Genomic DNA, 57,671 nt, shown 5'->3' on the forward strand with positions numbered 1-57,671 from the left:
GTATATTTTTAGCTGACCCACCGCAATCGGGGGCAAGCCCCCTCCCACATTTGGATGTGTTGTGGCCTGTCATTTGAAGGATCACAGCTAGAACGCGATGGACGTTTGCACACACACCGTGCGCGGCTCACCCGCGTATTGCCTGGCCGGCAGTTAGACCCCGAATCCTGGACACACGGAGGATCAGTGTGGGAGGGGGCTTGCCCCCGATGGCGGAGTGTCAGTCAGTATATTTTTAGCTGACCCACCGCAATCGGGGGCAAGCCCCCTCCCACATTTGGATTGGTTGTGGCCTGTCATTTGAAGGCTCACAGCTAGAACGCGATGGACGTCTGCACATACACCGTGCGCGGCTCACCCACGTACTTGCCCTTGTTGTTATCGTCGAACGAGCGCGTGTAGTACTGCTTGTTGAAGATGTTCTTCACCCCGACCGCGACGTTCAAGTCCGACAGCTGCGGGCCGAAGTCGTAGGCTGCGCGGCTGCTGAACAGCATGTAGCCGGGGATGCGTCCGTTCGCGCCGTCGGCGCTTTCGGCCTGGGTGTTGGCGTTGTCAGCGAACTGGCTGCTCTGGTAGCTGCTGTCCAGGTTGAGCTTCCACGGGCCTTCGGTGTAACCCACGCCGAGGGTGCCTTTGTGCCGGGAAGAGAAGGGCACGCGATTGCCTTTGTTCGGGCCGTCTTCACGGATGGTCGCGTCGACATACGCATAGGTGGCGTACACATCGAAGCCCGCCAGCGCCGGGCTCACGCCGTCGAGGGCATAGTTGATGCTCGACTCGATGCCCTGGTGCCGCGTTTCACCGCGGGCGATCACCGTGTCGTTGGTCTGGTTGCTGTCGTACTGGTTGTCGAAATTGATCAGGAACGCACCGATTTCCGCGCGCAGGCTGCCGTTGTCATAGCGCGTGCCGAGCTCCCAGGTGCGGGCTTTTTCCGGCTTCACTTCGCCGCTGTTCACGCGGTTGGGCATCTGGCTGTACTGCACGCTGCCGAACGAGCCTTCGGTGTTGGCGTAGAGGTTCCAGTCGTCGGTGAGGTGATAGAGCACGTTCAACGCCGGCAGCGCGGTGTTGTAGTCGCCTTTGTAGTTGACGTTGCTCAGGTTGTTGGTCTGTTGGGACTTGATCATTTCGTAGCGGATGCCCGGTGTGATCGTCCACTTGCCGATATCGATACGGTCGTCGATGAAGAACGCATTGGCTTCAGTGCCGCCACGGGTGTCGCGGTCGTTACGGCTGTCGGTGGTCGGCAGTTGCTGGTTGGCGGCAATCGGCGTGCGGTAGCGCAACTCGTGGCCGGCTTCGTTGATGTAGCGGTAACCGACGCCGACTTCGTGGGTGGTGGGGCCGAGGTCGAAGCCTTGGGCGAGACGGGTTTCCAGGCCACGTACCCAATACTCGCGGGGTGACAGCGAGAGGAAGTTGCCTTGATCGAGGTAACCGCTGCGCAGGGTCTTGGTGAAGAAACTGTTGACCGTGAATTCACGGCGATCCTGCTCGTAGCGGTAGCCGACGTTGAACATCGTGCGGCGGCCCCAGAACTTGTCGTAGGGGCGGGTCGACTGGTACGGGTCGGCCTTGTAGTCCTTGACGTTCAAGCCCCCAGGCATATCGGCCTCGCCGTCGTAGTACTGCGCCATGGCGTTGAAGCTGTTGGCGGCATCCAGCTGGTAGTTGCCCTTGAGGATCAGGTCGTCGATGCGCGTGTCGCTGTTTTCACGCCAGTCGCCGCCACGGGTGCCGGAGTACAGGAGTGCGCCGCCCAGGCCATTGTCGGCGGTGCCGCCGGCCAGCAGGTTGCCGGTGGTCTTGAAACCATCGTGGCTGGAGGACGGGCTGGTTTCGGTCTGCAGGCCGCCTTTGACGGTGGGCGCATCCGGAATCGCACGGGTCACGAAGTTGACGATGCCACCGACGTTCTGCGGGCCGTAGCGCACCGCGCCGCCGCCGCGCACCACGTCCACCGCGTCCATGTTGCCCATGCTGATCGGTGCAAACGAAAGTTGCGGCTGGCCATAGGGTGCGAAGGGCACGGGAATGCCGTCCATCAACACCGTGGAGCGTGATGCCAGCCGTGGGTTGAGCCCGCGAATGCCGAAGTTCAGCGCCATGTCATGGCTGCCGGTGCCGTTGTTGTCCGGGGCATTGACGCCGGGGATGCGGTTGAGCACGTCGCGCGCCTGGGTCGCGCCCTGGCGCTCGAATTCGTCGCGGCGGATGACGTCACGGGCGCCGGGATGCTCGAACACGTTGGTCTGCGCCGCATCGCCGAGCCAGTCGCCGACCACGTTGGAGGTTTGCAACTCGAGGGTGGCCGGGACGCCGGCCGGTTGCAGGCTGTAGGCATTGTCGCCCTCGGCGCGGGCTTGCAGGCCACTGCCTTCCAGCAGTGTGTTCAGGCCTTCGGCGGTGCTGTAGTTGCCCGCCAAACCGGGGCTTTGCAAACCGGCAGTGACCTCGGAACCGAAAGACACCAGCACCCCGGCTTCGCGGCCGAACTGGTTCAGGGCCGCCTCCAGACTTGTCGGCGCGATGTGATAGGCCTTGGTGTCGGCCGCCATCACCGGGGGCAGCACCGCCAGGCTGAGGCTGGCGCCGAGCAGGAGTTGGCGCAGGGTACGGGCAAGAAGGGTCGGTTGCAGGGGCATGAAGGGGTGTCCTGAGAAGGAAGGATCAAGGTGGCTTTCCTTCTCTGTCACGCGAGGGTTGGAAAACGGCTCAGCGTTTTTCAAACCATTTCACGCACGGGCCTGAACCGTCACCCAATAGCGGGTAAAGCGCCGCACGGTTACCGGCAGGCTGACTTCCAGCAGGTCGAGAATGCGTTCGCTGTCATCCAGCGGATAACTGCCGGACAGCAGCAGGTTTGCCACCTGCGGGTCGCAATTGAGCTGGCCACGGCGGTAGCGCCCGAGTTCGCCGAGGAAATCTTCCAGGCGCATGTGCGCGGCCACCAGCATGCCGTCGGCCCATGCGCCGCTGTTGGCGTCGACAGGACGCGGGCTGTCCCAGCCTTTGCGGGTGTAATTGACCTGATGCGCGGCGTTCACGATCAGTGGCAGGCCGCTGTAGCTGTTGGGCATCACGTCGACACGGCCATCGAGCACCGCCAATTGGGTATGGTCATTGAACTGACGCACGTTCAGGCGCGCCGCCTGGCTGCTGAGCAAGCCCTGGCCGGTCAGCACGCGCAGCGGCGTGGCACCTGCGCGGGCGGTCAGCAGGATTTCACCTTCGAGCAGGCGGATCAGTCGCTGCTGGCCATCGAAATGCACATCCACCGCGCTGCCGGTGTTGAGCTGCAATTGGCTGCCGTCGGCCAACGGCACACTGCGACGCTGGCCGACAGGGCTGCGGTAGTCCGCCGTCAACGGCGGCAAAATGTGTTGCTGGCGCAGGCTCCAGGCTGCCGCCGAACCCGCGCCGAGGATCAACAGCAGCTTCAGCGCCTGGCGCCGGCTGGTGGACTTCGGTGCATTCAACGCTGCGTGCGCCAGGGGCGAAGGCAGGCCGCGCAGGCGCTGGTTGACGCGCTGGATCTGGTCCCACGCGCGCTGGTGTTCGCTGTGCGCCTGCAGCCATTGTTGCCAGGCCGCCTGTTGGCGTGGGTCAAGCGTGCCTTGCTGCATTTGCAACAACCAGTGCACGGCCTGTTCGGCAACCTGGGTCGAGACGTTCATAGGGCGAAGTAGCAGCGCAGGGCGGCTTTATGCAGGTGGCGCTTGACCGTGGCGATGGAAATGCCCAGTTGCGCGCCGATCTGCGCGTAGGTCAGACCATCAAGCTGGGCCAGCAGGAAGGCGCGTTTGACCTGGACCGGCAGGCCGTCGAGCAGTTGGTCCAGTTCCACCAGGGTTTGCAGGATGATTGCGCGGTCTTCTTCCGACGGCGCCACGTGCTCGGGCATTTGCGCCAGGGCGTCGAGGTAGGCGCGTTCCAGGTCCTGGCGACGGTAGTAGTTGAACAGCACACGTTTGGCGACCGTGGTGAGAAAGGCGCGCGGTTCGATCAGCGTTGGCGCTTCCCGCGCGCTGAGCACCCGGATGAAGGTGTCGTGCGCCAGGTCGGCGGCGCTTTGCGGGCAGCCGAGCTTGCGTCGCAACCAGCCGGTGAGCCAGTGGTGATGGTCGTTGTACAAAACTTCGACGGTGTTGGACGGCGGCAACGTGATCACTCCATCAGCATCGGCATGCTTTAGAGAACAAGAATTGTTCGCATTGTAGGGCCGCAAACACGGTTCGGCAATCGACCCGAGCAGGTGATTCATCCGTTCTCTTTTGCTTATGAGAATATTTATCATTAATATTGCGCGCTGATGAACTTGGCGCCTGCCGCATGAAAAGCAAAACCTCACTCCCCGCCTCTTATCGCCTTGCCGTTACTTCGCGCGTATTGGCGGCTGTGGTCGGCGGTTATCTGATGGCCTCCCTGGCCGCTATCTGTCTTGCGCTGTGGCTGCCGACGGCGCGCGCCGACGCGGTGATCGTCGGCATGATGAGTTCATTCGTGTTCTACCTGCTGGCGGTGCTCTGGTGTTTTGCCTGCCGCACCGCGTGGCGCGCGTGGGCCGGGGTGCTGCTGCCGAGCGCGCTGTTGGCCACGCTGGCGGGCATTGGGTTCTGGGTGGTGCGCACATGAAAGAGGGTTTTCGCCAAGCCATGGCCTGGCTGCACACCTGGGCTGGGTTGATCTTCGGCTGGCTGCTGTTTGCGATTTTCCTGACCGGCACCCTGGCCTATTTCAAGGATGAAATAACCCACTGGATGCAGCCCGAAGTCCAGGCCCATCCGATGGACGACGCGCGCAGCCTCGCCGTGGCGCAAGACTACCTGCAGCAACAGGCGCCCACTGCCGCGCGCTGGTTCATTACCTTGCCCACCCGCCGCGACCCCGGCCTGTCGGTTATGTGGCAAGACAAGGTCGACCCCGGCAAGCGCGGCAACTTCATCCAGAAAGTCCTCGACCCGGTCAGCGGCCAAGCGGTCCAGGCCCGCGAAAGCATGGGCGGTGAATTCTTCTACCGCTTCCACTTCCAACTGCAAATGCCTTACCCATGGGGCCGCTGGCTGTCGACCCTCGCCGCCATGGTGATGTTCGTCGCGCTGATCACCGGCATCATTACCCACAAGAAAATCTTCAAGGACTTCTTCACCTTCCGCCCGCGCAAAGGCCAGCGCTCCTGGCTGGACGGGCACAACGCGGTGGGCGTGCTGGTGCTGCCGTTTCACCTGATGATCACCTACAGCAGCCTGGTGATTTTCATGAGCATGGTGATGCCGGCGCCGATCGTGGCCTCCTATGGCAATGACAGCCGTGCCTTCTTCAATGAAGTATTTCCCAGTTCCGATAATGCGCCCGCACTCGGCCAGCCGGGCACGTTGCTGCCGTTGTGGCCGATGTACCAGCAGGCGCGGCAGCAGTGGGCGGGTGGGCCTGTCGGGCGCCTGGCGGTGAATAATCCAGGCGACGTCAACGCCTCGGTGAATATATTCCGCGCCGGCTCCGACAGCGTGGTGCATGATTTCGGCAGCACCGTTTCATTCAACGGCACCACGGGCCAGTTGCTGCGGGTCAGTGGTGAGCCGTCCTTGCCGTCGGTTATCGGTGGCAGTTTCTACGGCTTGCACATGGGCCATTTCGCCGGCCCGGTGCTGCGTTGGTTGTATTTCATCTGCGGCCTGGCAGGCACGGCGATGATCGGCACAGGCCTGGTGATATGGCTGGGCAAGCGTCAGCTCAAACACATAAAAACCGGTGTGATGCCCTTTGAGCTGCGGTTGGTGGAGGTACTGAATATCGCCAGCATGTCGGGGCTGATGATCGCCATCGCGGCGTTTTTCTGGGCCAATCGACTGTTGCCGGTGAGCGTGGCCGAACGTTCCGACTGGGAAGTGCGAGGCTTCTTTATTGCCTGGGGCCTGAGCCTGGTCCATGCCACGTTGCGGCGCGGTCGTCAGGGCTGGGTCGAGCAGTTGAGCCTGGGCGCGCTGCTGTTTGTGGCCATCCCGCTGATTAACGCGCTGACTACGCCGTATCACTTGGGCACTTCGCTGATGAGCGGCGACTGGGCCATGGCCGGCTTCGACCTGACGTGCCTGGCCAGCGGCCTGTTCCTCGGATGGGCAGCCTGGAAGATGCAGCGCCGCGCCGCGTTGCAGCCCAAGGCAGAGCGCGCGCGTGCATTGGCGTTCAAGCAGGAGGCCGGCTGAATGCTGCTTGCGCTGCTGCTGTGCTACGCCGGGTTTACCGCGCTGTGCCTGGCCACCGACCGTCATCACGGCGAGCTGCTGCGCAGCAAACCGACGCCTGCACGGCGCCTGGGCTTGCGTGCGGCCGGCTGGTTGCTGCTGACCCTGTCGGTCTGGCCGGCGGTGGCCGCCACCGGTTGGGGCCGGGGCCTGGTGGAGTGGTGCGCGGTGTTGATGCTCAGCGCCTTGCTGTTGGTGCTGCTGTTGCCGTACCGGCCACGGCTGGCCTTGGTCCTCGCGGGCGTCGGCCTGCTGGCCAGCCCTGTCGCGGCATTCGGCCTGTTCTGAGCTGCCCATGACCATCAGTCCCCCGCCCAGACCCCAAGACAGTTCGCACCCGGACGCGGCCGGTGGACGTGCGCATTTCCTGCAGGTGTTCCTGTCCCAGCGTTCACAGATGGAGGCATTGGTCAGCCGCCGCGTCGGTTGCCGCGCCACTGCGGCTGATCTGGTACAGGACCTGTTCCTGCGTTTCTGGCGCCGCCCGCTGGTGCAGGTCGAAGAGCTCAGCACCTACCTGCTGCGCTGCGCCGGCAATATCGCCATCGACCATTTACGCAGCGAAGGCGCCCGCGTGCGCAGCAATGAGGGCTGGTTGCCGGAGCAACAGGACAACCAGGGCTGCGAACCCCAGGCGGCTCTCGAAGCGGGCAATGACCTGCGGCATGTCGAAGCCGCCTTGCGCAGTCTGCCCGAGCGCACTCGGCAGATTTTCCTGCTCAACCGCATTCACGGGCGCAAATACGCAGAGATCGCCAAGGCCATGGGCCTGTCCCAAAGCGCCGTGGAAAAACATATGATGCGTGCCCTGCAAGCGTGCAAGGCGAGCCTGCGCGAACCGTCAGTCAAACGTACGCCAGGGAAAGCACCGTGAACGTCACCCCCACGCCCGCCCAGGAACAGGCCGCGCTCGACTGGCTGAGCCGGCTGCACGACCAGCCCGGCAGCGGCGATCAAGCCTCCTTCAGCCAATGGCTGCGGGCCGACCCCGCCCATATCCAGGCCTACGCCCAGGCCCAGGTGCTGTGGGAGTTGAGCGAAGTCCCGGCACGCACCTTGGCCGGCGAAGACGCACAGGCCTTGCAGGGCTACCTCAATGCGATGAGCCGTTCCAGCCGCTCGCGCCTGGTGCGCGGGGCCGGCGCCTTGGCCATGGCGGCCTGCTTGTTGCTGATGGTGTCGATGGGCGCCGGTTGGCAGCCGTTTCGTTGGGTCGATGACCTTGGCGCCGATTACGTGACGGCGCCGGGGCAGGTGAGGACCGTCACCCTGGCCGATCAGTCCCACGTCACCCTCGACGCCGACAGCGCGATTGCCGTGGATTTCAGCCACGGCGAGCGGCATATCCAGTTGCGTCGCGGGGCCGGTTTTTTCCGCGTTGTCCACACCGGCCAGCCCTTCGTGGTCGAGGCGGGCGATGGAGAAACGCGGGTGCTGGGCACGCAGTTCGAAGTGCGTCTGCAACCGGCGGGGGCCCAGGTGACAGTGCTGTCCGGCCGGGTTGGCGTAACGCCGTCCGCACAGGGGGCGCAGCAAATTCTGACGGCAGGCCAGCAAGTGGCCTACGCCGACGGCCTAGCCGAGCCGCTGCATCCGGTGGACAGCGAATCACGCCTGGCCTGGCGCGAGGGTTGGCTCAATTACTACAAGGCGCCGCTGGCCGAGGTGGTCAGGGACCTCGCGCGTTACTACCCGGGCCGAATCCTCCTGCTCAATGATGAGATGGGCGCCAGACGCGTCAGCGGCAGCTTTCCAAGCAACGACCCTGTCGCCGTATTGAAGGCCTTGCAAGCGGTCCTCGGCTTCGAGCAGCACACGCTGTTGGGGCGCGTGATCGTAGTGCGCTAGCCGCATCGCGCCGTTCACCGAAGCTTCATCGCAATCGCCAAAACCTGTCACCAAACGGTTACACGTGCCGTGGATCATCCTGGGTTTCCTGAACAAGTGGTCAGGAAGCGACCTACATCTGCCCGTTCAACAGGGCATTGTCAGTAAGGGATCTACACGTGAACTACAACAAACTCTATGCCCTGTTCCTGGCCTCGGGCCTGGGCGGTTTTGCGCCGCTGAGTCTGGCGGACGATTCCCAGGACGTCGGTTCGGTGAATGTGGCCGGTAAGCAGACCCTGGGCAACGGTCACATGATCCGCGAGGAAAGCGCCAAGGCACGGTCGACGGTGACCAAGGAGGCCATGGACGAGATGCCGGCGACCGCCAACGCCATCGACAAGCTCAAATACACGCCGGGTATCAACGTTTCCAGCGACGACGCCAGCGGCACCAGCGGTACCACGTTCACCATGCGCGGCATGAGCTCCGACCAGGTTGGGGTGTCGGTCGACGGCGTACCGATCAACGATTCGGGCAACTACAGCGTTTACTCCAACCAATTGGGCGATCCGGAAAACCTCGCTGAAGTGTTTGCCACTCAAGGGTCTTCCGAGGCGGATGGCCCGCACATCGGCTCCAGCGGCGGCAATATCGGCATGATCACGATTCGGCCGACCCAGGACGCCGGGGTGTTCGCCAAGCAGATCGTCGGTGCCAATGCGCTGCGCAAAACCTTCGTACGTGCCAACACCGGTGACTTCGGCGGCCTCAAGACCTGGGTCTCGGCGTCTCACCTGGAGGGCGACAAATGGCGCGGCAAGGGCACCCTGCGCAGCGACAAGGTCGAGTGGAGCAGCCTGTTCGAAGGGGATAATGGCAATTCCACGCTGGCCACGGTCAAGTACAACAAGCAGGAAAACTACAACTACAACAGCCTGAGCAAGGCACAGTTCGACACTGAAGGACGACGCAAGGACTACGCCGAAAGCCCGGTGTACAAGGCCGGTTTGTTATCTGCGTCCTATAAGCTCAACCGCAACGCCTTTGAAAGCGTCAACGCCACGCTGACCCAGCGCTGGCAACTGCAAGACAACCTGTCGCTGACGCTCACGCCATATTACTACTGGGCCAACGGTGGCAGCTTCAGCGGCCAGACCGCGTCAAACCTGGGGCCGCGCTCCGACAAGGCCGGCAATTACGACCTGGGCAACCTGCAATCGGCCAACTATTACCGCCCTTCATGGACCGAGACCTGGCGTCCCGGCTTCACCGCCAAGATGAAGTGGGACATCAACGAGGAACACAGCCTGGACTACGGCTACTGGTACGAACGCGCACGCCAGCGCCAGACCCAGCCGTTTATCGGGATCAACGGCGAAGGCGCGCCTGATGAGGTGTGGGGCGACTACAACGACGGTGGCCAGGTGGTCGATAAAAACGGCAAGACTGTACAAGGCCGTCACTACTACACCGTCACTCCGGCACAGAAACTCTGGGTTCAGGACAGCTGGCAGGCCACCCCGGACCTGAGTTTTGTCGGCGGTGTGGCCTATCAGTACGTCGAGCGTGACGGTAATAACCTCGGCAGCCTCTACGACCAGCCGGAGAAACGTAACACCCGCTACCACCAGTTCCTGCCCAACTTCAGCGCCAAGTATCAGGTGGACGAGCGCAACCAGGCGTTCTACAACCTCACCCGCAATATGCGCACCCCGCCCAACTACGTGCTGTACAACAAAGGCGACTCGGTGAGCCTCAAGTCCGAACTGAGCTGGAACCAGGAACTGGGCTGGCGCTACAGCGAAGACGACATGGCATTGAGCGCGACGCTGTTCTACATCAGTTTCAAGGATCGCCAGGTGTCGACCACTGACGCCAGCGGTGACTACATGGTGCTCAACGTGGGCAGTGTCGCTAACAAAGGCCTGGAACTTGAGTGGAGTGGTTTGCTGCCGAACCACTTCAACTACTACGCGTCCTACACCTACACCCAGTCCGAGCAGAAGGACGATTTGCTCAGCAAGAATGTGTTGTTGCCCACCTCGGGCAAGCAACTGGCTAACGTGCCGCAAAACATGTTCAACCTGGTCTTCGGCTATGACGACTCGCGGTTCTACGGGAATATTGCGGGCAAGTATGTCGGCAGCTTCTATGGCGATTTGACCAACAAGGAAAAGATCGAGGGCCGCACGGTGTTCGACCTGAACGCGGGTATTTATCTGCCGGTGGACAAGAAGGTCATCAAGTCGGCCGCGTTGCGGTTTTCGATGCTTAACCTGTTCGACAAAGAGTACTTGAGCTCGGCGCGTACCGTGGCGTTCAACTCGGCACCGGTCAATGGGCTGGCACCGAGTACGGCGTATTACAACGTGGGGGAAGAGCGGACGGCGATGGTGTCCCTGGAAGCCAACTTCTAAGGTCACCACAAAACCAAATGTGGGAGGGGGCTTGCTCCCGATTATGGTGGATCAGCGACAGATAGGCTGGCTGACACACTGCTATCGGGGGCAAGCCCCCTCCCACATTTGATCTGCGGTGTTTTCGAGGGCCGGGTTATTTCAGGGCGGCCATGATCGCATCCGGATTGTAGTCGCGGATCAACGTGCCATTGACGTCCACAAACGGAATCCCGCCGCCGCCCAACGCTTCATAGGCCTTGCGCGCCTGGGCATCTTTCTCGATGTCGAAGGTCTGGTAAGGAACCCCCTTCTGGTCCAGAAAGCGCCGGATCTGCTTGCAGTAGCCGCACCACTCGGTGGTGTAAAGCACCACGCGCGCCGAGGCGCGTATCTGCTCGGACACCACCTGCGACGGGTTGAACAGCCGCTCGAGCTTGCCCCAGTTCTGAATCACCACCACCACCAGCAACACCAGCAGGACTTTCTTCAAGACCCCGCCAAGCATCAGTTACGGCGCTTGAGCTGGTCGGTCAGTTGGGTCGGCAGGCCCTTGATGATCAAGGTGCCGGCGGCTTCGTCGTATTCGATCTTGTCGCCCAGCAGGTGGGCTTCAAAGCTGATGGACAAGCCTTCGGCGCGGCCGGTGAAGCGGCGGAACTGGTTGAGGGTGCGTTTGTCGGCAGGAATTTCCGGCGACAGGCCGTAGTCCTTGTTGCGGATGTGGTCGTAGAACGCTTTGGGCCGATCTTCATCGATCAGGCCGGACAGTTCTTCCAGGCCCATGGGCTCGCCGAGCTTGGCCTGGCTGCTGGCGTAGTCCACCAGGGTCTTGGTTTTCTCGCGGGCCGACTCGTCCGGCAGGTCCTCGCTTTCAACGAAGTCACTGAACGCCTTGAGCAGGGTGCGGGTTTCGCCCGGGCCGTCGACGCCTTCCTGGCAGCCGATAAAGTCGCGGAAGTACTCCGAGACCTTCTTGCCGTTCTTGCCCTTGATAAACGAGATGTACTGTTTGGACTGCTTGTTGTTCTGCCACTCGGACACGTTGATCCGCGCGGCCAGGTGCAGTTGGCCCAGGTCCAGGTGGCGCGAGGGCGTCACGTCCAGCTCGTCGGTCACCGCCACGCCTTCGCTGTGGTGCAGCAGGGCGATGGCCAGGTAGTCGGTCATGCCTTGCTGGTAGTGGGCGAACAGCACATGGCCGCCGGTGGACAGGTTGGACTCCTCCATCAGCTTCTGCAGATGTTCCACTGCGGTACGGCTGAAGGTGGTGAAATCCTGGCCACCGTCAAAGTATTCCTTCAACCAGCCGCTGAACGGGTGCGCGCCGGACTCGGCATGGAAGAAACCCCAGGCCTTGCCCTGTTTGGCGTTGTAGCTCTCGTTGAGGTCGGCAAGCATGTTCTCGATGGCGGCCGATTCGGACAGCTCCGAATCACGGGCATGCAGAACTGCGGGTGTGCCGTCGGGTTTTTTGTCGATCAGGTGGACGATGCAATGACGGATCGGCATAGGCTTCTCGGCTGGTTGAAGGGGAGCGGTGAGCCTCCCCCAAAAAGTTGCCCAGTGTACCGCACCCGTTGGTCAAGACGCGCCTGGAAGGGCTGTTTGGATGTTCTCCCACCGTGCATATGGGTTTTTTTCACGCTTTAGAGCGATAAAGCTGACCAAATGGGTATGTTGAGGCGGATATTTCCCCGTCTCTGTGCTAGTTTTGCCCCGTCTTACGCCAAGTCTCGGCGTTAAGCGTGCATTCAGCATTTGTCAGGTCGAACCAATCCCCGTTTCAAGCATCTATAACCCCGTTCTCCAAGGTTATAGCCGGGGCGCCAGGCCGACACGGTCGGGCTCGACGGCTGACACTGCACTCTGCAATCCATATGAATTTGATAGGGAAGGAACACCACAATGGCTTTGACTAAAGACCAACTGATCGCTGATATCGCTGAAGCTATCGACGCGCCGAAAACCACCGCGCGCGCAGCGCTGGACCAGCTGGGCCAGATCGTTGCCGATCAGCTGGAAAACGGCGGCGAAATCACTCTGCCAGGTATCGGCAAGCTGAAAGTGACCGAGCGTCCTGCCCGTACCGGTCGTAACCCTTCGACTGGCGCTGCCATCGAAATCGCTGCCAAGAAAGTTATCAAGCTGGTTGTGGCCAAAGGCCTGACCGACGCTGTTAACAAGTAAGACGCAGTAAAAAAACCGTGCTCCGGAGTGATCCGGGCACGGTTTTTTGTTGCCTGCGATTTTGTTTGTAACTGTAGGAGCGAGCTTGCTCGCGAAGCACCCACAATCACCGCGTTTATCCAGAATACACGCGTTATCGTTGGCGTCGTTCGCGAGCAAGCTCGCTCCTACAGGGGGCTGGGTTCAACGAACCCAGCGCTGGCGCCAGATGTGCTGTTCATTCTTGGTCTGGAAGGTCCAGGCGACGAACCGGCTTTGCTTTTGCCCCTGGGACATTTCCACCACTTGGCTTTCCAGCACGCCGGCCTTTTTCAACGCCGTCTCGATCGCGGGCAAGTTTGACGCTTTTGACACCAGTGTGCTGAACCACAGCACCTTGTGGGCAAAATGCGCGCTTTCGGCGATCAGCTGCGTCACAAAACGCGCTTCGCCGCCTTCACACCACAGTTCGGCCGACTGGCCGCCGAAGTTCAGCACCGGCAACTTGCGCTTGGGATCGGCTTTGCCCAAGGCGCGCCACTTGCGCTCGCTGCCTTTGGTGGCTTCGTCCATGGACGCGTGGAACGGCGGGTTGCACATGGTCAGGTCAAAGCGTTCGGCAGGCTCCAGCAGGCCCAGCAGGATGTGCTTGGGATTGGGCTGCTGGCGCAATTGGATGACTTTGCTCAAGTCATTGGACTGCACAATGGCCTTGGCGGCGGCCACGGCGATAGGGTCGACCTCAGAGCCGAGGAAGTTCCAGCGGTACTCCATGTAGCCAATCAACGGGTAGACACAGTTGGCGCCCATGCCGATATCCAGCACCTTGACGATGGAACCGCGCGGAATCTTGCCGTCGTTGACGCTGGCCAGCAGGTCGGCGAGGAAGTGCACATAGTCGGCGCGCCCCGGCACCGGCGGGCACAGGTAATCGGCCGGGATATCCCAATGCTGGATGCCATAGAACGATTTGAGCAACGCCCGGTTGAACACCCGCACCGCGTCCGGGCTGGCGAAGTCGATGCTCTCTTTGCCATAAGGATTGATGATCACGAATTGCGCCAGTTCCGGCGTGGTCTTGATCAGCGCCTGGAAGTCGTAACGACCTGTGTGGCGGTTGCGCGGGTGCAGGGTCGCCTCTTTGCGTGGTGCGACGGGTTTGGCCGTGGCAGCGGTTTCAGGCTTCTTGCGCGGTGGTTTGGGTGTGCTAGGGGCGGTCATGTTGATTCTGGTGTTGGCTCAAAGTGGCGGCCATTGTCACACATTCCCGAGGACAACTCGGTCAAATGTGGGAGGGGGCTTGCCCCCGATGGCAGTGTGTCAGTCAATTATCTGTTAACTGACCCGCCGCCATCGGGGGCAAGCCCCCTCCCACATTGACTGCATTGCCAGCAGGACATCGGGCAACGATCAGGCAAAAAAAAGAGACCCGAAGGTCTCTTTTTTACGCGACTCAAGCCTTACAGGCTGGAAATCCGCGCATGTTGCTCCGCCAGCTTGCCCAAGGCCTGTTCAGCCTCGGCCAACTTGGCGCGTTCCTTGTCGATCACTTCTGCCGGCGCCTTGTCGACGAACGCCGCGTTGGACAGCTTGCCGCCCACGCGTTGCACTTCGCCTTGCAGGCGGGCGATTTCCTTGTCGAGTCGGGCCAGTTCCGCGCCCTTGTCGATCAGGCCGGCCATCGGCACCAGCACTTCCATATCACCGACCAATGCAGTGGCCGACAGCGGTGCTTCGGCGCCATCGGCCAATACGGTGATGGACTCCAGCTTTGCCAGCTTCTTGAGCAGCGCATCGTTCTCGCTGAGGCGACGCTGGTCTTCGGCACTGGCGTTCTTGACGAACACGGCCAGCGGCTTGCCCGGACCGATGTTCATTTCGGCGCGAATGTTGCGCGTACCGAGCATCAGGGTCTTGAGCCATTCGATATCGCTTTCGGCGGCCTCATCGATACGGGCTTCATTGGCCACCGGCCAAGGCTGCAGCATGATGGTCTTGCCTTCGATACCGGCCAGCGGCGCCAGGCGCTGCCAGATTTCCTCGGTGATGAACGGCATGAACGGGTGCGCCAGGCGCAGCGCCACTTCCAGCACGCGCACCAGGGTGCGACGGGTGCCGCGCTGGCGTTCGACCGGCGCGTTTTCGTCCCACAGCACCGGCTTGGACAGTTCCAGGTACCAGTCGCAGTACTGGTTCCAGATGAACTCGTACAAGGCCTGTGCGGCCAGGTCGAAGCGGAACTGGTCGAGCTGGCGGGTCACTTCGGCTTCGGTGCGCTGCAGCTGCGAGATGATCCAGCGATCGGCCAGGCTCAGCTCGAAGGCTTCGCCGTTCTGGCCGCAGTCTTCGCCTTTATCCAGCACGTAGCGTGCGGCGTTCCAGATCTTGTTGCAGAAGTTGCGATAACCTTCGACGCGGCCCATGTCGAACTTGATGTCGCGACCGGTGGACGCCAGCGAGCAGAAGGTGAAGCGCAGGGCGTCGGTGCCATAGCTGGCGATGCCGTCGGCGAACTCGTCGCGGGTCTGTTTCTCGATCTTTTTCGCGAGCTTGGGCTGCATCAGCCCCGAGGTGCGCTTGTGCACCAGGGTTTCCAGGTCGATGCCGTCGATGATGTCCAGCGGGTCCAGGACGTTGCCCTTGGACTTGGACATTTTCTGGCCCTGGCCGTCACGTACCAGGCCGTGCACGTACACGGTCTTGAACGGCACCTGCGGGGTGCCGTCTTCGTTCTTCACCAAATGCATGGTGAGCATGATCATCCGGGCAACCCAGAAGAAAATGATGTCGAAGCCGGTGACCAGCACGTCGGTGGAGTGGAATTTCTTCAGGAATTCGGTCTGCTGCGGCCAGCCCAACGTCGAGAAGGTCCACAGGCCCGAGCTGAACCAGGTGTCCAGTACGTCATTGTCCTGTTGCAGCGCGATGTCGGCACCGAGGTTGTGCTTGGCACGCACTTCGGCTTCGTCGCGGCCTACATACACCTTGCCCGACTCGTCGTACCAGGCCGGAATACGGTGGCCCCACCACAGCTGACGGCTGATGCACCAGTCCTGGATGTCGCGCATCCACGAGAAGTACATGTTTTCGTACTGCTTGGGCACGAACTGGATGCGGCCGTCTTCCACGGCAGCAATCGCCGGCTCGGCCAGCGGCTTGGTGGACACGTACCACTGGTCGGTCAGCCACGGCTCGATCACGGTGCCGGAGCGGTCGCCCTTCGGCACTTTCAGGCCGTGGTCGTCAACGCTCACCAGCAAACCGGCAGCGTCGAAGGCGGCAACGATCTGCTTGCGCGCTTCGAAGCGGTCGAGGCCGGCGTATTCGGCCGGGATCTTGCCGTCGATGCTGTCGTTCAGCGTGCCGTCCAGGTTGAACACCTGGCAGGCCGGCAACACGGCGGCATTCTTGTCGAAGATGTTCAGCAGCGGCAGGTTGTGACGCTTGCCGACTTCGTAGTCGTTGAAATCGTGGGCCGGGGTGATTTTCACGCAGCCGGTGCCGAATTCAGGGTCGCAGTAGTCGTCAGCGATGATCGGGATGCGGCGGCCGACCAGTGGCAGCTCGACGAACTTGCCGATCAGTGCCTGGTAGCGCTCGTCGTTCGGGTTAACCGCAACGGCAGCGTCGCCGAGCATGGTTTCCGGACGGGTGGTGGCGACGATCAGGTAGTCGTTGCCCTCGGCAGTCTTGGCGCCGTCAGCCAGCGGATACTTGAGGTTCCACAGGAAGCCTTTCTCGTCGTGGTTTTCCACTTCGAGGTCGGAAATCGCCGTGTGCAACTTGGTGTCCCAGTTGACCAGGCGCTTGCCGCGGTAGATCAGGCCGTCTTCATGCAGGCGCACGAAGGCTTCCTTCACCGCTTCCGACAGGCCGTCGTCCATGGTGAAGCGCTCGCGGCTCCAGTCTACGGACGAACCCAGGCGACGGATCTGACGGCTGATATTGCCGCCGGACTGGTCTTTCCATTCCCAGATTTTCTCGAGGAACTTCTCGCGGCCCAGGTCATGACGGCTCTGGCCGGTGGCTTCCAGTTGGCGTTCCACCAGCATCTGGGTGGCGATACCGGCGTGGTCGGTACCCGGTTGCCACAGGGTGTCGCGACCCTGCATGCGGCGGAAACGGATCAACGCATCCATGATTGCATTGTTGAAGCCATGGCCCATGTGCAGGCTGCCAGTGACGTTCGGTGGCGGAATCATGATGGTGTACGAGTCGCCCGCACCTTGTGGGGCGAAATAGTTTTCGGACTCCCAGGTGTTGTACCAGGAAGTTTCGATAGCGTGGGGCTGGTAGGTCTTATCCATGCGCGGCGGGACCCTAGTTGGCATTTATTCAGGAAAGCCGGCAAGTATAACGGGGGATAGAGCGCAGGGCGAGGCGAAGACAGGGCTTAAGGTGTATGCAACCAAATGTGGGAGGGGGCTTGCCCCCGATGGCGGTGGGTCAGCTTCAAATAGACGGCTGACGCACTGCTATCGGGGGCAAGCCCCCTCCCACAGGGGATGTCGGTTTGGTTCAGGATTGGTATTGGCTGAGCAGCCGCTCCATCCGCGCATCCATGCGCCGTTTGATCTCGGCTTCAATATGCGGCGAAAAATCATCGATCACGTCCTGCATGATCAATTGCGCGGCGGCGCGCAGTTCGTTGTCCAGGTGCAGCAGCAGGGCGTCGGGGGCTTTTTGGGCAGCGAGGGCGGGCTCGGTAATGGCTGGCTCCGGCGCAGCAGGCTTGTTGCCGACCATGTCGAACAACAGCGGAATCTGTACCTCGCCGTCGGCCGTTTCGGTCAACAGCGGCGGTTGCAAGCCATCATCACCCAGCAACTGACGGATCGACTCGAGGTCGTCCAGCAGGTGGTCGTCTTTTTTCAGCGGGTTGGGCGTGTCCATCATGTACTCAAAGTCGTTGTAGCCGGTGATCCTGCAGAGGATAGCCCTGTTCGCGGTAGAAACGGAAACTCTCCCGCGCGGCCTGACGAATAGCCGGGTCTTCCACCACCACTTCCGCCACGCGGGCGAATGCCTTGGCGAAGGCCGGTACTTTCAGGTCAAGGTTGACCAGCAGGTCATGGTGGTCGCCGCAACTGTCGCCCAAACCCAGCACTACCACGCCATCGGGTTCCGATTCAGCGGGGCCGTGGGGTACGAAGCTTTCGCCCTTGAAACGCCATAGACGGGCATCGAGGTCCTCACGTTGGGCGGCATCGCTGCAATGCAGGTAAATGCGATGGCCCATGCGCCAGGCCTTTTCAGTGAGCTTGCAGGCAAAGTCCAGGCGCGCGGACGGGTCGGCGCTGGGCAATATATAGAAGTCGACTTGGGTCATTGCGGTTCCTGGTGCTGGCCTGGTTGCCCCTGTAGGAGCGAGCTTGCTCGCGAAAAACCTGAGGACACCGCGCTCATCCAGAATGTGCGCGTTATCGTTGGCGATCTTCGCGAGCAAGCTCGCTCCTACAAAGGGCGCGGGGGCCGCTTAGGCCTTGGCGCGGTCCAGCAGGTATTGGGTCAGCAGGGGCACCGGACGGCCGGTTGCGCCCTTGTCCTTGCCGCTGGCCCATGCGGTGCCGGCGATGTCCAGGTGCGCCCAGTTGAAGTTCTTGGTGAACCGCGACAGGAAGCAGGCTGCGGTGATGGTGCCGGCTTTCGGACCGCCGATGTTGGCGATGTCGGCGAACGGGCTGTCCAGTTGCTCCTGGTACTCATCGAACAACGGCAACTGCCAGGCGCGGTCGTCGGCCGCCTTGCCGGCGCTGAGCAGTTGCTCGATCAGCTCGTCGTTGTTGCCCAGCAGGCCCGAGGTGTGGGCGCCCAGGGCAACCACGCAGGCGCCGGTCAGGGTGGCGATGTCGATCACCGCCTGCGGCTTGAAGCGTTCGGCGTAGGTCAGGGCGTCGCACAGCACCAGGCGGCCTTCGGCGTCGGTGTTGAGAATTTCCACGGTCTGGCCGCTCATGGTCGTGACGATATCGCCTGGACGGGCGGCACCGCCGCTCGGCATGTTCTCGGCGCAGGCCAGGATGCACACCAGGTTGATCGGCAGCTTGAGTTCCAGCACGGCACGCAGGGTGCCGAACACGCTGGCGGCGCCGCCCATGTCGTACTTCATCTCGTCCATGCCGGCGCCCGGCTTGAGGCTGATGCCGCCGGTGTCGAAGGTGATGCCTTTGCCCACCAGGGCGTAAGGCTTCTCGGACTTCTTGCCGCCGTTGTATTGCATCACGATCAGGCGGGGCGGCTGGTCGCTGCCCTGGCCCACGGCATAGAACGAGCCCATGCCCAGTTCCTTGATCTTCTTCTCGTCCAGCACTTCAACCTTGAGGCCCTTGAACTCCTTGCCCAGCGCCTTGGCCTGTTCGCCCAGGTAAGTGGGGTGGCAGATGTTTGGCGGCAGGTTGCCCAGGTCGCGGGTGAACGACATGCCCCTGGCGATCGCGGTGGCGTGGGTCACGGCGCGCTCGACTTCAGCCTGCGCGGCCTTGATGGTCAGCAGGGTGATTTTCTTCAGGGTGCGGGGTTCGGCCTTCTGGCTCTTGAACTGGTCGAAGACGTAGCCGCCGTCCACCAGGCTTTCGGCCAGCAGGCGGGTCTTGCCGTAGCTGTCACGGCCCTTGATGACGATTTCATCGAGTGCCAGTGCCGCGTCGCTGCCGCCCAGGCCGTTAAGCGTGGTGAGGATGGCGCTGATGAGCTTGCGAAACGGACGGTCGCCCAGTTCGGCGTCCTTGCCCACGCCCACCAGCAATACGCGCTCGGCCTTGAGGTTGGGCAGGCTCTGCAACAGCAGGCTCTGGCCGACTTTGCCGGCCAGGTCGCCGCGCTTGAGCACGGCGCTGATGGCGCCGCCGCTCAGTTCATCCAGTTGCTTGGCGGCAACGCCGAGTTTGCGGCCTTCGCCGACAGCGACCACGAGGGTGGCGGTTTTCAACGTTTCGGGGCTAACGCTTTTTACAACCAATTCCATTTTCGGGTCCCTTATAAAGGTCGGTGAGCCTGGCGTTTGTACCCAGGCTTTAAAGCGTGGCAGCCTTGTAAACCGCCAGCGACAAAGGCCGCAGTTTGAACCTCGCAGGCGAAGCCTGACAACCCTCGAAGCACGCTTTGTGCGTGCGCATGAGGTTGCGCAGTGACAGGCGCGGTCAATCACAGGATAATGCGCCATCTTTTTAGCCGGCCCGCGCAAACGGGTCGACTCGGTATGCTTGCTTGTTTGGCCGCCTTAGCCTGACAACCCTGGAGTGTCTGGTTTGATCGTCTTCCGTTATCTATCCCGCGAAGTCCTGTTGACCCTGAGTGCCGTGAGTGCGGTATTGCTGGTCATCATCATGAGTGGTCGTTTCGTCAAATTCCTTGCGCAGGCGGCCTCGGGCGCCCTGGATCCGGGTTCGCTGTTCCTGATCATGGGCTTTCGCCTGCCGGGCTTTTTGCAACTGATCCTGCCGCTCGGCCTGTTCCTTGGCATTCTGCTGGCATATGGCCGGCTGTATCTCGAAAGCGAGATGACCGTGCTGTCGGCCACCGGCATGAGCCAGCAGCGTCTGCTGGCGATGACCATGGTGCCGGCCGCCGGCGTTGCCCTGGTCGTGGCCTGGTTGAGCCTGAGCCTGGCACCCCAGGGCGCCATGCAGTTCCAGTTGCTGCTGAACAAGCAGGACGCGATGACCGAGTTCGATACCCTCGAACCCGGGCGCTTCCAGGCACTCAACGACGGTACGCGAGTGACCTATACCGAAGAAATGACCGAAGACCGTTCCAACCTGAGCGGCGTGTTCATTTCCCAGAAAAACCTCGGCAAGGACCAGAAAGACCGTGGTATTTCGATTCTGGTGGCCGACGGTGGCCGCCAGGAAGTGCGTCCCGATGGCAGTCGCTACCTGATCCTGGACAACGGCTATCGCTACGATGGCAGCCCTGGGTTGGCCGATTACCGCGTGATCAAATACGACACCTACGGCGTCATGCTGCCCAAACCCGATATCAGCGACGAAGTCACCGACCGCGACGCGCTGCCCACCGCATCGCTGTTCGGTAGCCAGGAACTGCGCTCCATCGCCGAGCTGCAATGGCGCCTGTCCCTGCCGCTGCTGGTGTTTATCGTGACCTTGATGGCGGTGCCGCTGTCGCGCGTCAACCCACGGCAGGGCCGATTCCTCAAGCTGCTGCCGGCGATCCTGCTGTATATGGCTTACCTGACCATCCTGATCTCCGCCCGTGGCTCCCTGGAGAAGGGCAAGCTGCCGCCCGCCCTGGGCCTGTGGTGGGTGCACGGGATTTTCCTGGTGATCGGCCTGGGGCTGCTCTACTGGGAGCCTATCCGTTTGAAAATGAAGAGCCGTCGTGGCCTGAAGGAGTTGGCTCGTGGCTAAGCTCGATCGCTACATTGGTAGCAGCGTACTGATCGCCATCCTGGCGGTATTGGGCATCATCCTGGGCCTGGCCTCGCTGTTTGCCTTCATCGATGAAGTGGGCAACGTCACCGATACCTATACCGTCACTGACGTACTGAGCTTCGTGGCGCTGACCGCGCCGCGTCGTCTCTACGACATGATGCCGATGGCCGGCCTGATCGGCTGCCTGATCGGCCTGGGCACCCTGGCCAGCAACAGCGAATTGACCATCATGCGCGCCGCGGGCGTGTCCATCGGGCGGATCGTCTGGGCCGTCATGAAGCCGATGCTGCTGCTGATGGCGTGCAGCGTGCTGATCGGCGAATACGTCGCGCCACCGTCCGAAGCCACCGCCCAGGCCAATCGCGCCCTGGCCCAGGGTTCGGGCGATGCGCAGAGTTCCAAGCACGGCCTGTGGCACCGCCAGGGCGACCAGTTCATCCACATCAACGCCGTGCAGCCCGGCGGGCTGTTGATCGGGGTGACGCGCTACACGTTTGACAAAGAGCGGCACATGCTCAGCTCCAGCTTCGCCAAACGCGCACAATACGATGGCGCGCAGTGGCAGCTGAGCGAGGTCACCACCACGCTGTTCCATAATGTGGGCCAGGGGTTCAGTGCCAGTACCGAAGTGGTCAATGCCCCCACCCAGACCTGGGATATCGCGCTGAAGCCGGAGCTGCTCAATACAGTGATCATGGTGCCGGAAACCTTGCCGATCTCGGGCCTCTGGAGTTATATCCACTACCTCAAGGACCAGGGCCTGAACAATGGCCGCTACTGGCTGGCGTTCTGGGTCAAGGTGCTGCAACCGGTGGTCACCGCCGCACTGGTGTTGATGGCGATCTCCTTTATCTTCGGCCCGTTGCGTTCCGTGACCCTCGGCCAGCGGGTATTCACCGGTGTGCTGGTGGGCTTCACCTTCCGCATCGCCCAGGACCTGCTGGGGCCGTCGAGCCTGGTATTCGGCTTCTCGCCGTTATTTGCGGTGCTGGTGCCGACCTTTATCTGTGCCGTGGCCGGGTTCTGGTTGCTGCGCCGAGCCGGCTGATTGCGCGCACGCTAAATGCGCCCGCTGTAGGCGCGAGCTTGCTCGCGAAAACCTGCGAAACGCCGCGTTCATCCAGGATGAGCGCATTATCATTGGCGATCTTCGCGAGCAAGCTCGCTCCTACAACATTGGGCCCCGTGGAAACGGGGCTTTTTTGTGTTCGTCAGCAAAGATGACGTCTGGCCCGAGCATCAGGTACAATTCCCGGCTATTTTTCAGCGGGCAATCTGCCTGCAGCCTTTTTGAGTGTTGATCCGTGAGTGATTTGAGTCATATCCGCAATTTCTCCATCATCGCCCACATTGACCATGGTAAGTCGACGCTGGCCGATCGATTCATCCAGATGTGCGGCGGCCTTGCCGAGCGTGAAATGGAAGCCCAGGTCCTGGACTCCATGGACCTCGAACGCGAGCGCGGGATCACCATCAAGGCCCACAGCGTCACTCTGTACTACACCGCCAAAGACGGTATCAAGTACCAGCTCAACTTCATTGACACCCCGGGCCACGTCGACTTCACCTATGAAGTCAGCCGTTCCCTGGCCGCCTGCGAAGGCGCGCTGCTGGTGGTGGACGCGGGGCAGGGCGTTGAAGCCCAATCCGTGGCCAACTGCTACACCGCCATCGAGCAGGGCCTGGAAGTGATGCCGGTGCTGAACAAGATCGACCTGCCACAGGCCGATCCGGACCGCGTCAAGGAAGAGATCGAAAAAATCATCGGCATTGACGCCACCGACGCCGTCGAGTGCAGCGCCAAGACCGGCCTGGGCGTCGATGAAGTGCTCGAGCGCCTGGTCAAGACCATTCCCGCGCCGACCGGCAACTACGACGATCCGCTGCAAGCGTTGATCATCGACTCCTGGTTCGACAACTACCTGGGCGTTGTCTCCCTGGTGCGCGTGCGCCATGGCCGCGTGAAGAAGGGCGACAAGATCCTGGTCAAGTCCACCGGCAAGATCCACCTGGTGGACAGCGTCGGCGTGTTCAACCCCAAGCACACCGCTACCACTGATCTGAAAGCTGGCGAAGTAGGCTTCATCATCGCCGGTATCAAGGACATCCACGGTGCGCCGGTCGGTGACACCCTGACCCTGAGCTCCACGCCGGATGTCGACGTGCTGCCTGGCTTCAAGCGCATCCAGCCACAGGTCTATGCCGGTCTGTTCCCGGTCAGCTCCGACGACTTCGAAGACTTCCGCGAAGCCCTGCAAAAGCTGACCCTCAACGACTCGTCGTTGCAGTACACCCCGGAAAGCTCCGACGCCCTGGGCTTCGGCTTCCGTTGCGGGTTCCTCGGCATGCTGCACATGGAGATCATCCAGGAGCGCCTGGAGCGCGAATACGACCTGGACCTGATCACCACCGCGCCAACGGTTATTTTCGAGCTGGCGCTGAAAACCGGTGAAACGATTTACGTCGATAACCCCTCCAAGCTTCCAGACCTGTCTTCGATCGAAGACATGCGTGAACCGATCGTACGCGCCAATATCCTTGTACCGCAGGAACACCTGGGCAACGTCATTACCCTGTGTATCGAAAAGCGTGGCGTGCAGCACGACATGCTGTTCCTCGGCACCCAGGTGCAAGTGACCTATGATTTGCCGATGAACGAAGTGGTCCTGGACTTCTTCGATCGTCTCAAATCCACCAGTCGCGGCTATGCTTCGCTGGACTACCATTTCGACCGTTACCAGTCGGCTAATCTGGTGAAGCTGGATGTATTGATCAACGGCGACAAGGTTGATGCCCTGGCACTGATCGTGCACAAGGACAATGCGCACTACAAAGGTCGCCAGTTGACCGAGAAGATGAAAGAGCTGATTCCGCGTCAGATGTTCGACGTTGCGATCCAGGCCGCCATTGGCGGGCAGATCATTGCGCGGACCTCCGTCAAGGCACTCAGAAAGAACGTACTGGCCAAATGCTACGGTGGCGACGTCAGCCGTAAGCGCAAACTGCTTGAGAAGCAAAAGGCCGGTAAAAAACGCATGAAGCAAGTGGGCAATGTGGAAATTCCACAAGAAGCCTTCCTTGCGGTGCTCAGGTTGGATAGTTAGGTCCTATGTCGCTAAATTTCCCGCTGTTGCTGGTCATCGCCGTTGCCGTTTGTGGTTTCCTGGCGTTGCTCGATCTGGTGTTCTTCGCCCCGCGTCGGCGTGCGGCTATCGCGTCCTATCAGGGCAGCGTCAGCCAGCCCGATGCCGTGGTGGTCGAGAAGCTGAACAAAGAGCCTTTGCTGGTTGAATACGGCAAATCGTTCTTCCCGGTGCTGTTCATCGTGCTGGTGCTGCGTTCGTTCCTGGTGGAGCCGTTTCAGATCCCTTCGGGGTCGATGAAGCCTACCCTGGACGTGGGCGACTTCATTCTGGTGAACAAGTTTTCCTACGGGATCCGCTTGCCGGTGATCGACAAGAAGGTCATTGAAGTCGGTGACCCGCAGCGCGGTGATGTGATGGTGTTCCGCTACCCGAGCGACCCGAACGTCAACTACATCAAGCGTGTGGTCGGCCTGCCGGGCGACGTGATCCGCTACACCAGCGACAAGCGCCTGTTCATCAACGGTGAGTCGGTGGCCGAACAACTGTTGGGCGCCGAGCCGAACACCTTGGGCAGCGCCGAGCTGTACCAGGAAAAACTCGGTGCGGTTGAGCACCAGATCCGCAAGGAAATGAGCCGCTACCGCGCGATGCCCGATGGCCAGTGGAAAGTGCCGGCCGGGCACTACTTCATGATGGGCGACAACCGCGACAACTCCAACGACAGCCGCTACTGGGACGACCCCAATATTCCCAAGGACCTGCTGGGCATGGTGCCCGACGAGAATATCGTCGGCAAAGCCTTCGCGGTCTGGATGAGTTGGCCGGAACCCAAGCTCAGCCACCTGCCGAACTTCTCGCGGGTGGGGCTGATCAAGTAATACAGGCGGCGCTGTGATCACAGCGCCGAATGCTTTTCTGGGGCTAGGACATTTTCCCATGCCCGGTACCCATCAGGATTTGAATTTGAACACTGCGTCAATCGTCGATGGCCGCCGGTGCCACCAACTAGATATGGATAAACCGTGACCGTTTCTCTCAGTCGTCTCGAGCGCCAGCTCGGCTACACCTTCAAGGACCAGGAATTGATGGTCCTTGCCCTCACCCACCGCAGCTTTGCAGGGCGCAATAACGAGCGCCTGGAATTCCTCGGTGACGCCATCCTCAATTTCGCCGCCGGTGAGGCGTTGTTCGAGCGTTTCCCGCAAGCGCGCGAAGGCCAGCTTTCGCGCCTGCGCGCCCGCCTTGTGAAAGGCGAGACCCTGGCCGTGCTGGCCCGCGGTTTCGGCCTGGGCGAATACCTGCGCCTCGGTTCCGGTGAGTTGAAAAGCGGCGGTTTCCGTCGCGAGTCGATCCTGGCTGATGCCTTGGAAGCCTTGATCGGTGCGATCTACCTCGATGCAGGGATGGAGACGGCCAAGGAGCGCGTGGTCGCCTGGCTGGCTTCGGAAATCGAAAGCCTGACGCTGGTCGACACCAACAAGGATCCCAAGACCCGCCTGCAGGAATACCTGCAGTCCCGCGGTTGCGAACTGCCACGCTATGAAGTGGTGGATATCCAGGGCGAGCCGCATTGCCGCGTGTTCTTCGTGGAATGTGAAATCACCTTACTGAACGAAAAAAGCCGAGGTCAGGGTGTGAGCCGTCGTATTGCCGAACAGGTAGCGGCCGCTGCAGCACTGATTGCCCTGGGCGTGGAGAATGGCCATGACTGATTCAACCGCAACACGATGTGGCTATGTTGCCATCGTCGGCCGCCCCAATGTGGGCAAGTCCACGCTGCTCAACCACATCCTCGGCCAGAAGCTTGCGATCACTTCGCGCAAGCCGCAGACCACCCGCCACAACATGCTGGGCATCAAGACCGAAGGCAACGTCCAAGCGGTCTACGTGGACACCCCGGGCATGCACAAGGGCGGTGAAAAGGCGCTTAACCGCTACATGAACAAGACCGCTTCGGCGGCGTTGAAAGACGTCGACGTGGTGATCTTCGTGGTCGACCGCACCAAGTGGACCGACGAAGACCAGATGGTCCTCGAACGCGTGCAGTACGTCACCGGCCCGTTGATCGTCGCGCTGAACAAGACCGACCGTATCGAAGACAAAGCCGAACTGATGCCGCACCTGACCTGGCTGCAGGAACAACTGCCGAATGCCCAGATCATGCCGATCTCGGCGCAGCACGGCCACAACCTTGAAGCCCTGGAGCGCGTGATCGCCGGGTACCTGCCGGAGAACGAGCATTTCTTCCCGGAAGACCAGATCACCGACCGCAGCAGTCGCTTCCTTGCCGCCGAACTGGTGCGCGAGAAAATCATGCGCCAGATGGGCGCCGAGCTGCCGTACCAGATCACCGTTGAAATCGAAGAGTTCAAGCAGCAGGGCAAAACCCTGCACATCCATGCGCTGATCCTCGTTGAGCGTGACGGCCAGAAGAAAATCATCATTGGCGACAAGGGCGAGCGCATCAAGCGCATCGGCACCGAGGCGCGCAAGGACATGGAATTGCTGTTCGATTCCAAGATCATGCTGAACCTGTGGGTGAAGGTTAAGGGTGGCTGGTCCGATGATGAGCGCGCGTTGCGCTCCCTGGGCTACGGCGACCTGTAAGGCTTGAATGCACCGCAGGGCTGAAAAATGTGGGAGGGGGCTTGCTCCCGATAGCGGTGGGTCAGTTAATAGATAAGTGACTGACACACTGCCATCGGGGCAAGCCCCCTCCCACATTAGGTTGATGTTGTTTTCAAAATCGAGAACTCATGTCGCAATCCCCACCTCCCAGCCAGCTCGCCTACGTGCTGCACAGCCGCGCCTACCGTGAGACCAGCGCCCTGGTGGACTTCCTCACGCCCCAGGGCCGTCTGCGCGCGGTTCTGCGCAGCGCGCGGGGCAAGGCCGGTACGTTGGCGCGGCCGTTCGTGGCCCTGGACGTGGAGTTTCGCGGCAAGGGCGAGCTGAAGAACGTCGGCCGCCTGGAAAGCGTCGGCACGTCCGCCTGGCTCAATGGCGATGCGCTGTTCAGCGGGCTCTACCTCAATGAGCTGCTGATCCGCCTGCTGCCCGCCGAAGACCCGCACCCGGCCGTCTTCGATCACTACGCCGCCACCTTGCTCGCGCTCGCTGAAGGCCGCCCCCTGGAGCCGCTGCTGCGGGCCTTTGAATGGCGCCTGCTGGATGACCTGGGCTACGGTTTTGAATTGCACAACGACCTGCACGGAGACCCTGTCGCCGCCGACGGCCTGTATCGCCTGCAAGTGGACGCGGGCCTTGAGCGCGTGTACCTGTTGCAACCCGGCCTGTTCCAGGGCGCCGAGTTGTTGGCCATGAGTGAAGCGGACTGGACCGCCCCCGGTGCCTTGTCCGCCGCCAAGCGCCTGATGCGCCAGGCGCTGGCCGTACACCTGGGCGGACGGCCGCTGGTCAGTCGCGAGTTGTTTCGAAAGCCCTGACATCCCCGTGTATGCTGTGCACCGATTCTTTCCCTTTTCAGGAGCGCTTCCGTGACCACCAGCAATCGCATTCTTCTTGGCGTCAACATCGACCACGTCGCCACCCTGCGCCAGGCTCGGGGCACCCGTTACCCTGACCCGGTCAAGGCCGCGCTGGACGCCGAAGAAGCGGGCGCCGACGGCATCACCGTGCACCTGCGCGAAGACCGCCGCCACATCCAGGAGCGCGACGTGCTGCTGCTCAAGGATGTGCTGCAGACCCGCATGAATTTCGAAATGGGCGTCACCGAAGAAATGATGCAGTTCGCCGAGCGCATCCGCCCGGCGCACATTTGCCTGGTGCCGGAAACCCGCCAGGAATTGACCACCGAAGGCGGTCTCGACGTGGCCGGCCAGGAAGCGCGGATCAAGGCCGCCGTGGAGCGCCTGTCAAAGATCGGCAGCGAAGTGTCGTTGTTCATCGACGCCGACGCGCGTCAGATCCAGGCCTCACGCCGCGTCGGCGCCCCGGCCATCGAACTGCACACCGGCCGCTACGCCGATGCCACCACGCCGACCGAAGTGGCTGAAGAGCTGCAACGCATCATCGACGGCGTGAACTGCGGGCTTGGCGAAGGCCTGATCGTCAACGCCGGCCATGGCCTGCACTACCACAACGTCGAAGCCGTGGCGGCGATCAAGGGCATCAACGAATTGAACATCGGCCACGCGCTGGTGGCCCATGCGCTGTTCGTCGGTTTCAAAGGTGCCGTGGCCGAGATGAAGGCCCTGATCCTGGCGGCTGCCAGAACCTGAGCGAACACACTCTAAGACTCAGTGGAGTTCAAAATGTGGGAGGAGGCTTGCCCCCGATGGCGGTGTATCAGGTAAGAATAGGCTGACTGACACACTGCCATCGGGGGCAAGCCCCCTCCCACATTTTTGATCTTCATTAACGTCCGCAATTTCGCTGTGCGGCAATGCGAACCCTTACTGTTTAGGCCCCGCAGGTGTATCGTATCTGCCCTTTGCGGGCCTTGGCCTGCGGTAGATACGTGAGGTTGCTGTGTCCCAATCGTTTTCCCGTCGACAGATTCTCGGTGGCCTTGCCGGCCTGGCAGTAGTCGGTGTGGGCGCGGGTGGCGCCTATCGCTACTGGCTGGGCAAGGTCGCCGATGCCAACGCAGGAAGCGACTACCAACTGATTGCCGCCCCCCTGGACGTGGAACTGGTGTCGGGCCACACCACCCAGGCCTGGGCGTTCGGCCCCTCGGCGCCCGGCACCGAGTTGCGGGTACGCCAGGGCGAGTGGCTGCGGGTGCGTTTTATCAACCACCTGCCGGTCGCCACCACCATCCACTGGCATGGCATCCGCCTGCCGCTGGAAATGGACGGCGTGCCCTACGTCTCGCAATTGCCGGTACTGCCCGGGGAATACTTCGACTACAAGTTCCGTGTGCCCGACGCCGGCAGCTACTGGTATCACCCGCACGTCAACAGCAGCGAAGAACTCGGCCGTGGCCTGGTCGGACCGCTGATCATCGAGGAGCGCGAGCCTACCGGTTTCAAGCACGAACGCACCCTCAGCCTGAAAAGCTGGCACGTGGACGAAGAGGGCGCCTTTGTCGCCTTCAGCATTCCCCGTGAGGCGGCGCGCGGCGGTACGGCGGGGCGTTTATCCACCATCAATGGCGTGTCCCAGGCCGTGATCGACCTGCCGGCCGGGCAGATTACCCGTGTGCGCCTGCTCAACCTCGACAACACCCTGACGTATCGCATCAACATTCCGGATGTCGACGCGCAGATCTACGCGCTGGACGGCAACCCCATCGAGCCGCGCCCGCTGGGCAAGGAATACTGGCTGGGCCCAGGCATGCGTATCTGCCTGGCGATCAAGGCGCCGCCCGCCGGCGAAGAGCTGTCGATCCGCAATGGTCCGGTGCGCCTGGGCACGTTCCGCTCGGTGGCCAACACCGACGCGCCCACCGAATGGCCCCCGGCGCTGCCGGCCAACCCGGTTGCCGAACCGGACCTGGCCAATGCCGAGAAACTCAACTTCAATTTCGAATGGGTCGGTTCGGTGTCGGTCAACGTCGACAACGGCAAGCCGCCGAGCCTGTGGCAGATCAACGGCCAGGCCTGGGACATCACCGACAAGACCTGCGCCGACCGGCCCATCGCCAGGCTCGAGAAGGGCAAGAGCTATATTTTCGAACTGAAGAACATGACCCAGTACCAGCACCCGATCCACCTGCACGGCATGAGTTTCAAGGTCATTGCGTCGAACCGCCACAAGGTCATCCCGTACTTCACCGACACCTACCTGCTGGGCAAGAACGAACGCGCCCGTGTGGCGCTGGTGGCGGATAACCCGGGCGTATGGATGTTCCACTGCCATGTGATCGACCATATGGAAACCGGCCTGATGGCCGCCATCGAGGTGGCGTGATGCGCCAGATTCGCCCGGCGATCATCGACCGCAGCCGCGACCAGGACTTCATGCGCGAAGCCCTGGCACTCGCCGCCCAGGGCGCCGCGCTGGGTGAAGTGCCGGTGGGCGCGGTGCTGGTGCAGGACGGTGAGATCATCGGCCGCGGTTTCAACTGCCCGATCAGCGGCAATGACCCCAGTGCCCATGCCGAGATGGTCGCAATCCGCGCGGCCGCCCACGCCGTCAGCAATTACCGCCTGCCGGGCAGCACCCTCTATGTGACGTTGGAACCGTGCAGCATGTGCGCGGGCCTGATCGTGCATTCGCGAATTGCACGGGTGGTGTACGGCGCACTGGAGCCCAAGGCCGGGATCGTGCAGAGCCAGGGGCAGTTTTTTACCCAGGGCTTTCTCAACCATCGGGTCCTGTTTGAAGGTGGGGTGCTGGCCGAGGAGTGCGGCACCGTGTTGAGTGAATTCTTCAAGGCTCGCCGGGCCAAACCCCCACTCTAAAGAACACTGAGGCGCAAATGTGGGAGGGGGCTTGCCCCCGATAGCAGAGTGTCAGTCACCCTGTCCATGGCTGATACATCGCTATCGGGGGCAAGCCCCCTGCCACATTTTGCCCTGCGTTTGTTCAGGCAGCGTGCCGTTATTTCCTGGCGATGATCACCGCCCGCATCGGCGCCGGCAGCCCTTCAATGGTCTTGCTGTGATCTTCGGGATCGAGGAAATCACTGAGCGACTGGTACTTCATCCATGCCGTCCCGCGTTGTTCCTCGACCGTGGTCACGCTCACATCCACGCAGCGCACATCGCTGAATCCCGCGCGGCGCAACCACAGCATCAGCGCCGGCACCGAGGGCAGGAACCACACGTTACGCATCTGCGCATAGCGGTCTTCCGGCACCAGCACTTGCTGCTGATCGCCTTCCACCACCAGGGTTTCCAGCACCAGCTCACCGCCTTTGACCAGCGTGTCTTTCAGCGCCAGCAAGTGTTCGATCGGCGAACGCCGGTGATAGAACACGCCCATGGAAAACACCGTGTCGAAACCCTCAAGGTTTGCCGGCAAGTCTTCGAACGGGAACGGCAGGTGCCAGGCCCTGGGTTCGGACAGGTAACGCTGCACCGCCTGGAACTGGCAGAAGAACAGCCAGTTGGGGTCTACGCCAATCACGCTGTCGGCGCCGGCGCCGAGCATGCGCCACATGTAATAGCCGTTGCCGCAACCCACATCGAGGATGCGCTTGCCCTTCAAGTCCAGGTGCGGCGCCACGCGGGACCATTTCCAGTCCGAGCGCCATTCGGTGTCAACATGCACGCCGAACAGGTGAAACGGGCCTTTGCGCCAAGGGCTCAGCCCCATGAGCGCGGTGTGCATCTGTGCGCGAGTCTCGTCGTCGCAATCAGTGTCCAGCACCAGGCCGTTCAACAGGTCCACTTCACTGGGCTGGATCTTCGGCAGTGCGTCCAAGGCACTCTGCCAGCGCTCGAGGTCGCCGTGGCCTTTTTCCATCTTGCTATCGAGCTGCGCTTGCAGGCCCTGGGCCCACACGGCCAGGGGAGTACCGACCAGGTGGCGGGCGAGGGGAGACAAATCAATCATGGCAAGGCAATCAACGAGGCAAAGTTAAGACACTGGAACCACGGCACGACTTTCGAGAACCCGGCCGCCAGCAGGCGTTCGCGGTGTTCTTCGAGGCTGTCGGGCTTCATGACATTTTCGATGGCGCTGCGCTTCTGGGCGATTTCCAGTTCGCTGTAGCCGTTGGCGCGCTTGAACGCGATATGCAGGTCGGACAGCAACGCGTGTTCTTCGCCATCGTTGAAACGCAGCTTTTCCGAGAGGATCAGTGCGCCGCCCGGCAGCAGCGACTGACGGATGCGCCCGAGCAGCGCCAGGCGCTCATCGGGTGCGATAAATTGCAGGGTGAAGTTCAGCGCCACCACTGAGGCCGGTTGGAAGTGCAGGGCGAGGATATCGCCTTCGATCACCTCCACCGGCAGCAATTCCTCGAACATCGAGTCCTGGCCATTGAGGTATTGGCGGCAGCGTTCGACCATCGCCGTCGAGTTATCCACCGCGATCACCCGGCAACCCTCGGTGCGCACATGGCGGCGCAGGGCCTGGGTGACCGCGCCCAGGGATGAGCCCAGGTCATACAGCACGCTGTTGGGCTGGGCGAACCGGGCGGCGAGCACGCCGAGGTTTTCAACGATGGTCGGGTAACCGGGCACCGAGCGCTTGATCATGTCCGGGAACACCCGCACCACGTCCTCGTTAAAGGCGAAGTCCGGCACCTGGGGCAGGGGCTGGGCGAATAGGCGATCGGGTTCTTTGCTCACGGTTGTTCCGGCGACGAAGGGGAAAGGCCGGCATTTTAGCGTAGGAGCTGGCTTGCCTGCGATGGTCGTCAACGATTACGCAGACATTCTGGATGAACGCGGTGCCGGAATCAGCACGTCACCACAGCCTTGACCCATCAGTTCACCGTAATCGCGCATTCAAAGATCTCGACGGGTTCGGCTTCCGGTTCCCACGGTTGCTGGGAGGTCAGGCGCAAACGGCCCTGGCCGGCGGCGAATGCCTGGAAGCGCCAGGTCGACTGGCCACCACCCCCGATCACGCCGGATTCGCTGCTGCTGTACACCTCTGGGCTCAGCGCGCGCAACACGCCGCCGGCGGAATCCTGGATAGCCCAGCGATAGCCGGTGGTGGGATTGCTGGGCAGGGTGAGGATCAGGTTTTGTCCGGTTTTAAGCGGGAGCGGACAGGCGCTCTGGTTGTCCACGGTGACGTTTTGCTTCGGCGCACTGGCGCACGCGGCCAGCAGGGCAAGGCTCAGGGGGAGAAGCAGGCGGGCTGCGGTCATGGGGGCTCCGTTTATACACGACGAAGGGCGAGCATAACCGAAGATGAGACAGGGTGTGACAGGAGGGGGTGTGTTGGCAGGTCTGGCCGCATCGGGGGCAAGCCCCCTCTCACATGTTGATTTGTGAATACATTCAAGTGTGGGAGGGGGCTTGCCCCCGATGAGGCCAGCTCAGGCACTACATAACTGTCAGAAAAGCACCTTCGCCACATCCGCAAAGCGCTTGGCAAAGTGCACGGTCATGCCTTCCTTCAGGTACTCCGGCAGTTCTTCAAAGCTGCCACGGTTGGGCTCCGGCAGGATCAGCTCGTGAATCTTCTGGCGCCGCGCCGCAATCACTTTTTCGCGCACTCCGCCAATCGGCAGCACATGCCCGGTCAGGGTCAGTTCGCCGGTCATCGCCACGCCTTTCTTTGGCGGCTGGTTGCGTGCCAGTGACAGCAACGCGCTGGCCATGGTCACACCCGCGCTCGGGCCGTCTTTGGGCGTGGCACCTTCCGGCACGTGCAGGTGGACGAAGGCTTCATCGAAGAACTTCGGATCACCGCCAAACGACTTCAGGTTCGAGCTGATGAAGCTGTAGGCGATTTCTGCGGACTCCTTCATCACTTCACCCAACTGGCCGGTGAGCTTGAAGCCGCGATTGAGCGTGTGGATGCGCGTCGCTTCGATCGGCAGGGTGGCGCCGCCCATGCTGGTCCAGGCCAGGCCGGTAATCACGCCGGTGCCGGACAGTACCTGTTCATTGCGGAACACGGGCATGCCCAGGGAGCTTTCCAGGTCCTTGCTGCCGATCTTGATCACCGAATCCGGCTCATCCAGCAGCTTGACCACGGCCTTGCGCACCAATTTGCCCAGTTGTTTCTCCAACTGACGCACACCGGCTTCCCGGGCATAGCCATCAATCAGCGCACGCAAGGCGCCGTCGCTGATGCTCAGACTGTTTTTCGAGACGCCGGCTTTTTCCAGCTGCTTGGGCCACAGGTGACGCTTGGCGATGGCGACTTTTTCCTCGGTGATATAGCCCGACAGGCGAATCACTTCCATACGGTCGAGCAGCGGGCCGGGAATCGAGTCCAGGGTGTTGGCGGTGCACACGAACAGCACTTTGGACAGGTCCAGGCGCAGGTCCAGGTAGTGGTCGAGGAATTCGACGTTCTGTTCCGGGTCGAGGGTTTCGAGCAACGCCGACGCCGGGTCGCCCTGGAAGCTCTGGCCCATCTTGTCGATCTCGTCGAGCATGATCACCGGGTTCATCACCTCCACATCTTTGAGCGCCTGCACCAGCTTGCCGGGCAGGGCGCCGATGTAGGTGCGGCGATGGCCCTTGATCTCGGCCTCATCACGCATGCCGCCGACACTGAACCGGTAGAACGGCCGGCCCAGGGATTCGGCGATGGATTTACCCACGCTGGTCTTGCCCACGCCCGGCGGGCCCACCAGCAGCACGATGGAACCGGCGACTTCGCCTTTATAGGCACCCACCGCGAGAAATTCGAGGATACGGCTCTTGATGTCGTCCAGGCCCGCATGATGCTTGTCCAGCACCTTGCGCGCGTGTTTCAGGTCGAGTTTATCTTCGCCATACACGCCCCACGGCACCGAGGTGGCCCAGTCCAGGTAATTGCGCGTGACCGCGTATTCCGGCGAGCCGGTTTCGAGGATGGAGAGTTTGTTGAGTTCTTCATCGATGCGTTTTTTCGCCTGGGCCGGCAGTACTTTGCCTTCCAGCCGCTGCTCGAATTGCTCGACGTCGGCGCTGCGGTCGTCCTTGGTCAGGCCCAGTTCCTGCTGGATGACCTTGAGCTGTTCCTTGAGGAAGAACTCGCGCTGGTGCTCGCCGATCTTGCGGTTCACTTCGGCGGACAGCTCTTTCTGCAGACGCGCGACTTCGACCTCTTTGCGCAGCATCGGCAGCACTTTTTCCATGCGCTTGAGCATGGGCACGCAATCGAGCACTTCCTGCAACTCGTTACCGGTGGCCGAGGTCAGCGCGGCGGCGAAGTCGGTGAGCGGCGACGGGTCGTTGGGGCTGAAGCGGTTGAGGTAGTTCTTCAGCTCTTCGCTGTACAGCGGGTTGAGCGGCAGCAGTTCCTTGATCGCGTTGATCAGCGCCATGCCGTAGGCCTTGACCTCGTCGGTCGGCTCGCTCGGCTGGTGCGGGTATTCCACCTCCACCAGGTACGGCGGGCGGTGATGCTTGAGCCAGGTCTTGATACGCACGCGGGTCAGCCCCTGGGCCACGAATTGCAGCTTGCCGTTCTCGCGGCTGGCGTGGTGCACCTTGACCAGCGTGCCGTACAGCGGCAGGGCCGAGGTGTCGAAATGGCGTGGGTCTTCGGGCGGTGTGTCCATGAAAAACAGGGCGAGGGAGTGGTGGTCGGATTTGCTCACCAGTTCCAGGGTCTCGGCCCAGGGCTCTTCGTTGACGATCACCGGCAAGACTTGCGCCGGGAAAAACGGCCGGTTGTGGATCGGGATGATGTAAACCTTGTCCGGCAGGTTCTGCCCAGGCAGGGCCAGGCCGGTGTTGGACGAGGATTCAGCGTTTTCGGGGTCGGCGTAGTCGTTCAAGTCGTAATCAGGGATGTCTTGCTGGTCGCTCATGGGGCACCTGCATCAGGAAGTATGGTGCTTAGATGGGGCAGGGCTGTGGTGGTTTCAATGGTGGGGGTGAGATAGCAACATATTGCATGAAATTATCAGAACGACGCTGGACTAGTGTGGGAGGAGGAAAGCCCCCTGCCACATTGGGTCTGTGCTGGGTCAGCTGATTTTGTGCAGGTAGGCGGGTAGCGGTTGTTCGGGCAGCACCGACAACACTTTCAACCGCTGCAACATCCTTTGACTGGCCCTTTGCAAATGCTCACGCAGATTCAGCGCCGCCGCATCAAACGCGCCGTGCAGCAACAACTCCAGAATCAGTCGATGTTCGGCCAACATCGCCGGATCGGCGCCAATCCCCAGCAACCGATAAAAAATCCGACTGATGATCATCGGGCTCTGCCCCTGTCGAATCAGCGCCGCGATCTTGCGATTCTGCAGGCCGGCCAGGCAGCGTTGGTGCAAGTCTTCCTCGATCTGCTCGATGGCCTCCAGGCTGCACTGCACACTGTCCTGGGCGTCCAGCACGCGTTGCAGCATGGCTTCAAGCAGCTCGCGATCGAGGTTGGGCGCGCTCTGGCGCAGGGCTTCGGGCTCAAGGCAGGCGCGCAGTTCGTAGTCTTCGGTGACTTCCCGCGCGGTCAAAGGCCCGGCCAGCCATTGGGAGTAGGGCTCTTTTTCCACCAGGCCACGGTCGCGCAGGCGCATCAGCGCTTCACGCACTACCGCGCGGCTGACGCCGTAGTGGTCGGCGGCGGCTTGCTCGTCCAGGCGGTAGTGGCCGAAGGCAATGCAGGTGGACAACGCTGCGCCGATTTCCTCGACGATGCGTTCGCCCAGCGGCCGCGTGTCCACTAGCTCGTCCTCGCCGTTAAGACCCAGGTGCGCATGGCTCAGGGGCAGGCGCAACGGCTCCATGGCCAGGCCTTGCGGATTGATCAGGTAGCCCCGGCCGTTGAAGCGGCAGATCAAGCCTTCGTCATGCAGCAGGTCGAGGGCCTTGCGCACCGGCACGCGGCTGGTGCCAAACAACTCGGCCAGCGGCGCTTCGAGCAACACCAGCCCATGGCGGGCGGTGCCGTTGACGATCGCGTCGCGCATCACTTTGTGAATCATCGCGTAACGGGAGGCCGAGGCGGACACTGCTTTCATTGCGTTCTCAGAGGTGGAGGGACCGTTGACCGGGGATTCTCTCATAGATGCGCCTGTCACTCTGCGCCACGTCGGCGGCACGTTTTTGGGGCTTGGGAAGTCGACCTGTTACTTTTCTGCACCAAAATGTACTTATTACTAAAAAGTACATTATTTCGTAGCAGAACCTGAGCAAGCGCCTGCGCAGATTTTTTACCTGGTCAAACACCCTCTACCTCGCGGCTCTGGCCGCAAACCGCTGTCTGCGCAAAATTGGTTGAGCACAGACTGGCACGAAAGCTGCCTTTACAAAATGTACATTTTATTAATATGTACGTTTGTGAGGGTCATCCTGATGTCAGACGCCACTTCAATGGCCGAGGACTTCGCCAGTGGTCGCAGCGACCCGGTGCAAGCCCTCGAACAGGCACTGGACAAAGCCAGCCAGGTTCCGTCGGTATTTATCAGCCTGACGCCCGAGCGCGCCCGTCGTGAAGCCCAAGCCTCTGCCGCACGTTGGCGCGCCGGCCAGCCGTTGAGCAGGTTCGATGGCGTGCCGCTGGCCTGGAAGGACCTGTTCGACGTGGCTGGCAGCATCACCACGGCGGGCGCCGCCTATCGCCGCCATGCGCCCGTCGCGTTGCTCGATGCACCCACCGTCGGCCTGCTGTGTCGTGCCGGAATGGTCAGCGTCGGCAAGACCAACCTCAGCGAACTGGCCTATTCCGGCCTGGGCCTGAACCCCCATTTCGGCACGCCGCACAATCCCCATGGCAATGATCAACCGCGCATCCCCGGCGGATCTTCCTCGGGGTCGGCCGTGGCCGTTGCCGCCGGCATCGTGCCCATCGCCATGGGCACCGACACTGCCGGGTCCATCCGCATTCCCTCGGCGTTCAACGGCCTGGTGGGTTACCGCAGCAGCAGTCGGCGCTACAGCCGCGATGGCGTGTTCCCACTGGCGCACAGCCTCGACAGCCTCGGCCCGATAAGCCGCAGCGTGCGTGACGCCCTGGCCGTCGACGACTTGCTGCATGGCCGCAGCCACACCCAGAGCCAGACCTCCATCGCCCGCAGCCTCAAGGGCCAGCGCTTCGTGCTGGCGCAGCAGGACGTCGAACCCGCCGTGGGCAACAACCTGTTGCGCGCGGTCGCGCAACTCAAGGCCCACGGCGCGCTGGTCGAAGCGCGCGAATGCCCGGCCTTCCAGGCGACACTGGAACTGATCAAGCACCATGGCTGGCTCGGCGCCTTCGAAGCCTTCGCCCTGCACCAGGCGTTACTCGACAGCCGCGACGCCGATCAGCTCGACCCTCGCGTGCGCCGTCGCCTGGAAGCCGCACGCTCACTGCCGGCCAGCCAACTGATCCACCTGACCGACTCCCGCCGCCGCCTGCAACAGCAACTGATCGAAGACCTCGACGGCGCCGTCCTGATTACGCCGACCGTTGCCCACGTGGCCCCGCCGTTAGCCGCGCTTGAAGCTGACGATGACCTGTTCGTTCAAACCAACCTCGCCACCCTGCGCCTGACCATGCCCGGCAGTTTGCTCGACATGCCAGGCGTGACCCTGCCCAGCGGCTGCGATGCCCAGGGGCTGCCCACCGGGTTGCTGCTCAGCGTCCCGACGGGAGAAGACGCACGCCTGCTGCGCGCAGCGTTGTGCGTTGAATCCGTAATGACAATTTAAGGAGACACTCCATGGCTAAAGACATCCTCTGTGCATTTGGCGTCGACGTTGACGCCGTCGCCGGCTGGCTCGGTTCCTACGGCGGTGAAGACTCGCCGGACGACATCTCTCGCGGCCTGTTTGCCGGTGAAATCGGCGCGCCACGCCTGCTCAAACTGTTCGAACGCTACGGCCTGCGCACCACCTGGTTTATCCCCGGTCACTCGATGGAAACCTTCCCCGAGCAGATGAAGGCCGTGGCCGACGCCGGCCACGAGATCGGCGTGCACGGCTACAGCCACGAAAACCCGATCGCGATGACCGCCGAGCAGGAAGAAATCGTTCTCGACAAGTCCATCGAACTGATCACCCGGGTCACCGGCAAGCGCCCCACCGGCTACGTGGCGCCTTGGTGGGAGTTCAGCAAGGTCACCAACGAACTGCTGCTGAAAAAAGGCATCAAGTACGACCACAGCCTGATGCACAACGACTTCCACCCTTACTACGTGCGCAAGGGCGATACCTGGACCAGGATCGACTACAGCCAGCACCCCGATACCTGGATGAAACCCCTGGTGCGCGGCGAAGAAACCGACCTGGTGGAGATCCCGGCCAACTGGTACCTCGACGACCTGCCGCCGATGATGTTCATCAAGAAAGCCCCCAACAGCCACGGCTTCGTCAACCCGCGTCACCTGGAAGAAATGTGGCGCGACCAGTTCGACTGGGTCTACCGCGAACACGAACACGCCGTGTTCACCATGACCATCCACCCCGACGTGTCCGGCCGCCCGCAAGTGCTGCTGATGCTCGAGCGTCTGATCGAACACATCCAGAGCCATGCCGGCGTGCGCTTCGTCACCTTTGACGAAATTGCCGATGACTTCATCCGCCGCCAGCCGCGTACCTGAACCTGCGTCACCCTGTAGGAGCGGGCTTGCTCGCGAAGAACCAGAGAGCGCCGCGTGCATCCAGGATGCCCGCGTCATCGTTGACGATTTTCGCGAGCAAGCTCGCTCCTACAGGGCCCATCAATCCCCCTGAGGCGCGATCTATGTCCATCTACAACAAGCTTGACCTGACTGGCTGGAAACCCCGGCAGCTGACTTCCCGGGAGGTGCGCTTCGCCACCTGGATCGCGTTTTTCGCCTGGGTGTTTGCGGTGTACGACTTCATCCTGTTCGGCACCCTGCTGCCGGAGATTGGCCGGCACTTTGGATGGGGTGAAGTGGAGCAGGCCGAGATTGCGACCTGGGTGGCGGTGGGCACCGCCGTGGTCGCCCTGGCCATCGGACCGATCGTGGACAAGCTGGGGCGACGCAAGGGGATTATCTTCACCGTGGCCGGTTCCGCGTTGTGCTCGGCGCTGACTGCGATAGGCGGGGCGTGGGGCAAATCGCCGCTGATCCTGATCCGTTCGCTGGGCGGCCTGGGCTATGCCGAGGAAACCGTCAACGCCACCTACCTGACCGAGCTGTACGGCGCCTCCGAAGACCCGCGGTTGACCAAGCGTCGCGGCTTCATCTACAGCCTGGTGCAGGGCGGCTGGCCGGTCGGCGCGTTGATCGCCGCCGGGTTGACCGCGCTGTTGCTGCCGATCATCGGCTGGCAGGGCTGCTTCATTTTTGCGGCGATCCCGGCTGTGGTGATCGCGATCATGGCGCGCAAGCTCAAGGAGAGCCCGCAGTTCCAGGTCCACGAACGCATCAGCCGGCTGCGTAAAAGCGGCGCGGTGAGCGACGCGCAGAACGTCGCGCAGACCTACGGCGTGGACTATGACGAGCACAGCAAGGCCGGTCTCAAGGCCGCGTTCCGTGGGCCGGCTCGCCGTGCCACGTTGGTGATCGGCGCCGCGTTGTTGCTCAACTGGGCGGCGATTCAGGTGTTCAGCGTGCTGGGGACTTCGGTGATCGTCAGCGTGCACCACATCTCGTTCGAGAACTCGCTGATCATCCTCGTGCTGTCGAACCTGGTGGGTTATTGCGGCTACTTGAGCCACGGCTGGATGGGCGACAAGATCGGCCGTCGCAACGTGATCGGCCTGGGTTGGATGCTCGGTGGTCTGGCGTTCGCCGGGATGCTGTTCGGCCCGAGCAATATGGCGATGGTGGTCGGGCTGTACAGCCTGGGCCTGTTCTTCCTGATCGGGCCATATTCGGCGGCGCTGTTCTTTATCAGCGAGAGTTTCCCTACCAGCATCCGCGCCACTGGCGGCGCGATCATCCATGCCATGGGCCCGATTGGTGCGGTGGTCGCAGGCTTTGGTGCAACCCAGGTGCTGTCCGCCGGCAGTGACTGGCAGACCGCCGCGCTGTGGTTTGGCGCCGTGCCGTGCTTCTTGTCCGGCCTGTTGATGTTTGCCGCGCGCCATGTGCGTCCGGAAACCGTTCAGTAAGGAGTCAATGATGAACCGTAACGTTGCCTTGATTACCGGTGCCGCCAGCGGCATCGGCCAAGCCCTCGCCGTGGCCTATGCGCGCCACGGTGTGGCGGTGGTCGGCGGGTATTACCCGGCTGACCCCCATGACCCGCAGGCCACCGTCAGCCTGGTGCAGGCCGCCGGTGGCGACTGCCTGATGTTGCCGTTGGACGTGGGCGATACCGCCTCGGTGGATGCACTGGCCGCGCAGGGCGTACAGCATTTTGGTCGGCTGGATTACGCCGTGGCCAACGCCGGGTTGCTGCGTCGCGCGCCGTTGCTGGAGATGACCGATGCGCTGTGGGACGAGATGCTCAATGTCGACCTGACGGGGGTCATGCGCACCTTTCGCGCGGCGACCCGGCATATGCACGAAGGCGGCGCGTTGGTGGCGATTTCGTCGATTGCCGGAGGCGTGTATGGCTGGCAAGAGCATTCGCATTACGCGGCCGCCAAGGCCGGCGTGCCGGGGTTGTGCCGCTCGCTGGCGGTGGAGTTGGCGGCAAAGGGCATACGCTGTAATGCGGTGATTCCAGGGTTGATCGAGACGCCGCAGTCATTGGATGCGAAGAACTCGCTGGGGCCGGAAGGGTTGGCGAAAGCGGCGAAAGCGATCCCGCTGGGACGGGTAGGGCGTGCGGATGAGGTGGCTTCATTGGTGCAGTTTTTAACCAGTGATGCATCGAGTTACCTGACCGGGCAGAGCATCGTCATCGACGGTGGCCTGACCGTACGCTGGCCCGACTGACTGTACTGGATCAAAAATGTGGGAGGGGGCTTGCCCCCGATGGCTGTGGCTCAGAAAAACCACTGTGACTGACCCACCGCTATCGGGGGCAAGCCCCCTCCCACATTGGAACTGTGTTTATTCGGGAGATTATTTACATGCCTCAACTCACCCACCGCCGCGCCGTCATCACCGGCGCCGGCAGCGGCATCGGTGCCGCTATCGCCCGTGCGTACGCCGCTGAAGGCGCACGCCTGGTGCTGGCCGACCGCAACGCCGCCAGCCTCGCCGAAACCGCGATCACCTGCCGCAACCTCGGTGCCGAGGTGTTCGAATGCCTGGCTGACGTCGGCACCGTCGAAGGCGCCCAGGCCAGTGTCGACTGTTGCGTCGAGCACTTGGGCGGTATCGATATCCTGGTCAACAACGCAGGCATGCTCACCCAGGCGCGCTGCGTCGACCTGTCCATCGCGATGTGGAACGACATGCTGCGCGTCGACCTCACCAGCGTCTTCGTCGCCAGCCAGCGCGCCTTGCCGCACATGGTTGCGCAGCGTTGGGGGCGGATCATCAATGTCGCCTCGCAACTGGGCATCAAGGGCGGCGCCGAACTGACGCATTACGCCGCCGCCAAGGCCGGCGTGATTGGCTTTACCAAGTCCCTGGCGCTGGAAGTGGCCAAGGACAATGTGCTGGTCAACGCCATCGCCCCCGGCCCCATCGAGACGCCATTGGTCAGCGGCATCAGCGCTGACTGGAAGCGGGCCAAGGCCAGGGAGCTGCCCCTGGGCCGCTTCGGGCTGGCCGACGAAGTGGCGCCGACGGCGGTGCTGCTGGCCAGCGAGCCCGGCGGCAACCTGTTCGTCGGCCAGACCCTGGGCCCGAACGCCGGCGATGTCATGCCATGAACGGGGTGTAATCATGTGCGGACTCTGCGGATTGCTCGGCGAAGACCTGCATTGGAGCGACCCCCTGGGCGACGAGCTGCCCAGGCGTCGTGAACGCCTGCGCCGGATCGCGGCGATCAACCAGGTGCTGGCGGTGTTTCGGCTCAAAGTCGAAGACTTCCAGGGCGCGTCGTATCTGTTGCTGGGCGCCACTGGCAAACAGGAACTGGCCAGCGGCCTGGATCAGCTGTGGCAGGCGGCGCAGAACATGCTCGGTCGTCCGTTGGATCCCCTCGACCCCAAACTGCTCGACCATTTGGAATGCAACCCACTGTAGGCGCGGGCTTGCCCGCGAAAAACCTCAACGATAACGCGTGCATCCTGGATAAACGCGGTGTCCCTGAGTGCTTCGCGAGCAAGTTCGCTCCTGCAAGCGGCGGAGGTATAAAAATGAGCATCGCTCTCAACGTCATCACCGGCTTCCTCGGCAGCGGCAAGACCACCTTGCTCAAGCGCCTGTTGCAGGGTGAAAGCCTGGGCGACACCGCGTTGCTGATCAACGAATTCGGCGACGTCGGCATCGACCACCTGCTGGTGGAAGACATCGCGCCGGACACGGTGCTGCTGCCCAGCGGCTGCGTGTGCTGCTCGATCCGTGGCGAGCTGAAGGAGGCGCTGCTGACCTTGCTGCAACGTCGCGAGCGCGGTGAAATCCCGGCATTCAAGCGGGTGATCCTGGAAACCACTGGCCTTGCCGACCCGGCGCCCATCCTCGCCACCTTGAACAACGACGTGCAACTGCGCGGGCGCTTTCACATCGGCCTGGTGATTACCCTGGTGGACGCCAGCCACGCCGTGCTGCAGGAACGCCTGCACCCGGAATGGCTGGCCCAGGTGGCGGCGGCGGATCGCTTGCTGTTGAGCAAGACCGACCTGGCGGGCGACTGCACGGCACTGCGCGCGCATTTGCGGGCACTCAATGCCGGTACGCCGATCCTCGATACCCATGCCATTCACAGCGGCGACCAACTGCTGCTTGGCGAAGGCCTGCGCAGCGCCGAACCCGCCATTGAAGTCAGCCGCTGGCAGTTGCATCAGACCACCACGGCCAGCCACGGCACCGCGCAAGTGTGCAGCCTGACCTTCGACCAGCCTTTGGATTGGGTCGGTTTCGGGGTGTGGTTGTCGATGCTGTTAAGATGCCACGGCGAACGAATCCTTCGTGTCAAAGGACTGCTCAACGTGAACGCCAGTCACACCCCCATCGTCATTCATGGCGTGCAGCACTGCCTGCATGCGCCGGTGCATCTGCCTGCGTGGCCGGGCAGCGACCGGCAATCGCGCCTGGTGTTTATCCTGCGCGGCCTCGACCCTGCGCTGTTGCGCCGCTCCTTTGATGTGTTCTCGCGGCGGTTCGCAGCATGATCACGTTGAGGGTCCTCGGCACGTCGGTCACCTTGCTCGAATGCCTGCGCGTGCGGGCCGAGCAGGAACTGGGTATCCGCCTGGTGTATCAGGTACACGACGTCGAACAAGCCCAGCGCATCGCGGTGATGCAGCCCGAAAGCTACGACCTGTACGACCAGTGGTTTCACAATGTCGATTTCGTGTGGCCGGCCCGGGCGATCCAACCCATCGACACCCGGCGCGTCGCGTTGTGGCACGAGATCAATGACCTGCCCAAGCGCGGACGTCTGTCGCCCGATGACCGCCTGGGCAGCGGCAGCGTGCCCAGCGAGCGGTTGTTCGTGCAGCACGATGGCAGCCTGGGCAGCACGGTTACCGAGCGCATCAGCATGCTGCCCCTGACCCACAACGCCGACAGCTTTGCCTACCGTCCCGAGCGTATGCCCGACGGGTTTTGCCACGGCAATGAAAGCTGGGGCTGGCTGTTGGACCCCGCGTGGCGTGCGCGCACGGCCTTGCAAAGCGACGCCGCCATCGGCGCCCTGGACGCCGCGCTGGCGGTGCAGGGGGCAGGGCTGGCCAGCTTCAAGGACATTGGCAACATGAGCATCGAAGAGATCGATTTGCTGGCCGACGTCCTGGTGCGCAAGCAGAAGGAAGGGCACTTTGCGGCGTTCTGGTCCGATGACGAAGAAGCCGCGCAATTGATGCTCAGCCCCAGCATCGATATCCAGAGCCTGTGGTCGCCGACCTTGATGCGCCTGCACCGCGCCGGGGTGAAATACCGCCTGGCGGTGCCACGTGAAGGCTATCGGGCCTGGTTTGGTGGCTTGTCATTATCGCGCCATGCCCAGGGCGCGGTGCTGGATGCGGCCTATGCTTACTTGAATTGGTGGCTGTCGGGCTGGCCCGGGGCGGTGATGGCTCGGCAGGGCTATTACATCGGTAATCCGGCGCGCAGTCGCGATCACTTGAGCCGTGCGGAGTGGGATTACTGGTACGCGGGCAAGCCTGCGCGAGAGCAACTGCCGGGCAGCGATGGCCTGCCGCTGATCGATATTGGCGAAGTGCGCGACGGCGGCTCCTATGAACAGCGCATGGGGCATATTGCGGTATGGAATTCGGTCATGGATGAGCACAACTACCTGGTGCGGCGCTGGGGGGATTTCATGCGGGCCCGGCGAGGCTGACGCGCAGCGTCACGGGATGCATTCCCACGCGGAGCAAGGGAACGAGCATTCAGTGGCGCAAAGAAAAGGCGGTTACCTGTTGAAGGTAACCGCCTTTTTAATACCGCCAGTCTTGCTTATTCCGGCAGTTTGAACGCCATCACGTAGTCACCCTGCTTGGTGCCCAGGGAGCCATGACCGCCGGCCACGACCAGCACGTATTGCTTGCCGTCCTTGCCGGTGTAGGTCATCGGGGTGGTTTGCGCGCCTGCAGGCAGGCGGCCTTCCCACAGTTGCTTGCCGTTTTTCACGTCATAGGCACGCAGGTACTGGTCGAGGGTGCCGCTGAGGAACGCGACGCCACCGGCGGTGGTGAACGTACCGCCCAGGCTCGGCACACCCATGGTCAGCGGGATCGGGATCGGCGAGCTGTCACGCACGGTGCCGTTCTTGTGCATCCAGATGGTCTGGTTGGTGGTCAGGTCGACCGCTGCCACGTAACCCCATGCCGGCGCCTGGCACGGCAGGCCCATTGGCGACAGCAGCGCTTCGAGGATCACACCGTACGGCGCGCCTTTGTTTGGCTGTACGCCTTCGGTTTCGCTGACGCGTGGGCCTTGCTTGGCAATGTCGGCCGCCGGGATCAGTTTCGATTTGAACGCCATGTAGCTCGGGTTCACGAAGGCGATCTGGCGCACCGGGTCAACCGAAATGCCGCCCCAGTCGAACACGCCGAAGTTGCCTGGGTACACGATCGAGCCTTGCAGTGACGGCGGGGTGAACGGGCCGTCGTAGCGCAGCGACTTGAAGTCGATCCGGCAGATCAGTTGGTCGAACGGCGTCACGCCCCACATGTCACGCTCTTTGAGGGGCGGTGGCATGAAGTTCAGCTCGGACTTGGGCTGGGTAGCCGCGGTGCGATCGCCCGCGACGGCACCCTGTGGTACCGGGATTTCATTGAAAGGCACAATCGGCCAGCCGGTGGCGCGGTCCAGCACGTAGATGCTGCCTTGCTTGGTCGATGCCATCACCGCGTGCCTGACGCCGGCAGCGGTCTTGATGTCGATCAGCGACGGCTGGCCGCCTACGTCCATGTCCCACAGGTCGTGGTGGGTGAACTGGACGGTCCACTTCACATGGCCGGTCGCGATGTCCAGGGCGGTCAGGCCGGCCGCGTACTTCTCGGAGTCTTCGGTACGGTCGCCGCCGTACTGGTCGGGCATCTGGTTGCCCATCGGCAGGTAGAGCATGCCGAGTTTTTCATCCACGGCAAACATGGACCACATGTTCGGCGAGTTGCGGGTGTAGGTCTTGCCTTCGGCCAACGGGGTGGTGTCGTGCGGGTTGCCGCTGTCCCAGTTCCACACCAGCTTGCCGGTGTGCACGTCGAACGCACGGATCACGCCGCTTGGCTCGTCGACGGAAACGTTGTCGGTCACGTGACCGCCGATGACCACCAGGTTTTTGGTCACGGCCGGTGGCGAGGTGGAGTAGTAACCCCCTGGGGCGAAGCTGCCGATATTGGCGCGCAGGTCGACCTGGCCTTTGTCACCGAAGTCTTCGCACATCTTGCCGGTGTCGGCGTTCAGGGCGATCAGACGGGTGTCGGCGGTCGGCACGAAGATGCGTTTCGGGCAGGCGTTCGGTACGGCGGCCGGGCTGGCCTTGCCGGTTGGCTTCTGCTCGGAAGCGTAGGCGGCGTCATCGTGATACGACACGCCACGGCAGGTCATGTGCGCCCAACCCTTGAAGTTCTCGGCACCCTGGGTGCTGATCTTCGGGTCGAAACGCCAGATTTCCTTGCCGGTGTCCGGGTCCAGGGCAATCACTTGGCTGTGCGGGGTACACACGTAAAGCATGCCGTTGACTTTCAGCGGGGTGTTTTCCGCAGTGGTTTCACCGGGATCGCCCGCGCCGGGAATGTCACCGGTACGGAAGGTCCAGGCCGGCACCAGCTTGTGCGCGTTTGCCGGGGTGATCTGGGCCAGTGGCGAGTAACGGTCACCGAAGGCCGAGCGGCCATAGGAATTCCAGTCACCGTCAGCCTGGCTCGGCGCAGTGTTGGTCATGCCGGCCACCGTGTCGCGGTTCAGTTGGCCGGTCTTGACCATTTCACCGGGGTTGGTGAATTGGCTGGCCAGGGCGGTAGCGCCCGCCAGCACCACGGCGGCGCTCAGCGCGCCGGTGCCCAGCGGCGCGGCCTGGCCATGCAGCAACGGACGGCGAAACCACGGCAGCAACATGACGATGCCCAGGGCGAACAGCAGGGCCAGGCGCGGCACCAGCTGCCACCAGTCAAGGCCCACTTCCCACAGTGCCCACACGGTGCTGGCGAACAGCACCAATGCGTACAGGCCCAGCGCGGCGCGGCGGGTGGCCAGCAGCAACACGCCGGTCAGGGCGATGCCGATACCGGCCAGCAGGTAGTACCACGACCCGCCGAGCATGCTCAGCTTGACCCCACCGGCCAGCAAGGCCAGCCCCATGATCAGCAGCAAGACGCCTAGCAACCTGGGCAGCAGGCGGCTTGGGCTTGAGGCACCATCAGTGCTCATAGTGTGTTTCTCCGTTACGTTGGAATTATGTAACCCCGTGCTTCACTCACTGTAGATGACGATTCGGCGCGGGCTTGGTTCATCGTTTTTTTTGGATTTTTCCGTGGATAACCGGGTTACCCACAGGCGAGCAATAACCACCCAGGCGCAGGTCTAGTTCAGACAGCGCTGTCTTTTCGTACAGGGAAATTCGGCAAAATGGGGCGGCCGGCAGGTGAAGCGTTTCAGATTGTTGCGAAGGATAATGCGGCGGGGCTGTTTGAGGAAGGGTGAATCGCAAGATGCATCATTTCAGATTTGGTAACAGTGACAGATAGTCGCTGCCTGAATAGCCTGATGGGAGGTTCTATCTCTGTAGGAGCGAGCTTGCTCGCGAAAAAACCACTGGCGCCGCGTGTGTTCAGGAAGCACGCGTTATCGTTGCCGTTTTTCGCGAGCGAGCTCGCTCCTACAGGGGGGTGAGAGGGCGGTTAGAAGGTAGTGCGGATGCCGAACTGCACACTGCGCCCCGGCGCTGGCGCGATGTCGCGCAGGATCGAGCTGGCGTAGCGCACCGTCTGGTTGGTCAGGTTTTCGCCGTTGACGAATGCCAGCCACTGGCTGCCACCCACATTGAAGTGGTAACCCGCGCTCGCACCCAGGGTGGTGTAGCCATCGGTGCCGCTTTCATTGCTCGGCACGCGCCCCTGGCCGGCGGCATGTTCCACGTCGATACGCGCCTGCCAGCGGTCCAGTTCCCAGAGCAAACCGCTGTTCAAGCGCAGCGGCGCAATGCGCGGCAGGGCTTCGCCCGTGTCCAGGTTGGTCGCGCGGGTGTAGTCGCCCGACAGCTCCAGGGCGAACTTGCCGTAGGCGCCTTCGCCGAGTTTCCAGTGATCCTGGGCTTCGAAGCCGGCGAAACGCGCGCGTACGCCGGAATAGGTGTACTCGGGAATACCGCTGGCGTCCTCTTCACCTTCGTCGTTCAGCGTACGGCCAGTGCCGAGCAAGCCGATGTAGTTGGAGAAGCGGCTGTAGAACACGCCGAAGCTGCCTTTATGGGTGCCGTTGTCGAAGCGCAGGGCCAGGTCGCTGGACACGGCTTTTTCCTTGGACAGGTTGGCATCGCCCAGCTCGTAGGTGCCGGTGGCGACGTGGGCACCATTGGCGTACAGCTCGTAGAACGTGGGGGCACGCTCGGTGTAGCCCAACGTGGCGGCCAGGGACCAGATCGGCGTCAGTCTGTAGACCGCGCCGGAGGACAGGCTGCCTGCGGTGAAGTCACTGGCCTTGTCGGCATTGGCAAAGCGCGCGTTGCCCTTGGCGTCCGGATCGACGTTGGTGTGTTCCAGGCGCCCGCCAAGGCTGAGCTTGAGGCGCTCGGTGGCTTGCATTTGCTCAAGAATGAACAGCGCGCCGGCATTGGTATCGGTCTGGGGGACGAAGGCTTCTTCACCCAGGGCCGAGAATTGGTTGCGGGTCACTTGTGCGCCGACCACACCCTCGAACGGGCCCATAGGCTGGTGACGGGCCTCCACCCGCGCTTCATAGCCCTTGTTCTTGAAGGTGGTGCCGGTTTCGCCGCCTTCGATCTCGCGGTGCTGGTAGTCGGTGTAGCCCGCGTCGAGCTTGACCGAGGTAAACGGGCCTTGCAGGTTGCGGATCTCGGAGGCGAACGCGTAGTGCTCCTGTTGCATGCGGATGCGCACGTCCTGCTCGGCGGGGGAGCCGTAGTTGCTGTCGTAGTTGCTGTAGGACAGCCCCGCGTAGCCATCATCCCAGGTGTAGGACCCACCCACCGCGCCGCCATCCTGGCGCCCGTCGCTGTTGCCCAGGCGGCCATTTTTGCCGGGGCCATCCTCGGTTGCCGGGGCATGACGGCTACGCGCGTAGCCCGGGATTTTCAAGTCGTTGAATTCCCGCGCGTTGGCGTCCAGGTGCAAGGCGAAGGTGCCGTTGCCGGCCTCCAGTTTGCCCGCACTGCTGCGGGTGGTGTCGGCGCCGCCGTAGCGCAACTCACCGGCACCGTGGATGCCTTCGATGGCCTCGGTGGGGATGCGGTTGTCGAAGGTATTGACCACGCCGCCGATGGCGCTGCCGCCGTACAGGAGCGCGGCTGGGCCGCGTACGATTTCAATGCGCTCGACATTGATCGGGTCCAGCGGCACGGCATGGTCGTAGGACAGCGACGACGCATCCAGCGCGCCCACCCCGTTACGCAGGAGGCGAATACGGTCGCCGTCCTGGCCACGAATGATCGGCCGACTGGCACCGGGGCCAAAGTACGACGACGACACCCCCGGCTGCTTGTTCAGGGTTTGCCCAAGGCTGCCTTTTTGTTGCAGGGTCAGGTCGTCACCTTCCAGCACGGTGGTAGGCGAGGCGAGCTGTTCGCTGCCCAGCGGGTTGCCGGTGACGACTTGGGGAGGCAGTTCCAGGGCGTGGGCCTGGGAGCCGATCAACAGGGCGGCGGCGAGGGGGGACAAGCGCCAGAGAGAAGAGCGGGACATCGGACATTCCTTGGCAGAACTTCAATAAGAGTTGTTACAATATAACATCTCTTTTTTCGCTGAAAAGAGGAACTTTTGCCGGACGGCTATATTCAATGCAGTGCTTCCACCGTTACGCCCCGTCGGCTAAGGTGCGCGGCTGTGTTTCCTCTCTCGCAAAAGGCCTGGCATGACCGCGACAAGCAACGACCCACTTCATGGCGTGACTTTGCAACACGTCCTTACCACCCTGGTGGAACACTACGAATGGGCCGGCCTGGCCGAACGCATTGATATCCGCTGCTTCAAAAGCGATCCCAGCATCAAGTCAAGCCTGACCTTCCTGCGCAAGACCCCGTGGGCCCGTGAAAAAGTCGAAGGCTTGTACGTCAAGCTGATGCGCACCAAACGCCCGCTGGACTGAGCCCATGAAGCGTTATGTCGCGACGGCCGCACTCGCCGGTTGGGTGGGGCTGGCGATCCAGCAATACCTGATTCTGTATTCGCGCTGGTCCAGCGGCGCGAGCCTGCTGGGCGGGTTGATCAGCTTCTTCAGTTTCTTCACGGTGTTGACCAATACCCTGGTCGTCGTGGTGCTGAGCTATTGGCTGGTCAAGCGCGACTCCGCCGGCAAGCGGTTTTTCCTCGCGCCGGTTATCAGCAGCGCGATTGCCGCGAGCATCGTACTGGTGAGCCTGGCCTACAACCTGCTGCTGCGGCACTTATGGAGCCCGGAGGGCTTTCAGTTCATCGCTGATGAATTGCTGCATGACGTGATGCCGTTGCTGTTTCTGATCTATTGGTGGCGGTGCGTGCCCAAGGGCACCCTGCGGCTCAAGCACATTGCCGGGTGGGTGATTTACCCCTTGGTGTACTTCGCTTATGTGCTGCTGCGCGGGCATTTGCTTGGGCAGTATCAATATCCGTTTTTGGATGTGGGCAGCCTGGGTTACCCACAGGTGCTCGTGAATGCCGGGGGGATTCTGTTGGGTTTCCTGATGATTGCGCTGGCCGTGATTGGGTTGGACAGGCTTGTCAAACCTGCCTCGGTTTAAGGCGGGCACAGCCATTGTGGGAGGGGCTTGAACCCTCCCACAGTGTGATCGCCTCCAGGTCAGTCTTCGTCGCTGCCTTCAGCGCGCCAGTAACCCACGGCCTTGAGGTACTCCTCATTGACCTTGTGCGTATCCAGCAACACCCGCCGCACCTGACGCGACAGCTTGGTTTCGGTGGCGACAAAGCTGTACAGCGTGCCGCCGGGCAGCGTCAGGTTGCGCACCACCTCAAGCAGATCATCCTGGCCGCGCAGTACCCAGATGATTTCAACATCCGCCGCACTTTCCAGTGTCTGTCGTTCGGCAGCATCGGCAATTTCAACCACCGCCAGCGCCTTGCGCCCGGCGGGTAATTCTTCCAGGCGTCGCCCAATGGCGGGCAGGGCGGTTTCATCGCCAATCAGCAGGTAACTGTCGAAGATGTCCGGCACGATCATCGAGCCCCGTGGCCCAGCGACATACAGAGGCTGGCCGACCTGCACCTGTTCGGCCCAGGTCGAAGCGGGGCCATCGCCGTGCAGCACGAAGTCGATGTCCAGTTCGCCGGTGCTCAGGTCGAAACGCCGTGGCGTGTAATCGCGCATTGCAGGTTGTGGGCCGTCGGCCTTGAGGGTGAACGTCGGGCTGTCCAGCGCCGCCTGCTCGGCGGCGTTCTGCGGGAACAGCAGCTTGATGTGATCGTCACTGCCCAGGCTGATAAAGCCTGCCAGCTCCGGCCCGCCCAGGGTGATGCGACGCATGCGCGGCGTGAGGTCGACCACCCGCAGGACTTGCAGGCGGCGACGTTTGATTTCATGGGTAACGCGATGGATGGCTTGTGTGTTCATTGGTCTGTCCCGTCGGCAATGGCTTGAGCGGTGCGATTGAGCAGCGCCGCGACACGAATGATTTCTTCCGGGCTCCAGTGCCCGTTGTGCGAATGCAAGGCGTGGCGCAGGTTGTGCACCGCCTCATGGATCTGGGGTGGGCGGTCGTGGCCACGCAGCGAGCGCTTGCTGACATCCAGGCGCATGCGCACGCCATCCAGGGCAACGGCTTGTTCGCTTAAGAAGAGACGACCGGCGTCGGTGATTGTGTAGCGTTTTTTTCCGCCATCGGCGTCGCCGCTGATCAGCTCGCTCTCTTCAAGAAAGGTCAGGGTGGGGTAGATCACGCCGGGACTGGGGCTGTAGGCGCCGTCGAACAGGCTCTCGATGCGGCGGATCAGGTCGTAGCCATGGCAAGGTTGCTCGGCGATCAATGACAACAGCAGCAGCTTCAGGTCGCCGGGGGCGAATACCCGTGGGCCGCGGCCGCCGCGTTTTTCAAATTCCCCGCGATGCTCGTGTTTCATGCGCAAGTCCTCTGTACAGGTTTAGATATAACTTAAGATATATCTTTACGCGGAGGATAGTCATTGGCGACCAACGGTCAATGGGGTAGGCACGGGTTTCAGTCATAAGTGAAACAAGTCCGATTGGACCTTTTTTATTTATAGAGTTATAACTTTAATTAGAGTTATAGCTCGATTTCTTGTCTGGTCCGGTATTGTGCAGGCGCTTTTTACTTCGTGTGGTCTGCCTCTTACAGTAACTTCTTTATCGTGTTTTTAGGTGTGTAGCCTGTTTCCTACGGATACTTTTAAAGTTTTGGCGAAATGCCATCTTTTTCGCTCAACCCCTGTTTACAAGGGCTACGCTCATTTTAGAATGCGCCTGCATACCTGCCTTTAGTTTCGCTTGATCATTGTTTGGCATTGCTGGTTCCAACTAATCGGCAATGTAATTCGTTGTTAGGGATGTCCTTGGCAATGAACCAATCAATGTTGTCAACTACAGGTATTGACCATGTTCAAAAAGTTTGCTGTTGCTGTTCCCCTGGCTGTTCTGGCGCTGTCTTCCTCGGTAACTGCTATCGCTGCCGGTGAAGCCAGCCACACCGTCAACCTCAAGGCAAACATCCCGACCACCGTGTTCCACGCCCAGCCGCGTGATCCGAACTGGGGCCGTGACGAGACCATGACCTACAACCTGGTCAGCGGTGAATTGGCGCCCCTGAGCGCCATCTACGACATCAAGAACACCAACGGTTCGGTTGCCGCCTACATCGAAGGTGGGCCGGCGGTGCTGTTCAACGGTGATGCCGCTCAGAACATCCCGGTTACCACTACCCTCAACGGAGTGACCCTCACCGGCACGCCACAGGAAGTGGTCAACGAAGCCGACTCCACCCCAGGCGTGGGTGCGGAAATGCGCATCGCTGCCGCCAAGCCTACGGCGACTCAGCGTGGTTCCTACACCACCACCATTCCGGTGGTGTTCGACGCCGTACTGCCAGCCCTGTGAAGCCAATGAGTGCCTGTTAATCACGGGCATTCACTTGCAGGTCGGCTGATTCCCTTCTCTGTCCGCCGACCTGATTTTTTTATCTCTTGGCATTCAGGGTATCCGTTCATGTTTCCGATGACGCCTATCGCGGCTGCGCTTGCGCTGTTGATGTGTACGAGTGCGCTGGCTGCACCTGCTGCCTCCGGCGCTGCAACCCCTGGCAGCTTGATTACCCAGGCCCAAGGCCTGCCCGCAGGTTTCAGTGATCACTTTTTCGACGTGCCGTTGGCGGTGCGGGTGGACCTTGACCAGCAACCGCTGGGCGAGGCTCTGATTGTGCTGTCACGGGATGATCGCGTGACCTTGCTCGAATTCACCGACACCGGCGACAGCAAAGTCCCGGCTGCTACCCGTGATACCTGGCAAGCCCTGTTGGAAAAAGGCGTGGCCCTGGGCGCCTGCACCCAGGCCTGCCCGGAAAAAATGATCTCGGCGTTCTACAACCTGGAAAGCTCGCAGTTGTCGATCCTCACCCAGGACGTCGAACGCAGTGACGACATTCCGCGTTTCTATGACCAGCCCGAAGGGGGCAGCCTGGGGCTGATCATTGACAACCAGCTCAACCTCAACGGCAGCCAGGAAGACAGCCTGGGCGGTCGCTACGGCTTGCAGGCCAGCTCCAGCCTTGGCAACTGGAGCCAGGTGCTCAACCTGCAACTGGCGCGGCAGAGTGGCGATGAAGAACAAGTGCGCCATGCGATCCACGAGCTGTATACCCAGCGTGAGTTGGAAGGGCAGTTTTTCCGCCTTGGCCATTTCACCCCCAATTCTGATGGTCTGACCCGTCAACTGCGCAGCTTCGGCGCCAGCCCCGATACGGCGCTGGGCCTGATGTATGGCAGTTCCGACAGCCTGGCCATCAACAATTCCAAGCCCAGCGTGTACCCGATCTACGTCACTGCCAACCGCCAGGCAGCGGTTGAGATCTACCGCAACGGCTTGTTGATCAACACTCAGGCGGTAGCGGCCGGCCTGCAAACCCTGGATACCCGGCCACTGCCCGGCGGCATTTATGAAGTGGAAGTGCGCCTGGTGGAAGACGGCCTGACCACCAGCACTACCCAGGAGTTGGTCTACAAGCCCAGCAACTGGCGCAACGCCGAAGACCGCTGGCGCTACAACCTGTTTGCCGGGCGCGAGACCAAACTCTTCAGCAACTGGGATGAGCAAGCCTCGGGCGCGATGACGGCCGGTGCGTCGCTCAACTATCTGATACACCCGCGCGTGATCCTTGGCCTGTCGGCCCGCCAGGTGCGCGAGCAACTCCAGTACGGCGGGTCGATGGACTGGACGGTGGCCAATAACACCAGCGTCTATGCCAACCTGTACCAGACCCGGGAACATGGCACCGGCATGGACCTGCAAGGGCTCTACACCTTGGGCTCAACCAACCTGGTGTTCAGCCATAACCGCAGCTGGCTGGACACTCGTGACACCTACGAAACACTGCCGGACGGTACGCGTCTGCGCCGCAATACCTTCGTGGGCGAGGCCAGCAACACCGCGTTGTCGGTCAACCACCGGCTCGACGCGAAAAACACCCTGAACATGCGCCTGTCCCACAGTGAGGGCAATATCGAGGGCGCTGGGCTGGACCTGGGCTGGAGCCGCTACGACAACCTGTTCGGCAGCGACGCCAACTGGCGTTTTTCGGTGTTCGACCGACCCGGCAGCGCCGGTACCAATGACGCACGCAACCGGGGTGTGGATGTGAGCGTGAGTGTCAATCTGGGCAGTGAAGGCCGGCAGATTTCCGGCAGCATCGGCACACGGACTGCCCGTGATGGCGGGCGCGATAATAACGCCTCGGTGACCTTGCGCCAGGACCTCTCCGATCACTTCCTGCAAAGCGTTTCGGCGACGGCGATCACCGACACCTATGGCGTCGGCCTGTCGAGCATGGCCAGCTTCAACACGGACGCGCTCAGCGGTGACGGTTTTGTACAGCGCAGTTCCTTCAACGGCGACCTGAGCGGTGGCCTGAACCTCAACAGCACCTTCGTTGCCGGTGCCGGCAAGATGCTGCTGAGTAGCCAATACCAAGGCAACGGCGCCGGCATGATCATTGACGTGGAAACCGACCTCGACGAAATCGCCCTGCGCGCCGACGACCTCGGCGGTGGTGGCGCGATCTTGCGGCCGGGGCGCAACTACGTACCGGTCTCGGCCTACAAGAGCAGCAGCGTGAGCTTCGACTTTGAAGGTAATCACCCGCCGGCCGCCAATATCCAGCCGCCCCGCACCAGCTATCACCTGAACAAGGGCGGCGTGGATTACCGGAAAATCACCGTGATGAGAACCGTCACCGTGCTCGGCCGATTGTTGGATGAACGCGGTGCCCCGCTCAAGGGCCATCACGTGATCAACCACGCCAGCCGTGGAGTCAGCGAAGTGGACGGGTTCTTCTCGATGGAAATGAGTTCCAGCGCGCCAACCCTGCAGGTGCGCTACCAGAACCAGTTGCTCTGTCAGTTCCGCTTGGACCCAAGCAATGCGCCGAACGAAAACGACGTGTTGATGATCGGCGATTTGCGCTGCACCAAGGACACGCTCGCAGAAGCGACCCACAACGCCGAAACCGCTGGTTAACGGCGGTTCGGATAAAAGAACCGGGATTTTTATGAGTGTTAATACAGCAATCAAACAGTTCGCAGGACCTTGCGTGTTGGCGGTGGCCCTGGGGGCGTTCAGCCAGCCTGCGCTGGCCATCGTGGAGGAGATTACCGCGGTCTTTCGCCCTGACCCCTCTAACCCCATGAGCAACAAGTTCATCAACACGACGCCGCAAAGTGGGTTATGCCCTTGGCACGTTCCGGCCAAATGTGAGGCGGTCAATACCTTCAGTATTCGTAATAGCTCGTTCAGGGCCTATTCGACTGGACCCATACCGGCCTATCCCGACGACCCACGCAAGAGCGCCTACTTCAAGGTGCCTTCAGCATTCCGTGATCTGCAAGTGACGCACAGAGGCACCGGCAGAGTGGAAACGGTACAGATGCGCATGGCTGGAATTGGAGGGCGGTGGAATGCGCCGGTATCTTCTTGGACGACTACGGATGCAAGGTGGGACCGCTACTGGTACGGGGCGCCCTCGCCGTGTATGCCGATCAATTACATCGCGGCAGGGGTCAACTTCGCGCTGTTTTTCTGGATCGTGCCTGAAAACGCCGGGGCTTGCAGTGTGACCAACGGTTATGGAATCGCGCGTATGAGCTACTCCACGCTTGAGTATGGCTATGAACTCAAGACCCCCAACCCGCTGGGGATGGACGCCGGTGTGTATGAGGGGAGTATCACTTACAGTATGGGGCCGGGCGGTGACGTCGATTTCGGCGATGCGATGATCCCGGATGACAACGCACTCACCTTTAACTTTACCTTGTCGGTCGAGCACAACCTCAAGGTTGACCTGCCGCCAGGCGGCAACCGCATCCAATTGCTACCCGAAGGTGGCTGGCAAGCCTGGCTCAATCGCGGGCGCCAACCGACGCGTCTGTTCCGTGACCAGACCTTCGTCATTTCCGCCAGTGGGCGCTTCAAGATGCAACTCGAATGCAGCCTTGCGGTGGGCAACACCTGTGGCCTGCGCAATGGCGCGGGGGACCTGGTGCCGTTGCAGGTGGCTGTCAGCCTGCCATTTGGCATGCAGGACCAGGCCGGGCAAGCCGTCAACAAGCTGCCCCTGCGCCTGGATGGCGTGGGCACCGAGCTGTTCCAGCCGGTGTTTTATGTGAACAACCGCTCCGGAAAACTGCACTTTGAAGTCGAAAACAACGACGTCAAAGGCATGCTCGAACATCCGGGCAGCACCTATTCGGGCGTGGTCACGGTGATCTGGGATTCAGAAGTCTGAGCGGGTATTGGCCGCATCTCAGCCCCTGGCTGGGCTCATTCAATAAGGCGTAATCAAACATGAAACATGCAGTGTTATCGGTGGGACTGTTCCTGATGTCGCTGAGCGCTTATGCAGGGCCGGCGATCAACGTTGGGGTGGTCTATGACTATCTGGACGGCGACCGTAGTTCCTACCTCAAGCGGGTCTACAACGGCGGCACCAGTACCGCGTTTATCAAGGTCAATGTGCTGGAGATCGTCTACAACGCCGACGGCACGTCCCGGGAAGTGCCCGTCGCGTCGATGACCGACGCCAAAGGCAGCACCACCAATCGCGACGGCCTGATGGCCAGCCCGGCGCGTCTGATCGTACCGGCCGGCGGGCGTCAGGGCACGCGTTTGCTGTACATGGGCCAGCGAGACAAGGAGCGCTATTTCCGCGTGCGCTTCATTCCGGTGGTGCCGGAAAAGGAAGATGACTTTGCTGTCACCGATGCCGAGCGCGCCGAATACAAGAACGCCCTGGC

General features: G+C 61.9%; 50 protein-coding genes (1 of these 50 only partly in view). 31 read left to right on the forward strand and 19 right to left on the reverse strand.

The window, feature by feature from the left end:
- Positions 1-314: 314 nt before the first annotated feature.
- From fecA to CIB54_RS01815, 3 genes are all read right to left on the reverse strand, one after another.
- Complete coding sequence (fecA, locus tag CIB54_RS01805) at positions 315-2,651, reverse strand: TonB-dependent Fe(3+) dicitrate receptor FecA (protein ID WP_101218333.1); 2,337 nt, start codon at positions 2,649-2,651, stop codon at positions 315-317.
- 90 nt (positions 2,652-2,741) lie between these two features.
- Positions 2,742-3,683 (reverse strand): FecR domain-containing protein, encoded by a 942-nt coding sequence (locus CIB54_RS01810; RefSeq protein ID WP_065951731.1) that lies wholly within the window; start codon positions 3,681-3,683, stop codon positions 2,742-2,744.
- Positions 3,680-4,168, reverse strand: a complete 489-nt coding sequence (locus CIB54_RS01815; protein WP_065894835.1) for a sigma-70 family RNA polymerase sigma factor — start codon at positions 4,166-4,168, stop codon at positions 3,680-3,682. The genes CIB54_RS01810 and CIB54_RS01815 overlap by 4 nt, the downstream gene beginning before the upstream one ends.
- 170 nt (positions 4,169-4,338) lie before the next feature.
- On the opposite strand from CIB54_RS01815, the gene CIB54_RS01820 reads away from it, so the two are divergent.
- The 6 genes from CIB54_RS01820 (at position 4,339) to CIB54_RS01845 (ending at position 10,498) form a co-directional block, all read left to right on the forward strand.
- Entirely contained in the window at positions 4,339-4,641 is a 303-nt protein-coding gene (locus tag CIB54_RS01820; protein WP_101218335.1) for a DUF3649 domain-containing protein, read from the forward strand.
- A complete protein-coding gene (locus tag CIB54_RS01825; RefSeq protein WP_101218337.1) occupies positions 4,638-6,212 on the forward strand; it encodes a PepSY-associated TM helix domain-containing protein in 1,575 nt (524 codons plus the stop codon). The genes CIB54_RS01820 and CIB54_RS01825 overlap by 4 nt, the downstream gene beginning before the upstream one ends.
- Positions 6,213-6,539 carry a DUF3325 domain-containing protein gene (locus CIB54_RS01830; protein WP_101218339.1) on the forward strand — a complete coding sequence of 109 codons (327 nt, stop codon included), beginning with the start codon at positions 6,213-6,215 and terminating at the stop codon, positions 6,537-6,539. It begins immediately after the preceding gene.
- 7 nt (positions 6,540-6,546) lie between these two features.
- Complete coding sequence (locus CIB54_RS01835) at positions 6,547-7,125, forward strand: RNA polymerase sigma factor (protein WP_101218341.1); 579 nt, start codon at positions 6,547-6,549, stop codon at positions 7,123-7,125.
- Positions 7,122-8,099: a FecR family protein gene (locus CIB54_RS01840; protein ID WP_101218343.1), complete on the forward strand. Its 978-nt coding sequence runs from the start codon at positions 7,122-7,124 to the stop codon at positions 8,097-8,099. Before CIB54_RS01835 ends, CIB54_RS01840 begins: the two co-directional genes overlap by 4 nt.
- 158 nt (positions 8,100-8,257) lie before the next feature.
- Complete coding sequence (locus tag CIB54_RS01845) at positions 8,258-10,498, forward strand: TonB-dependent receptor (RefSeq protein ID WP_101218345.1); 2,241 nt, start codon at positions 8,258-8,260, stop codon at positions 10,496-10,498.
- 136 nt (positions 10,499-10,634) lie between these two features.
- On the opposite strand, the gene CIB54_RS01850 is transcribed toward CIB54_RS01845, so the two are convergent.
- Positions 10,635-10,985, reverse strand: a complete 351-nt coding sequence (locus CIB54_RS01850; RefSeq protein WP_065951738.1) for a glutaredoxin family protein — start codon at positions 10,983-10,985, stop codon at positions 10,635-10,637.
- The gene (yejK, locus tag CIB54_RS01855; RefSeq protein ID WP_003171997.1) at positions 10,985-11,989 is read right to left on the reverse strand and encodes a nucleoid-associated protein YejK; all 1,005 of its coding nucleotides are present in this window, start codon (positions 11,987-11,989) and stop codon (positions 10,985-10,987) included. The genes CIB54_RS01850 and yejK overlap by 1 nt, the downstream gene beginning before the upstream one ends.
- Before the next feature lie 396 nt (positions 11,990-12,385).
- Here yejK and CIB54_RS01860 point away from each other — a divergent pair, with 396 nt between their 5' ends.
- Complete coding sequence (locus tag CIB54_RS01860) at positions 12,386-12,667, forward strand: HU family DNA-binding protein (protein ID WP_005785131.1); 282 nt, start codon at positions 12,386-12,388, stop codon at positions 12,665-12,667.
- Positions 12,668-12,850: 183 nt separating this feature from the next.
- Here CIB54_RS01860 and rlmF read toward each other — a convergent pair whose 3' ends face one another.
- From rlmF to CIB54_RS01885, 5 genes are all read right to left on the reverse strand, one after another.
- Positions 12,851-13,867: a 23S rRNA (adenine(1618)-N(6))-methyltransferase RlmF gene (gene rlmF, locus CIB54_RS01865; RefSeq protein ID WP_065951740.1), complete on the reverse strand. Its 1,017-nt coding sequence runs from the start codon at positions 13,865-13,867 to the stop codon at positions 12,851-12,853.
- Between the two features lie 239 nt (positions 13,868-14,106).
- Positions 14,107-16,953 (reverse strand): valine--tRNA ligase, encoded by a 2,847-nt coding sequence (locus CIB54_RS01870; protein WP_101218346.1) that lies wholly within the window; start codon positions 16,951-16,953, stop codon positions 14,107-14,109.
- A gap of 211 nt (positions 16,954-17,164) precedes the next feature.
- On the reverse strand, positions 17,165-17,539 hold the full coding sequence (locus CIB54_RS01875; protein WP_101218348.1) for a DNA polymerase III subunit chi: 375 nt from the start codon (positions 17,537-17,539) through the stop codon (positions 17,165-17,167).
- A 7-nt stretch (positions 17,540-17,546) separates the two neighbouring features.
- Positions 17,547-17,975, reverse strand: coding sequence for a DNA polymerase III subunit chi (locus CIB54_RS01880; protein WP_065894843.1), 429 nt, complete (start codon positions 17,973-17,975; stop codon positions 17,547-17,549).
- Between the two features lie 147 nt (positions 17,976-18,122).
- A complete protein-coding gene (locus CIB54_RS01885; RefSeq protein ID WP_101218350.1) occupies positions 18,123-19,610 on the reverse strand; it encodes a leucyl aminopeptidase in 1,488 nt (495 codons plus the stop codon).
- A gap of 283 nt (positions 19,611-19,893) precedes the next feature.
- On the opposite strand from CIB54_RS01885, the gene lptF reads away from it, so the two are divergent.
- The 10 genes from lptF to tadA all read left to right on the forward strand — a co-directional run bounded on the left by lptF (position 19,894) and on the right by tadA (position 30,490).
- Positions 19,894-21,012, forward strand: coding sequence for an LPS export ABC transporter permease LptF (lptF, locus tag CIB54_RS01890; RefSeq protein ID WP_065894845.1), 1,119 nt, complete (start codon positions 19,894-19,896; stop codon positions 21,010-21,012).
- Positions 21,005-22,084 (forward strand): LPS export ABC transporter permease LptG, encoded by a 1,080-nt coding sequence (gene lptG, locus CIB54_RS01895; RefSeq protein WP_101218352.1) that lies wholly within the window; start codon positions 21,005-21,007, stop codon positions 22,082-22,084. The genes lptF and lptG overlap by 8 nt, the downstream gene beginning before the upstream one ends.
- 256 nt (positions 22,085-22,340) lie before the next feature.
- Positions 22,341-24,140 carry a translation elongation factor 4 gene (lepA, locus tag CIB54_RS01900; RefSeq protein WP_065951745.1) on the forward strand — a complete coding sequence of 600 codons (1,800 nt, stop codon included), beginning with the start codon at positions 22,341-22,343 and terminating at the stop codon, positions 24,138-24,140.
- 5 nt (positions 24,141-24,145) lie between these two features.
- Entirely contained in the window at positions 24,146-25,000 is an 855-nt protein-coding gene (lepB, locus tag CIB54_RS01905) for a signal peptidase I (RefSeq protein WP_065951746.1), read from the forward strand.
- A gap of 144 nt (positions 25,001-25,144) precedes the next feature.
- The gene (rnc, locus tag CIB54_RS01910; protein WP_003188856.1) at positions 25,145-25,834 is read left to right on the forward strand and encodes a ribonuclease III; all 690 of its coding nucleotides are present in this window, start codon (positions 25,145-25,147) and stop codon (positions 25,832-25,834) included.
- The gene (gene era / locus CIB54_RS01915; protein ID WP_005785147.1) at positions 25,827-26,729 is read left to right on the forward strand and encodes a GTPase Era; all 903 of its coding nucleotides are present in this window, start codon (positions 25,827-25,829) and stop codon (positions 26,727-26,729) included. The genes rnc and era overlap by 8 nt, the downstream gene beginning before the upstream one ends.
- A gap of 149 nt (positions 26,730-26,878) precedes the next feature.
- Entirely contained in the window at positions 26,879-27,568 is a 690-nt protein-coding gene (gene recO / locus CIB54_RS01920) for a DNA repair protein RecO (RefSeq protein WP_057724727.1), read from the forward strand.
- Between the two features lie 51 nt (positions 27,569-27,619).
- Positions 27,620-28,363: a pyridoxine 5'-phosphate synthase gene (pdxJ, locus tag CIB54_RS01925; protein WP_101218354.1), complete on the forward strand. Its 744-nt coding sequence runs from the start codon at positions 27,620-27,622 to the stop codon at positions 28,361-28,363.
- Positions 28,364-28,613: 250 nt separating this feature from the next.
- Positions 28,614-29,996, forward strand: coding sequence for a multicopper oxidase family protein (locus CIB54_RS01930; RefSeq protein ID WP_101218356.1), 1,383 nt, complete (start codon positions 28,614-28,616; stop codon positions 29,994-29,996).
- Positions 29,996-30,490 (forward strand): tRNA adenosine(34) deaminase TadA, encoded by a 495-nt coding sequence (gene tadA, locus CIB54_RS01935; RefSeq protein ID WP_065951749.1) that lies wholly within the window; start codon positions 29,996-29,998, stop codon positions 30,488-30,490. The genes CIB54_RS01930 and tadA overlap by 1 nt, the downstream gene beginning before the upstream one ends.
- Before the next feature lie 139 nt (positions 30,491-30,629).
- Here tadA and cmoB read toward each other — a convergent pair whose 3' ends face one another.
- The 5 genes from cmoB to CIB54_RS01960 form a co-directional block, all read right to left on the reverse strand.
- Entirely contained in the window at positions 30,630-31,586 is a 957-nt protein-coding gene (gene cmoB / locus CIB54_RS01940; RefSeq protein WP_065951750.1) for a tRNA 5-methoxyuridine(34)/uridine 5-oxyacetic acid(34) synthase CmoB, read from the reverse strand.
- The gene (gene cmoA, locus CIB54_RS01945; RefSeq protein ID WP_101218358.1) at positions 31,583-32,326 is read right to left on the reverse strand and encodes a carboxy-S-adenosyl-L-methionine synthase CmoA; all 744 of its coding nucleotides are present in this window, start codon (positions 32,324-32,326) and stop codon (positions 31,583-31,585) included. Before cmoA ends, cmoB begins: the two co-directional genes overlap by 4 nt.
- 137 nt (positions 32,327-32,463) lie before the next feature.
- Positions 32,464-32,853, reverse strand: a complete 390-nt coding sequence (locus CIB54_RS01950; protein ID WP_065951752.1) for a protease inhibitor I42 family protein — start codon at positions 32,851-32,853, stop codon at positions 32,464-32,466.
- Between the two features lie 189 nt (positions 32,854-33,042).
- Positions 33,043-35,460, reverse strand: coding sequence for an endopeptidase La (lon, locus tag CIB54_RS01955; protein ID WP_065951753.1), 2,418 nt, complete (start codon positions 35,458-35,460; stop codon positions 33,043-33,045).
- A gap of 159 nt (positions 35,461-35,619) precedes the next feature.
- Positions 35,620-36,609, reverse strand: coding sequence for a GntR family transcriptional regulator (locus CIB54_RS01960; protein ID WP_101218360.1), 990 nt, complete (start codon positions 36,607-36,609; stop codon positions 35,620-35,622).
- A gap of 334 nt (positions 36,610-36,943) precedes the next feature.
- On the opposite strand from CIB54_RS01960, the gene CIB54_RS01965 reads away from it, so the two are divergent.
- The 8 genes from CIB54_RS01965 (at position 36,944) to CIB54_RS02000 (ending at position 44,887) form a co-directional block, all read left to right on the forward strand.
- Complete coding sequence (locus tag CIB54_RS01965; RefSeq protein WP_101218361.1) at positions 36,944-38,278, forward strand: amidase; 1,335 nt, start codon at positions 36,944-36,946, stop codon at positions 38,276-38,278.
- A gap of 11 nt (positions 38,279-38,289) precedes the next feature.
- Complete coding sequence (locus CIB54_RS01970; protein WP_065951755.1) at positions 38,290-39,168, forward strand: polysaccharide deacetylase family protein; 879 nt, start codon at positions 38,290-38,292, stop codon at positions 39,166-39,168.
- 143 nt (positions 39,169-39,311) lie between these two features.
- On the forward strand, positions 39,312-40,652 hold the full coding sequence (locus CIB54_RS01975) for an MFS transporter (protein ID WP_065951756.1): 1,341 nt from the start codon (positions 39,312-39,314) through the stop codon (positions 40,650-40,652).
- Between the two features lie 10 nt (positions 40,653-40,662).
- Positions 40,663-41,424 carry an SDR family NAD(P)-dependent oxidoreductase gene (locus CIB54_RS01980; protein WP_101218363.1) on the forward strand — a complete coding sequence of 254 codons (762 nt, stop codon included), beginning with the start codon at positions 40,663-40,665 and terminating at the stop codon, positions 41,422-41,424.
- A gap of 137 nt (positions 41,425-41,561) precedes the next feature.
- On the forward strand, positions 41,562-42,311 hold the full coding sequence (locus tag CIB54_RS01985; protein ID WP_101218365.1) for an SDR family NAD(P)-dependent oxidoreductase: 750 nt from the start codon (positions 41,562-41,564) through the stop codon (positions 42,309-42,311).
- 13 nt (positions 42,312-42,324) lie between these two features.
- Positions 42,325-42,627, forward strand: coding sequence for a hypothetical protein (locus tag CIB54_RS01990; protein ID WP_065951759.1), 303 nt, complete (start codon positions 42,325-42,327; stop codon positions 42,625-42,627).
- 113 nt (positions 42,628-42,740) lie between these two features.
- Positions 42,741-43,715, forward strand: a complete 975-nt coding sequence (locus CIB54_RS01995; RefSeq protein WP_101218367.1) for a CobW family GTP-binding protein — start codon at positions 42,741-42,743, stop codon at positions 43,713-43,715.
- Complete coding sequence (locus CIB54_RS02000; protein ID WP_065885946.1) at positions 43,712-44,887, forward strand: ABC transporter substrate-binding protein; 1,176 nt, start codon at positions 43,712-43,714, stop codon at positions 44,885-44,887. Before CIB54_RS01995 ends, CIB54_RS02000 begins: the two co-directional genes overlap by 4 nt.
- Before the next feature lie 116 nt (positions 44,888-45,003).
- On the opposite strand, the gene CIB54_RS02005 is transcribed toward CIB54_RS02000, so the two are convergent.
- Together CIB54_RS02005 and CIB54_RS02010 are read right to left on the reverse strand one after the other, a co-directional pair.
- Positions 45,004-47,421 carry a glucose/quinate/shikimate family membrane-bound PQQ-dependent dehydrogenase gene (locus CIB54_RS02005; protein WP_101218369.1) on the reverse strand — a complete coding sequence of 806 codons (2,418 nt, stop codon included), beginning with the start codon at positions 47,419-47,421 and terminating at the stop codon, positions 45,004-45,006.
- Positions 47,422-47,891: 470 nt separating this feature from the next.
- Positions 47,892-49,910 carry a TonB-dependent receptor gene (locus CIB54_RS02010; protein ID WP_101218371.1) on the reverse strand — a complete coding sequence of 673 codons (2,019 nt, stop codon included), beginning with the start codon at positions 49,908-49,910 and terminating at the stop codon, positions 47,892-47,894.
- Between the two features lie 169 nt (positions 49,911-50,079).
- On the opposite strand from CIB54_RS02010, the gene CIB54_RS02015 reads away from it, so the two are divergent.
- Both CIB54_RS02015 and CIB54_RS02020 read left to right on the forward strand, forming a co-directional pair.
- A complete protein-coding gene (locus tag CIB54_RS02015; protein ID WP_024073644.1) occupies positions 50,080-50,313 on the forward strand; it encodes a VF530 family protein in 234 nt (77 codons plus the stop codon).
- A 4-nt stretch (positions 50,314-50,317) separates the two neighbouring features.
- Entirely contained in the window at positions 50,318-50,944 is a 627-nt protein-coding gene (locus tag CIB54_RS02020) for a Pr6Pr family membrane protein (protein ID WP_065951763.1), read from the forward strand.
- Positions 50,945-51,003: 59 nt separating this feature from the next.
- Here CIB54_RS02020 and CIB54_RS02025 read toward each other — a convergent pair whose 3' ends face one another.
- Together CIB54_RS02025 and CIB54_RS02030 are read right to left on the reverse strand one after the other, a co-directional pair.
- A complete protein-coding gene (locus tag CIB54_RS02025) occupies positions 51,004-51,771 on the reverse strand; it encodes a siderophore-interacting protein (protein ID WP_101218373.1) in 768 nt (255 codons plus the stop codon).
- Positions 51,768-52,277 carry a PadR family transcriptional regulator gene (locus CIB54_RS02030; protein ID WP_005785185.1) on the reverse strand — a complete coding sequence of 170 codons (510 nt, stop codon included), beginning with the start codon at positions 52,275-52,277 and terminating at the stop codon, positions 51,768-51,770. The genes CIB54_RS02025 and CIB54_RS02030 overlap by 4 nt, the downstream gene beginning before the upstream one ends.
- 493 nt (positions 52,278-52,770) lie before the next feature.
- On the opposite strand from CIB54_RS02030, the gene CIB54_RS02035 reads away from it, so the two are divergent.
- The 4 genes from CIB54_RS02035 to CIB54_RS02050 all read left to right on the forward strand — a co-directional run.
- Positions 52,771-53,268: a CS1 type fimbrial major subunit gene (locus CIB54_RS02035; RefSeq protein ID WP_065951765.1), complete on the forward strand. Its 498-nt coding sequence runs from the start codon at positions 52,771-52,773 to the stop codon at positions 53,266-53,268.
- 108 nt (positions 53,269-53,376) lie between these two features.
- Positions 53,377-55,899 (forward strand): CS1-pili formation C-terminal domain-containing protein, encoded by a 2,523-nt coding sequence (locus CIB54_RS02040; protein WP_101218375.1) that lies wholly within the window; start codon positions 53,377-53,379, stop codon positions 55,897-55,899.
- A gap of 31 nt (positions 55,900-55,930) precedes the next feature.
- Positions 55,931-57,163, forward strand: a complete 1,233-nt coding sequence (locus tag CIB54_RS02045) for a hypothetical protein (protein WP_101218377.1) — start codon at positions 55,931-55,933, stop codon at positions 57,161-57,163.
- 59 nt (positions 57,164-57,222) lie between these two features.
- Positions 57,223-57,671, forward strand: the 5' portion of a protein-coding gene (locus CIB54_RS02050; protein WP_065951768.1) for a pilus assembly protein. It continues 310 nt past the right edge of the window; only the first 449 of its 759 coding nucleotides appear in the window; it begins with the start codon at positions 57,223-57,225; its stop codon lies beyond the right edge, outside the window.

Origin of the sequence: Pseudomonas fluorescens, from assembly GCF_002837185.1 — a bacterium.
In the GTDB taxonomy this organism is placed as follows: domain Bacteria; phylum Pseudomonadota; class Gammaproteobacteria; order Pseudomonadales; family Pseudomonadaceae; genus Aquipseudomonas; species Aquipseudomonas fluorescens_AM.

What these genes read in the sequence shown, in the direction of transcription:
- fecA (WP_101218333.1), bottom strand. Translation starts at nt 2,651, where the DNA reads ATGCCCCTGCAACCGACCCTTCTTGCCCGTACCCTGCGCCAACTCCTG.
- CIB54_RS01810 (WP_065951731.1), bottom strand. Translation starts at nt 3,683, where the DNA reads ATGAACGTCTCGACCCAGGTTGCCGAACAGGCCGTGCACTGGTTGTTG.
- CIB54_RS01820 (WP_101218335.1), top strand. Translation starts at nt 4,339, where the DNA reads ATGAAAAGCAAAACCTCACTCCCCGCCTCTTATCGCCTTGCCGTTACT.
- CIB54_RS01825 (WP_101218337.1), top strand. Translation starts at nt 4,638, where the DNA reads ATGAAAGAGGGTTTTCGCCAAGCCATGGCCTGGCTGCACACCTGGGCT.
- CIB54_RS01830 (WP_101218339.1), top strand. Translation starts at nt 6,213, where the DNA reads ATGCTGCTTGCGCTGCTGCTGTGCTACGCCGGGTTTACCGCGCTGTGC.
- CIB54_RS01835 (WP_101218341.1), top strand. Translation starts at nt 6,547, where the DNA reads ATGACCATCAGTCCCCCGCCCAGACCCCAAGACAGTTCGCACCCGGAC.
- CIB54_RS01850 (WP_065951738.1), bottom strand. Translation starts at nt 10,985, where the DNA reads ATGCTTGGCGGGGTCTTGAAGAAAGTCCTGCTGGTGTTGCTGGTGGTG.
- yejK (WP_003171997.1), bottom strand. Translation starts at nt 11,989, where the DNA reads ATGCCGATCCGTCATTGCATCGTCCACCTGATCGACAAAAAACCCGAC.
- CIB54_RS01860 (WP_005785131.1), top strand. Translation starts at nt 12,386, where the DNA reads ATGGCTTTGACTAAAGACCAACTGATCGCTGATATCGCTGAAGCTATC.
- rlmF (WP_065951740.1), bottom strand. Translation starts at nt 13,867, where the DNA reads ATGACCGCCCCTAGCACACCCAAACCACCGCGCAAGAAGCCTGAAACC.
- CIB54_RS01870 (WP_101218346.1), bottom strand. Translation starts at nt 16,953, where the DNA reads ATGGATAAGACCTACCAGCCCCACGCTATCGAAACTTCCTGGTACAAC.
- CIB54_RS01875 (WP_101218348.1), bottom strand. Translation starts at nt 17,539, where the DNA reads ATGGACACGCCCAACCCGCTGAAAAAAGACGACCACCTGCTGGACGAC.
- CIB54_RS01880 (WP_065894843.1), bottom strand. Translation starts at nt 17,975, where the DNA reads ATGACCCAAGTCGACTTCTATATATTGCCCAGCGCCGACCCGTCCGCG.
- CIB54_RS01885 (WP_101218350.1), bottom strand. Translation starts at nt 19,610, where the DNA reads ATGGAATTGGTTGTAAAAAGCGTTAGCCCCGAAACGTTGAAAACCGCC.
- lepB (WP_065951746.1), top strand. Translation starts at nt 24,146, where the DNA reads ATGTCGCTAAATTTCCCGCTGTTGCTGGTCATCGCCGTTGCCGTTTGT.
- era (WP_005785147.1), top strand. Translation starts at nt 25,827, where the DNA reads ATGACTGATTCAACCGCAACACGATGTGGCTATGTTGCCATCGTCGGC.
- recO (WP_057724727.1), top strand. Translation starts at nt 26,879, where the DNA reads ATGTCGCAATCCCCACCTCCCAGCCAGCTCGCCTACGTGCTGCACAGC.
- tadA (WP_065951749.1), top strand. Translation starts at nt 29,996, where the DNA reads ATGCGCCAGATTCGCCCGGCGATCATCGACCGCAGCCGCGACCAGGAC.
- cmoB (WP_065951750.1), bottom strand. Translation starts at nt 31,586, where the DNA reads ATGATTGATTTGTCTCCCCTCGCCCGCCACCTGGTCGGTACTCCCCTG.
- CIB54_RS01950 (WP_065951752.1), bottom strand. Translation starts at nt 32,853, where the DNA reads ATGACCGCAGCCCGCCTGCTTCTCCCCCTGAGCCTTGCCCTGCTGGCC.
- lon (WP_065951753.1), bottom strand. Translation starts at nt 35,460, where the DNA reads ATGAGCGACCAGCAAGACATCCCTGATTACGACTTGAACGACTACGCC.
- CIB54_RS01960 (WP_101218360.1), bottom strand. Translation starts at nt 36,609, where the DNA reads ATGAAAGCAGTGTCCGCCTCGGCCTCCCGTTACGCGATGATTCACAAA.
- CIB54_RS01965 (WP_101218361.1), top strand. Translation starts at nt 36,944, where the DNA reads ATGTCAGACGCCACTTCAATGGCCGAGGACTTCGCCAGTGGTCGCAGC.
- CIB54_RS01970 (WP_065951755.1), top strand. Translation starts at nt 38,290, where the DNA reads ATGGCTAAAGACATCCTCTGTGCATTTGGCGTCGACGTTGACGCCGTC.
- CIB54_RS01975 (WP_065951756.1), top strand. Translation starts at nt 39,312, where the DNA reads ATGTCCATCTACAACAAGCTTGACCTGACTGGCTGGAAACCCCGGCAG.
- CIB54_RS01980 (WP_101218363.1), top strand. Translation starts at nt 40,663, where the DNA reads ATGAACCGTAACGTTGCCTTGATTACCGGTGCCGCCAGCGGCATCGGC.
- CIB54_RS01985 (WP_101218365.1), top strand. Translation starts at nt 41,562, where the DNA reads ATGCCTCAACTCACCCACCGCCGCGCCGTCATCACCGGCGCCGGCAGC.
- CIB54_RS01990 (WP_065951759.1), top strand. Translation starts at nt 42,325, where the DNA reads ATGTGCGGACTCTGCGGATTGCTCGGCGAAGACCTGCATTGGAGCGAC.
- CIB54_RS01995 (WP_101218367.1), top strand. Translation starts at nt 42,741, where the DNA reads ATGAGCATCGCTCTCAACGTCATCACCGGCTTCCTCGGCAGCGGCAAG.
- CIB54_RS02000 (WP_065885946.1), top strand. Translation starts at nt 43,712, where the DNA reads ATGATCACGTTGAGGGTCCTCGGCACGTCGGTCACCTTGCTCGAATGC.
- CIB54_RS02005 (WP_101218369.1), bottom strand. Translation starts at nt 47,421, where the DNA reads ATGAGCACTGATGGTGCCTCAAGCCCAAGCCGCCTGCTGCCCAGGTTG.
- CIB54_RS02010 (WP_101218371.1), bottom strand. Translation starts at nt 49,910, where the DNA reads ATGTCCCGCTCTTCTCTCTGGCGCTTGTCCCCCCTCGCCGCCGCCCTG.
- CIB54_RS02015 (WP_024073644.1), top strand. Translation starts at nt 50,080, where the DNA reads ATGACCGCGACAAGCAACGACCCACTTCATGGCGTGACTTTGCAACAC.
- CIB54_RS02020 (WP_065951763.1), top strand. Translation starts at nt 50,318, where the DNA reads ATGAAGCGTTATGTCGCGACGGCCGCACTCGCCGGTTGGGTGGGGCTG.
- CIB54_RS02025 (WP_101218373.1), bottom strand. Translation starts at nt 51,771, where the DNA reads ATGAACACACAAGCCATCCATCGCGTTACCCATGAAATCAAACGTCGC.
- CIB54_RS02030 (WP_005785185.1), bottom strand. Translation starts at nt 52,277, where the DNA reads ATGAAACACGAGCATCGCGGGGAATTTGAAAAACGCGGCGGCCGCGGC.
- CIB54_RS02035 (WP_065951765.1), top strand. Translation starts at nt 52,771, where the DNA reads ATGTTCAAAAAGTTTGCTGTTGCTGTTCCCCTGGCTGTTCTGGCGCTG.
- CIB54_RS02040 (WP_101218375.1), top strand. Translation starts at nt 53,377, where the DNA reads ATGTTTCCGATGACGCCTATCGCGGCTGCGCTTGCGCTGTTGATGTGT.
- CIB54_RS02045 (WP_101218377.1), top strand. Translation starts at nt 55,931, where the DNA reads ATGAGTGTTAATACAGCAATCAAACAGTTCGCAGGACCTTGCGTGTTG.